General features: G+C 59.2%; 47 protein-coding genes (1 of these 47 running past the window's edge). 27 read left to right on the top strand and 20 right to left on the bottom strand.

The window, feature by feature from the left end; translation table 11 throughout:
• Positions 1-665: the 3' portion of a glycine-betaine demethylase subunit GbcA gene (gene gbcA / locus CKW18_RS01510; protein ID WP_095187121.1), read on the top strand. The gene continues 631 nt to the left of window position 1, outside the view; the window shows 665 of its 1,296 coding nt (coding positions 632-1,296); the start codon falls outside the window, past its left edge; it ends in the stop codon at positions 663-665.
• Between the two features lie 98 nt (positions 666-763).
• On the opposite strand, the gene CKW18_RS01505 is transcribed toward gbcA, so the two are convergent.
• The 9 genes from CKW18_RS01505 to CKW18_RS01465 form a co-directional block, all read right to left on the bottom strand.
• On the bottom strand, positions 764-2,008 hold the full coding sequence (locus CKW18_RS01505) for a metallophosphoesterase (protein ID WP_095187120.1): 1,245 nt from the start codon (positions 2,006-2,008) through the stop codon (positions 764-766).
• A 25-nt stretch (positions 2,009-2,033) separates the two neighbouring features.
• Positions 2,034-3,902: a hypothetical protein gene (locus CKW18_RS01500; RefSeq protein WP_095187119.1), complete on the bottom strand. Its 1,869-nt coding sequence runs from the start codon at positions 3,900-3,902 to the stop codon at positions 2,034-2,036.
• 164 nt (positions 3,903-4,066) lie between these two features.
• Positions 4,067-7,519 (bottom strand): alpha/beta fold hydrolase, encoded by a 3,453-nt coding sequence (locus CKW18_RS01495; RefSeq protein WP_095187118.1) that lies wholly within the window; start codon positions 7,517-7,519, stop codon positions 4,067-4,069.
• Positions 7,520-8,587: 1,068 nt separating this feature from the next.
• Positions 8,588-9,358 (bottom strand): electron transfer flavoprotein subunit beta, encoded by a 771-nt coding sequence (locus tag CKW18_RS01490; RefSeq protein WP_095187117.1) that lies wholly within the window; start codon positions 9,356-9,358, stop codon positions 8,588-8,590.
• Between the two features lie 9 nt (positions 9,359-9,367).
• Entirely contained in the window at positions 9,368-10,588 is a 1,221-nt protein-coding gene (locus CKW18_RS01485) for an electron transfer flavoprotein subunit alpha/FixB family protein (RefSeq protein ID WP_095187116.1), read from the bottom strand.
• Entirely contained in the window at positions 10,588-12,537 is a 1,950-nt protein-coding gene (dgcB, locus tag CKW18_RS01480) for a dimethylglycine demethylation protein DgcB (RefSeq protein WP_095187115.1), read from the bottom strand. The genes CKW18_RS01485 and dgcB overlap by 1 nt, the downstream gene beginning before the upstream one ends.
• A 155-nt stretch (positions 12,538-12,692) precedes the next feature.
• Positions 12,693-14,753, bottom strand: coding sequence for a dimethylglycine demethylation protein DgcA (gene dgcA, locus CKW18_RS01475; RefSeq protein ID WP_095187114.1), 2,061 nt, complete (start codon positions 14,751-14,753; stop codon positions 12,693-12,695).
• 15 nt (positions 14,754-14,768) lie between these two features.
• Positions 14,769-15,299, bottom strand: a complete 531-nt coding sequence (locus CKW18_RS01470; RefSeq protein WP_095187113.1) for a DUF5943 domain-containing protein — start codon at positions 15,297-15,299, stop codon at positions 14,769-14,771.
• Positions 15,300-15,377: 78 nt separating this feature from the next.
• Positions 15,378-16,355: a dipeptidase gene (locus tag CKW18_RS01465; RefSeq protein WP_008083166.1), complete on the bottom strand. Its 978-nt coding sequence runs from the start codon at positions 16,353-16,355 to the stop codon at positions 15,378-15,380.
• Positions 16,356-16,589: 234 nt separating this feature from the next.
• On the opposite strand from CKW18_RS01465, the gene CKW18_RS01455 reads away from it, so the two are divergent.
• The 3 genes from CKW18_RS01455 to CKW18_RS01445 all read left to right on the top strand — a co-directional run bounded on the left by CKW18_RS01455 (position 16,590) and on the right by CKW18_RS01445 (position 17,863).
• Complete coding sequence (locus CKW18_RS01455) at positions 16,590-16,991, top strand: lysozyme inhibitor LprI family protein (RefSeq protein ID WP_095187111.1); 402 nt, start codon at positions 16,590-16,592, stop codon at positions 16,989-16,991.
• A gap of 103 nt (positions 16,992-17,094) precedes the next feature.
• Positions 17,095-17,418: a helix-turn-helix domain-containing protein gene (locus CKW18_RS01450; RefSeq protein ID WP_095187110.1), complete on the top strand. Its 324-nt coding sequence runs from the start codon at positions 17,095-17,097 to the stop codon at positions 17,416-17,418.
• 28 nt (positions 17,419-17,446) lie between these two features.
• Positions 17,447-17,863, top strand: coding sequence for a DUF3010 family protein (locus CKW18_RS01445; RefSeq protein WP_095187109.1), 417 nt, complete (start codon positions 17,447-17,449; stop codon positions 17,861-17,863).
• A 138-nt stretch (positions 17,864-18,001) separates the two neighbouring features.
• Here the strand turns inward: CKW18_RS01445 and CKW18_RS01440 are convergent, their stop codons facing one another.
• The gene (locus CKW18_RS01440; protein WP_095121415.1) at positions 18,002-18,946 is read right to left on the bottom strand and encodes a GlxA family transcriptional regulator; all 945 of its coding nucleotides are present in this window, start codon (positions 18,944-18,946) and stop codon (positions 18,002-18,004) included.
• Between the two features lie 207 nt (positions 18,947-19,153).
• Here CKW18_RS01440 and CKW18_RS01435 point away from each other — a divergent pair, with 207 nt between their 5' ends.
• The 5 genes from CKW18_RS01435 (at position 19,154) to CKW18_RS01415 (ending at position 23,295) form a co-directional block, all read left to right on the top strand.
• Positions 19,154-20,098, top strand: coding sequence for a choline ABC transporter substrate-binding protein (locus CKW18_RS01435; RefSeq protein WP_095187108.1), 945 nt, complete (start codon positions 19,154-19,156; stop codon positions 20,096-20,098).
• A 75-nt stretch (positions 20,099-20,173) separates the two neighbouring features.
• Positions 20,174-21,061: a 3-keto-5-aminohexanoate cleavage protein gene (locus tag CKW18_RS01430; protein ID WP_095187107.1), complete on the top strand. Its 888-nt coding sequence runs from the start codon at positions 20,174-20,176 to the stop codon at positions 21,059-21,061.
• A gap of 143 nt (positions 21,062-21,204) precedes the next feature.
• The gene (locus CKW18_RS01425) at positions 21,205-22,170 is read left to right on the top strand and encodes an L-carnitine dehydrogenase (RefSeq protein ID WP_095187106.1); all 966 of its coding nucleotides are present in this window, start codon (positions 21,205-21,207) and stop codon (positions 22,168-22,170) included.
• Between the two features lie 128 nt (positions 22,171-22,298).
• Positions 22,299-22,775: a thioesterase family protein gene (locus CKW18_RS01420; RefSeq protein WP_095187105.1), complete on the top strand. Its 477-nt coding sequence runs from the start codon at positions 22,299-22,301 to the stop codon at positions 22,773-22,775.
• Between the two features lie 256 nt (positions 22,776-23,031).
• Positions 23,032-23,295 (top strand): hypothetical protein, encoded by a 264-nt coding sequence (locus tag CKW18_RS01415; RefSeq protein WP_095187104.1) that lies wholly within the window; start codon positions 23,032-23,034, stop codon positions 23,293-23,295.
• Between the two features lie 105 nt (positions 23,296-23,400).
• Here CKW18_RS01415 and CKW18_RS01410 read toward each other — a convergent pair whose 3' ends face one another.
• Entirely contained in the window at positions 23,401-24,504 is a 1,104-nt protein-coding gene (locus CKW18_RS01410) for a GlxA family transcriptional regulator (RefSeq protein WP_007949927.1), read from the bottom strand.
• Between the two features lie 549 nt (positions 24,505-25,053).
• Positions 25,054-26,430 (bottom strand): L-serine ammonia-lyase, encoded by a 1,377-nt coding sequence (locus tag CKW18_RS01405; RefSeq protein WP_095187103.1) that lies wholly within the window; start codon positions 26,428-26,430, stop codon positions 25,054-25,056.
• 436 nt (positions 26,431-26,866) lie between these two features.
• On the opposite strand from CKW18_RS01405, the gene CKW18_RS01400 reads away from it, so the two are divergent.
• The 3 genes from CKW18_RS01400 to choV all read left to right on the top strand — a co-directional run bounded on the left by CKW18_RS01400 (position 26,867) and on the right by choV (position 29,898).
• Entirely contained in the window at positions 26,867-27,811 is a 945-nt protein-coding gene (locus tag CKW18_RS01400; protein ID WP_095187102.1) for a choline ABC transporter substrate-binding protein, read from the top strand.
• 66 nt (positions 27,812-27,877) lie between these two features.
• The gene (gene choW, locus CKW18_RS01395; RefSeq protein WP_095187101.1) at positions 27,878-28,723 is read left to right on the top strand and encodes a choline ABC transporter permease subunit; all 846 of its coding nucleotides are present in this window, start codon (positions 27,878-27,880) and stop codon (positions 28,721-28,723) included.
• Positions 28,720-29,898: a choline ABC transporter ATP-binding protein gene (choV, locus tag CKW18_RS01390; protein ID WP_095187100.1), complete on the top strand. Its 1,179-nt coding sequence runs from the start codon at positions 28,720-28,722 to the stop codon at positions 29,896-29,898. The genes choW and choV overlap by 4 nt, the downstream gene beginning before the upstream one ends.
• Before the next feature lie 226 nt (positions 29,899-30,124).
• On the opposite strand, the gene CKW18_RS01385 is transcribed toward choV, so the two are convergent.
• The gene (locus CKW18_RS01385; RefSeq protein WP_256586881.1) at positions 30,125-32,065 is read right to left on the bottom strand and encodes a BCCT family transporter; all 1,941 of its coding nucleotides are present in this window, start codon (positions 32,063-32,065) and stop codon (positions 30,125-30,127) included.
• A 486-nt stretch (positions 32,066-32,551) separates the two neighbouring features.
• On the opposite strand from CKW18_RS01385, the gene betI reads away from it, so the two are divergent.
• The 9 genes from betI to yccS all read left to right on the top strand — a co-directional run bounded on the left by betI (position 32,552) and on the right by yccS (position 46,454).
• Positions 32,552-33,145, top strand: coding sequence for a transcriptional regulator BetI (gene betI / locus CKW18_RS01380; protein WP_095187098.1), 594 nt, complete (start codon positions 32,552-32,554; stop codon positions 33,143-33,145).
• Positions 33,146-33,234: 89 nt separating this feature from the next.
• Complete coding sequence (betB, locus tag CKW18_RS01375; protein ID WP_095187097.1) at positions 33,235-34,707, top strand: betaine-aldehyde dehydrogenase; 1,473 nt, start codon at positions 33,235-33,237, stop codon at positions 34,705-34,707.
• Between the two features lie 152 nt (positions 34,708-34,859).
• Positions 34,860-36,563: a choline dehydrogenase gene (gene betA, locus CKW18_RS01370; RefSeq protein ID WP_095187096.1), complete on the top strand. Its 1,704-nt coding sequence runs from the start codon at positions 34,860-34,862 to the stop codon at positions 36,561-36,563.
• A 280-nt stretch (positions 36,564-36,843) separates the two neighbouring features.
• Entirely contained in the window at positions 36,844-38,286 is a 1,443-nt protein-coding gene (locus tag CKW18_RS01365) for a TldD/PmbA family protein (RefSeq protein ID WP_095187095.1), read from the top strand.
• Entirely contained in the window at positions 38,286-39,623 is a 1,338-nt protein-coding gene (locus CKW18_RS01360; protein WP_095187094.1) for a TldD/PmbA family protein, read from the top strand. The genes CKW18_RS01365 and CKW18_RS01360 overlap by 1 nt, the downstream gene beginning before the upstream one ends.
• Positions 39,624-39,800: 177 nt before the next feature.
• Complete coding sequence (mdtD, locus tag CKW18_RS01355; RefSeq protein WP_095187093.1) at positions 39,801-41,228, top strand: multidrug transporter subunit MdtD; 1,428 nt, start codon at positions 39,801-39,803, stop codon at positions 41,226-41,228.
• Between the two features lie 128 nt (positions 41,229-41,356).
• On the top strand, positions 41,357-42,694 hold the full coding sequence (gene dbpA / locus CKW18_RS01350) for an ATP-dependent RNA helicase DbpA (RefSeq protein ID WP_238156321.1): 1,338 nt from the start codon (positions 41,357-41,359) through the stop codon (positions 42,692-42,694).
• Positions 42,695-42,853: 159 nt separating this feature from the next.
• The gene (locus tag CKW18_RS01340) at positions 42,854-44,032 is read left to right on the top strand and encodes an NAD(P)/FAD-dependent oxidoreductase (protein ID WP_095187091.1); all 1,179 of its coding nucleotides are present in this window, start codon (positions 42,854-42,856) and stop codon (positions 44,030-44,032) included.
• 229 nt (positions 44,033-44,261) lie between these two features.
• Complete coding sequence (gene yccS / locus CKW18_RS01335) at positions 44,262-46,454, top strand: YccS family putative transporter (protein WP_095187090.1); 2,193 nt, start codon at positions 44,262-44,264, stop codon at positions 46,452-46,454.
• 122 nt (positions 46,455-46,576) lie between these two features.
• Here the strand turns inward: yccS and CKW18_RS01330 are convergent, their stop codons facing one another.
• Complete coding sequence (locus tag CKW18_RS01330; protein ID WP_095187089.1) at positions 46,577-47,314, bottom strand: ABC transporter substrate-binding protein; 738 nt, start codon at positions 47,312-47,314, stop codon at positions 46,577-46,579.
• 255 nt (positions 47,315-47,569) lie between these two features.
• Here CKW18_RS01330 and CKW18_RS01325 point away from each other — a divergent pair, with 255 nt between their 5' ends.
• A complete protein-coding gene (locus tag CKW18_RS01325) occupies positions 47,570-48,022 on the top strand; it encodes a GNAT family N-acetyltransferase (protein ID WP_095187088.1) in 453 nt (150 codons plus the stop codon).
• Positions 48,023-48,118: 96 nt separating this feature from the next.
• On the opposite strand, the gene CKW18_RS01320 is transcribed toward CKW18_RS01325, so the two are convergent.
• From CKW18_RS01320 to CKW18_RS01310, 3 genes are all read right to left on the bottom strand, one after another.
• Positions 48,119-48,415 (bottom strand): helix-turn-helix domain-containing protein, encoded by a 297-nt coding sequence (locus CKW18_RS01320; RefSeq protein WP_003229005.1) that lies wholly within the window; start codon positions 48,413-48,415, stop codon positions 48,119-48,121.
• Positions 48,416-48,500: 85 nt separating this feature from the next.
• Positions 48,501-48,992, bottom strand: coding sequence for a M48 family metallopeptidase (locus CKW18_RS01315; RefSeq protein ID WP_095187087.1), 492 nt, complete (start codon positions 48,990-48,992; stop codon positions 48,501-48,503).
• Between the two features lie 43 nt (positions 48,993-49,035).
• Positions 49,036-51,159 carry a bifunctional diguanylate cyclase/phosphodiesterase gene (locus CKW18_RS01310; RefSeq protein ID WP_095187086.1) on the bottom strand — a complete coding sequence of 708 codons (2,124 nt, stop codon included), beginning with the start codon at positions 51,157-51,159 and terminating at the stop codon, positions 49,036-49,038.
• A 321-nt stretch (positions 51,160-51,480) separates the two neighbouring features.
• Between CKW18_RS01310 and CKW18_RS01305 the strand changes: the two genes are divergently transcribed.
• Positions 51,481-52,149 (top strand): polysaccharide lyase family 7 protein, encoded by a 669-nt coding sequence (locus tag CKW18_RS01305; protein WP_095187085.1) that lies wholly within the window; start codon positions 51,481-51,483, stop codon positions 52,147-52,149.
• 368 nt (positions 52,150-52,517) lie between these two features.
• Positions 52,518-52,883 carry a DUF6124 family protein gene (locus tag CKW18_RS01300; protein WP_095187084.1) on the top strand — a complete coding sequence of 122 codons (366 nt, stop codon included), beginning with the start codon at positions 52,518-52,520 and terminating at the stop codon, positions 52,881-52,883.
• 508 nt (positions 52,884-53,391) lie between these two features.
• Here the strand turns inward: CKW18_RS01300 and CKW18_RS01295 are convergent.
• Positions 53,392-53,850, bottom strand: a complete 459-nt coding sequence (locus CKW18_RS01295; RefSeq protein ID WP_095187083.1) for a hypothetical protein — start codon at positions 53,848-53,850, stop codon at positions 53,392-53,394.
• A gap of 397 nt (positions 53,851-54,247) precedes the next feature.
• On the opposite strand from CKW18_RS01295, the gene CKW18_RS01290 reads away from it, so the two are divergent.
• Together CKW18_RS01290 and CKW18_RS01285 are read left to right on the top strand one after the other, a co-directional pair.
• Positions 54,248-54,520, top strand: a complete 273-nt coding sequence (locus CKW18_RS01290; RefSeq protein WP_095187082.1) for a hypothetical protein — start codon at positions 54,248-54,250, stop codon at positions 54,518-54,520.
• Positions 54,521-54,984: 464 nt separating this feature from the next.
• Positions 54,985-55,689: a transposase gene (locus tag CKW18_RS01285; protein ID WP_095187081.1), complete on the top strand. Its 705-nt coding sequence runs from the start codon at positions 54,985-54,987 to the stop codon at positions 55,687-55,689.
• 52 nt (positions 55,690-55,741) lie between these two features.
• Here the strand turns inward: CKW18_RS01285 and CKW18_RS29610 are convergent, their stop codons facing one another.
• Entirely contained in the window at positions 55,742-56,188 is a 447-nt protein-coding gene (locus CKW18_RS29610) for a hypothetical protein (RefSeq protein WP_141233056.1), read from the bottom strand.
• A gap of 437 nt (positions 56,189-56,625) precedes the next feature.
• Here CKW18_RS29610 and CKW18_RS29605 point away from each other — a divergent pair, with 437 nt between their 5' ends.
• Positions 56,626-57,174 carry a hypothetical protein gene (locus CKW18_RS29605; protein ID WP_141233055.1) on the top strand — a complete coding sequence of 183 codons (549 nt, stop codon included), beginning with the start codon at positions 56,626-56,628 and terminating at the stop codon, positions 57,172-57,174.
• Between the two features lie 233 nt (positions 57,175-57,407).
• Here the strand turns inward: CKW18_RS29605 and CKW18_RS01275 are convergent.
• Positions 57,408-57,671 (bottom strand): class II fructose-bisphosphate aldolase (locus tag CKW18_RS01275; RefSeq protein ID WP_256586878.1); only part of this gene is annotated, 264 nt, incomplete at its 5' end.

Below are 57,671 nucleotides of genomic sequence, written 5' to 3'. Positions count from 1 at the left end.
ACAACCGCGAGTGCTACCACTGCAACGCGTCGCACCCGGAACTGCTGAAAACCTTGCTGGAATGGGACGACGTCACCGACCCGCGCGCCGATCAGGCGTTCAAGGATCACGTCGCCGCCTCCGCCGCTGCCTGGGAAGCCGAGAAGATCCCTTACGCCCACGCCAGTTTCGGCCTGCGTAACCGCATCGTGCGTATGCCGCTGCTCAAGGGCACCGTGTCGATGACCCTCGACGGCAAACAGGGCTGCGCCAAACTGATGGGCCGGATCAAGAACCCGGACCTCGGTTCGATGCGCATCCTGCACCTGCCGCACTCGTGGAACCACTGCATGGGCGACCACATCATCGTCTTCACCGTGTGGCCGATCAGCGCCCAGGAAACCATGGTCACCACCAAGTGGCTGGTGCACAAGGATGCGGTGGAAGGTGTGGATTACGACGTCGACCGCATGCGCCAGGTGTGGGACGCGACCAACGATCAGGATCGTCGTCTGGCCGAAGAGAACCAGCGCGGGATCAACTCCACGGCGTACCAGCCTGGGCCGTACTCGAAGACTTATGAGTTTGGTGTGGTCAACTTTGTGGACTGGTACAGCGAGCGCATGCTGAACAACCTCGGCGCAGAGCCTGCGCCTTACCTCAAAGGCGTGCCGGTTCAGGGCTAACAGCAACAGCTTCGCGAGCAAGCCCGCTCCCACATTTTGGAATGCGTTCCAACTGTGGGAGCGGGCTTGCTCGCGAAGGGGCCGTCACCGTCACCCCATCACTTCGATGACCACCTCACCGACCCATCCTCACCAATAAACTCCTCAAAAATCTCCTCCCCCACCAACCTGATTTTCGCGTACCCGTTCAACACCCGATCCGGATACGCCGGGTCCTTCGCACTCTGCGTCTCCGACCAGAGCACCCGCGAATGCCCGTCGAGTTCACTGGCGTTGCCGTAGGGGATGGCCCCATGCCCGGCACAGCGCGCCTGCAATCCGCCCTGCTGCGCGTAGACGATGCCGTTATGCAGATGCCCCCAGTACCAATAATCCGGCTCACGCCCCAAGGCATCGCACACCGGTTGATACAGCGCAGTCTTGTTATGCCCGGAAATATCGAAGCCCTGGTGATGACTGAGCACCATGATTTTTTTGCGTTTGGGCAGTGCCTTCATCCATTCGATCTGCGGCTCGTTCAAGGTGCCGTCCATGTACAAGTTCAGCGCATCCGACGCATAAGCCGAATCCAGCCCGACCACCAGCCAGTCATCGTTGATCAACGCGAAATAACTGGTGCCCTGCTGCCCCGGAAAACGCTTGGCCAGTTCCTTGAAGTAGCCGTGGGCGCCGCTGTACATCTCGTGGTTGGAGTTGAGCGTGAATGAGCCGTGCGTGCCCATCGGCCAACCGGCCATGTCGACGTCTTCCTGCGAGTGGCTGCCGGCGTAATACACATCGCCCAAGTGAATGGTGAAATCGGCCTGGGCCAGTTGCATCTGGTTGGCCACCGATACCGCCGGCGCATGGCTGTCGAACGGCCCGGTGCCCCAATCGCCGGCAATCGCCAGGGTCACGTCGCTTCCCATCTGCACCACGGCGGGATCGGTGCCGAAGGTCGCGTGATGACGCAGGTTTTCGATCCACTTGAGCAGCGCCTCGCTCCACAACAGATCCAGCAGTTCCCACTTGCGACACCCAAGCAAACTGCCGTCCTTGAGGACCCGGGTTTGCAGTTGATCGCTCGACTGCGGCAATGGCGTGGCATTGCCGATGCGCAGGATCGACAAGCCGTGGGACAACTCCCACGGCACGCTCGGTTCGTCGCTCGGCAACTCGCCGTTCTTCAACACGTAATGCGCCTGATCGTGCCCGCGCTGCAGCAACTTGATAATCGCCTGAAACTCCTGCGGCTCCAGCTCGCTGATGAGTTTCATCCAGGCCATTTCCATACGCGTGATCAAACCGTGAATGCGCACTTTGACCTTGTCGTACTCGTGTTCCCAATGACTGACCAGTGACATGGTGTATTCCTCTATCCGTAAGGGCTCACAGGGTTTTCATGAATTCGATCAGCGCACGCTTGTCGTCGTCCGACAGCGTCGTGCCATACAGGTGACCGCTGTTGTGGTTGCCCTCCAGCCGTGTGTCGTACTTGAAGTCGGCCGAGGCTTTGGCTTGCGCGCCGCGGGTGACAAACCCGACATTGACCGGGTCGTAGACGTCGGAGCCGGTGACGAACACCTGCGGACGTTTTTCCGGCGGTTGCAGCAAGTCCCACAAAGTCGGTACCGAACCGTTGTGCAGGTACGGTGCGCGCAGCCAGATGCCGTCGGTTGGCGTGTTGCTGTAGCTCTGGGTCTTGCGGTAGGCGCCGAAGTCGAAGGGCGGCTTCTTGAAGGTGTGGAACGCAGTCACCAGACCGGTGGTGAACGAATCCAGCCGATGTGGATCGGTGCCGAGCTGGTCAATGTTGGTGGTGACTTGCCCGGTGTCGGCACGACCGAAGTCATGACAACCGGCGCAGTTGTTATCCCAGATCGGTTTGCCCTGCGCGACCTTGGCCTGATCCAGCGTCCACGGCCAGGCCGGTGGCTTGTGCCCGAGCAGCCAGTTGGTCACCCGGTTGAAGCTTGGCGGCAGCACCGATTCGGGCGTCGCACCGACAGCCATCGCGGCGGCGTAGTTGCGCTCGTGAATCTTGTTGTTATTGCCGTCCCAGTGCAGGTACATCGATTCGCGCGGTTTCTGGTTCCAGACTTGCGGCAGATCGACGGTGCCGATGGTCGAGTCATCCGGGAAGCCGAACACCACCATTTTCGTCGGGTTGAAGGTGTCCGTGCGCCCTGGCCCCTGTTGCGGTCGCAGCTTTTGCCAGGCGTAGGCCTGTTTCTGTTTGAGCAATGCGCTCTTGGCCATCGGGATGATCAGGTAGCGGTTGTAGAGCTTCTCGAAAAAGCCCAGCTGGAACTTGCCGTTGATCGCTGCCATTACCGCGTCGGTGGTGAATTTCGGGTCGCTGGCGCAATCGTAGGCGAACCACTGGAAAGCTTGCAGTTGCAGGGTGTTGGCCGGCGCACTCGGCACGTTGACCGCGACGTCGCTGGCGTTGGCCCGGTAGGAGCCGGTGTGGCACAGCGCGCAGTTCGGCTCCACCGTCGGGTAGCCGATCTGCCGCTTGGCCATGCCGATCGGCAGGTCCTTGCCGTTCTCGAAGAGGAAACCGAAGACTTCCCAGCCGCCGGGTTTGGGCAGTTTTTCCGGGCACATCTGCGGCAGCACGGCGAACAGGTAATAGGGGATTCGCGCTTCGATCCCGAGGCCGATGGCAGCGTATTTGTAGTGGTCTTCGTCGGAAGCGTATTGCTGTTCAGGCACGACGCGCAGCATCTGATACCAGGTTTGGTAACCGATAAAACCGAGCACCGCGACCACGATCAAGGTGCCGACCTTGAAGGCGTGACTCTGCCATTGCCGCGCCCACGCGGCGCGCCACTCGCGCCAACCATCACAGAGCAAGGCCCATGGCCGGTTCTGCGGCGTGGTACCGAGGTACAGCAGAATGCCGAGAATCAGGAAAAAGCTCAGATCGCCCAGCAACATCGGGACGAACACCGAACCTTGAGTGCTGGTGTTGATCAGGTAGATCCAGAACACCACGGCGATCAACCGCGTCAGTACGCACAGCCAGGAATGCACCACGTAGCGCGGCGCGTTGAAGCCTGACGGCATGTAGAACACGCTGATGCCGACCAGCAGCATCCCGGCGTTTTCCAGCCATGGATCGGAGAGTTGCGGCGGCAAGCCGACCACCGATGTCAGCAAACCCGGCGTAAACAGCGCGGGGATCGCGAACACCATGTTCATTGCAATGCCTAGCCAGATGAAGCGTTGAAACCAGCGGATGTAGGTGTCCATGTCATCCATTTCCTTGTGCAGACCCAAGAGATGTAGCGCCAGATGCACCGCTTTCGCGAGCAGGCTCGCTCCCACATTGGATTGGGAATGCCCACTGGTTTTGTGACTGGCACAAAACCCTGTGGGAGCGGGCTTGCTCGCGAACGGGGCGACTCGGTGTCAAGTCAACCGAGGGCTGTTTTCTCCAGGTGTTCAAGGATGATCGGATAGACATCGACCACCGCGTTCTTGCCGAACATGCAGTCGATGTGGCCGTAACCCGGCACCACCTGCCGGCTGTAACGCTGTGGCCCGTGCATATCGCACAAACGCTGGTAGGTCTTGAGGGTGCTTTCCGGCAGATAACACTGGTTGTCGGCGCCGCTGATAAAGCAGATCGGCATGGTCAGCCGGTCAAAGTGCGGCATGTACACATCGTTGCCTTTGAAATCCACCAGGTGCCCTTTGCGTACGATCAGCGCCAGATGCTCGAAGGTCTCGATGTTCGACTCGCCGAACAACTCGTGCAGGTTGTCGTGCAGGGTTTCATTGAGGGTGTCGTGGCGATACAGCGAGGCGTACATGAAGGTGATGCGGTGGCACACCGGGTTGGTGCAATAGCCCTGGGCTTCGATCCGCGCGTAGCCGTTGAGGGCTTTGTCGTAGAGTTTGTTGAACCAGTTTTCCTTGCTGTCGGCGTAGGCCGTCATCGACTTGATGCCGATGGCGTCGAGCATGCCCGGCAGGTGCAGCCCGGCCTTCAACCCCGTTGCGGTAGCGACCACCGTATCGGCGGCAATCTGCGAGCAGACCACCGAGCGCACCCCCTGCAACCCGGCCAGCAGCGACATGAAGAAGGTGGTCGCGCCGTAGCAATGCACGACGCACTGCACGTCTTTGGCGCCGGTTTGCTGCTGAATCTGCGCGATGGCTGCCTTGAAGTCGTACTGGGCGATCTGGTCGCCGTTCCACTCCTTCTTGCTCGCCGGCAGCAGAATGCTCACCCGGAAGTCCAGCAGCCAGACGTCGTAGTCGTGCTTGCACAGGTATTCGAGCAGGTTGGTCTGGATGGTGTCAGTGGAGAAAATGTTCGAGCCCACGCCCAAACCATGCACCAGCATCACCGGGCCTTTGGTCCCCGCCTGATAACGCGTCAGGCGCAGTTCGACGCCATCCTCGGTGGGGAAGAAATGCACCGCCGGGGTTGGCGCGTCCAGTGGCCGTTTCAACCGTGGCGGCGCGTCGGGATTGAAGTAGATATCCCCGGCAAACACCCCGCCATAACTCTCCCAGAGAATCCCGGCGAAGAACTTGCCAAAGCGTGCCAGCCCTTCAATGCGCTCACGCTCGTTACGCGCGTTGAGCACTTTCATGGTGGTCATCTGCTTGGCGAAATCGGTCGGATGGATGTGCATCACCCCGGAGCCGATCACCTCGCCAGACTTGTCCGGCCCGCGATACAGCGTCACGTACAAAGTGCTGGTGTCGTGCCAGATGTTCAGCACGCCGTTGTCTTCCGGCACGGTTTTGAAGGCGCTGAAGAAATAGTCGTTGCCATCCTCGGCGGTCAGCTTCATGTCGTATTTCATGTGGCGCGTATCGACCTGTTGCTCGTATTGCTCGAACAGGTTGAACACGCCGTTACTGGCGGTCAGCGGCTGCGGCGACAGCGCCGGGGCGATCACCGTACCGACGATGGTTGCGGCGTGTTCCGGCTCCTTGATCATCCGGTTCATGTCGGCGGCGGTGATGGTCAGGGTGAAGTCGATGGGTGAGTTGTCGGTCTCGCCGCGTTTGGCCGCTGCTTCGTAAACCTTCAGATCGGTGCTTTGTGCGGCGGTGAAGGCCCGGGAGAAATAGCCTTTCATGGTTTCGGTGAACTGCACGCCGAGGGTCGGCGGCGCGACGGGTTTGCGCGGTGCCGAGGGCAGCGTGTAGTCGATCTGCCAGCCCCGGTCGGCGGCGAGCAGGCCCATGTTGCGCTCGCTCACGGCGGAAATGGTCAGCAGCGGATTGACCGCCAGTGAAGTCGGAATCACCGCGCCGTCTGTCACGTACAGATTGGCGTAGACATCGGTGCCGGCAGCGCCGCTGAACACCTGGCCCTTGTGATTGACCACGCCTTGTCCGGCGTCCTCGCCCATCACGCAACCGCCCAATGGATGCACCGAGACGATGCTGTGCTTGAGCAGTTTGGTCCAGATCGGATTTTCCACCCAGACGCCACCGAGCGCCTTGGTGCTCTGGTGCAGGCGGTCATTGCCGAGCTTGAAGTTCTCTTGCTCGCCGACGCCCGGCCAGTCGATGCGCAACTGATCCTTGTTATCCAGGACCATCCGCCCCTGGCCGCTGTCGTGACTCATGATCAGGTAGGTCTGCATGTTGTGCAGCGCGCCGTAATACGGGCCGCGCAGAAAACTTTCCGCCTCGCGTTCCTTGTATTTCACCTTGCCGCTGAAGCTGTCGTCGGTGGCCACACCGAGCATCTCGGCGAAGCCGGCCATGCTTGGCACCATCGGCCGGCCAAGGGCGCCGGGGATCGAGCCTTCTTCGATGACCATGCGACTGCGCCAATCGCCTTCGGTGCGCATGTCGATGACCGAGGTGATGCAGGGGCCGACCGGGTGCAGTTCCTTGGCCGGGTGCGCGCCGAAACCGATGCCGTTGATGGTCTGCTCGCAGTTGTGACCGAAACCGAGGATGTCACCGTTGCCGCTCATGTTTTCACCGAGCTGGCCGGACATCACCAGCCCTTTATCGCGCGAGCGCAGCAGAATTTCCGTGGAGCCCAGCGTGCCGGCGGACACCACGACGATGTCGGCCTTCACAAACAGCGTCGGCGCGGAAAACCTCTCGCGACCGCTGTCCAGATACTGGAAGTGCACGATCCAGCCGTCACCGTCACGCTCCAGATGCCGCACTTGGGCCTGACAGAAAATCTCCGCGCCGTGATTCCAGGCGTCCGGCAGATAGTTCATCAGCGTGGTGTTCTTGGCCTTGTTGTTACAGCCCGACACGCAGTCGCCACAGTGGTTGCATGGCAGTTGTTCGACGCCGACGTGGTTGAGGTTGTTGGGCAGTTTGTCGAAGGTGACGTTGATCGGCGGCTTGTAGAAGTGCGCGCCTTGCTTGAGGTACTCCGCGGACTTTTTGTTGGCGTCGAGCTTGGGCAGATTGGGTGAAGTGTCCGGATAAGGATTGGGCTTGAGCATTTCCCGGGCACGGGCATAACCATCCTTGAGCAAGGTGTCGCGGTGTTCACGCACTGCCTGCGGCCAGCGCGGATCATCGAACACGCCGGGCTCCGGCTCCAGGGCCACGTTGGCGTTGATCAGCGAAGTACCGCCGAGGCCGCAACCGACCACGACGTTTTGCTGAGCGTTGACATGCAGGTCGAACAACCCGGTGCGCGAGCCGATATGACCGTCGGGGTCATGCACCTGCAATTCTTCGGTGGCGGCAATCATGGTGTTGGGGTATTCGCCGGGCTGGATTTCCCGACCGCGTTCGAGCAGGCACACACGTTTGCCGGCACGGGACAGGCGCGAGGCAGCAATACCGCCGCCGTAGCCTGAACCAATGACGATGACGTCGTAGTGTTCCTTGATCTCGCTGATGGGCGTTGCGATCCGTGTCATGAGGTGGTTCCTCTAATCAGGCAGATGGGGGCAACTCTGCGGTTGCCTGCAATCGGTGGGCGAACGGGCACCTGGTCACCGGAGCGAGTCCGGCGACAGCACAGCAATCGAGGCAGGATTGACACGCTACAGACGAGCATGCTGATTAGCGGCGCGACGTAGCGTGCGCTTGCGTGGTTGGGGTGGGGGGCGGTGTGTACGGCTATCCATCATGCGTTCTCCCAGAACCTGATGTGGATAAGTGACGGCTGTCCTTGTGCCATTGCAGTGAAGACAGCGCCGGAATCGAAGTCAAGGCAGCCGCTTAGAACTGTATGAAATGTGATCAATTGCCATTTGGACTATGGCCGGCGGGGCTTGCAGGGTTCGACGAACAAGTTATCCACATAGCCACCCACAGCAAATGGGGGTAACTGTGGATGAGCGAGAAAGCAACTCGCTGATTTGTGAAGAAAAAGCGTGACTTATCCAGAATCAGGGTTTGCACGTACGATCGATCACTATTTGATCAACAGCCTGTATCGCCCGTTCTGCGTGGCCTGCAGAGGATGGCGAACACCTTATCCACAGAAGCGCCAACAGAGAACGGGGGTAAGTTCTGCGGGTCTGTGGAAAAGCGCTGCAGGATGTGAAAAAACGTGGGTTGGAGAGAGGTTCGCAGGTCTGCAAAGGGTATTTGATCGTTTTTTGATCAAATCCATACACGCCATGTTTTATAAGGCTCGCAGCGTATAGCGAACATCTTATCCACAGAAGCGCCAACAGAGATTGGGGGCAAGTTGTGTAGTTATCCAAGAAGAAAAGCCAGGAAAAACCGCGACTTAGGCTGGTTGTTTTTTGATCTGAGGCCTGCAAGCCACGGTTGACGTGACTTGCAGTGAAGCGCGAACACGTTATCCACAGACTGACCAACAGGGATTGTGCGTAAATTGACTGTGAATGAATTCCAATGTGGGAGCGAGCCTGCTCGCGAAGGCGATAGATCAATCGACACATGCATCAATTGACAGTCCGCCTTCGCGAGCAGGCTCGCTCCCACTGGGATTGCTCAGGCCTGGAAGATGGTGGCTAACGGACGACGCCTTCTTCGATCAGCAGTTTGAGAATCGCTTCAGCGCCGGCCTGTGCGGAAACGCCTTTGAGCACTTGCCCGCCACCGCCACTGGCCTTGGCCGTAGCCGCTTTCATCCGGTCTGCACCGCTCTTGGCCTTGATCACTTTCAAGCGTTTCGGCCGAGGCTTGGCCGGTTGCAATATCGCTACTGCGAGCAATTCATCGTCCAGCACTTCCACATCTTCGGCATTCAGCACGCCGCGACGCGCCGGGCCATAAGCACTCTGCCGAGGCTTGGGAGCTGCGTTATCCACAGTCGCCAGAAACGGCAACTTCACCCTCAACCGCCGCCGCTGCCCGCGCGGCAACGCTTGCAGCACCAGCGCCGAGCCGTCATTGATCGACTCGACCTGCGCCAACCCTACCACCAGCGGCCAGCCCAGACCTTCGGCCAGCAGAAACGGCAACATCCCCGAGCCTTCACCGGTTTCCGCCTGGCTACCGGTCAGCACCACCTGCGCACCGGCATCACGTAGATACGCGGTCAGCGCCGGCAATGCATCTGCGCCCGCCGGTTGCTCCAGCACATGCATCTGCTCCAGCCCCATGCCCAGATAGGCGCGCAATGCGGGTTCCGCGACATCCCCGGCGTGCAGCACTTGCAGGTTATCCCCAGCCAGTTGCAGGCCCAGCTCCACGGCGCGTGCGTCCTGTTCGGCGCGACGTGGCCGGCCGGAGGTCGGGTGGGCGCCGATTGAAACCAAACTGATGATTTTCGTGTTCATAGCCGTTCCTTAAGCCGCATCGCGCTTGGCGTCGTTGCGGTAAGCCTCAACCGCCGCGATCAAGGCCTGAAGAATCTCCGCGCTCTCGCCGATTACCGACAGGTCGGCGCGTTTGATCATGTCGCAACCCGGATCGAGGTTGATCGCCACCACCTTGTCGCAGGCACCGATGCCTTGCAGATGCTGGATCGCCCCGGAAATACCCACCGCGACATACACCCGCGCGGTGACCCAGGTACCGGACGCGCCGACCTGCCGATCACGCGCCATGAAGCCATCGTCCACCGCCACCCGCGAGGCGCCTTCGGTGGCGCCCAATGCGGCGGCAGTCTGGTGGAACAGCGCCCAGTCCTTGACCCCGTTACCACCGGAGAAAATGAACTCGGCTTCGGCCATTGGAATCGCCGCCGGATCGACAGCCACAGCGCCGAGATCTTCGATCCGCGACAAGCTGCGCGCGACGCTTGTGGATAACTCCACAGGCAATGCTTCGTGACGGGTTTCGCTGACAGGTTCCGCACATTCGGCCGAGGCCAGAATCAACCGCGCAACCGGACGGGCCAAATCCTGCAGGCCCGCGCCAGCGCGGCCGATGCACTGCTGATCCTTGACCTGCCACACGCGTGTCGCCGGGCGTTCGCCCAACGCCGCAGCAAAGCGCCGACCCAGTTCACCGCCACCGCTGCGGTTGTCCGGCAGCAGCCAGTGACGCGGGTTGAACTGGTTATCCACAGCGCGCAAACCCTGCACGCGTTGCTCCGGTGCATAACCGCTGAATGCTTCGCCCTCCAGCACCAGCAAGCGATCAACGCCTGCGGTGGCGAAGGCGTTTTCCTTGTGTTCGCCGAAGACCACGGCCAACACCGCGCCGTCCTTGCCGGCCAGTTGGTGGGCGAGGCCGAGCAAATCGCGGTCGTGGCTGCTCAAGCGGCCGCCGACCATGTCCGGCACCACGCTGATGTAGAACGCCGGGGCCGGCACTTGATGCAGCGGCAATTGCACTTCAACCGCGGCCGAGCGTTTGACCGCCCCGCCCTGCTGCGCACCACTGCGGTCAATACGTTTGATGCCGTTGGGGCCAATGAAACCGATGCCGTGCAGGTTCTTGCGGATGACGCCGTTGGGCCCCATCCAGCTGTGTTGCGCCGGTTGCATGGCCGCGTGCAGCGGATGCAGACGGTTACGCGCAATCCATTCGGCGCGCGGGTCGCGGCGGATAATGTCGCTCATCAGTGGGCCTCCGCAGGTTCACGTTTGGCCGGCATAGTCGGCTTGCCTGGTGCGGCGTCTTCGAGCAGCGCGTCGGCCACCAGTTCGGCGATGTCCTTGATCAGCGGACGTGGTTCAACCACGCCTTCGAGCATCGCCGTGCACTGTGGACAACCCACGGCCACAAGCTCGGCGCCGGTCTCGCGGATGTCGTCCATACGCATGTCGGGGATCCGCTGCTTGCCCGGAATGTCGGTGATCGGTGCGCCGCCACCGCCGCCGCAGCAGCGCGAACGAAAGCCCGAACGTTGCATCTCTTTGACTTCGATACCCAGCGCACGCAGCACTTCACGCGGCGCCTCGTACTCACCGTTGTAGCGGCCGAGGTAGCACGGATCGTGATAGGTCACGCTGTTGCCTTTGTGCTGACCGAGGTTGAGCGCGCCAGCCTGAATGATTTCCGCCATGTAAGTGCTGTGATGCTGCACCAGGTAGTTGCCATCGAAGGCGCCGTATTCGTTTTTCAGTACATGGAAACTGTGCGGATCGCAGGTGACGATGCGGTTGAAGCTGTATTTGGCCAGGGTCTGGATGTTGCGTTTGGCGAGCAACTGGAAGGTGGCTTCATCACCCAGACGACGAGCAACGTCTCCGCTGTCGCGCTCTTCCAGGCCCAACACAGCGAAGTCGATTTTCGCTGCTTTCAGCACTTTGACGAACGCACGCAGGGTGCGTTGGTTGCGCATGTCGAAAGCGCCGTCGCCGACCCAGAACAGCACGTCGGTGGATTTCTTCTCGCTGAGCAGATTGAGGTTCAAATCCGCCGCCCAGTTCATCCGCCCGCCCGGGGCGAAACCGCCGGGGTTGTCGGTGGCGATAAGATTTTCCAGGACTTCGGCGCCCTTGTTCGGCGTCGCGCCTTTTTCCAGCGTGAGGTGACGGCGCATGTCGACGATGGCGTCGACGTGCTCGATCATCATCGGGCACTCCTCGACGCAGGCGCGGCACGTGGTGCACGACCACAGGGTTTCGGCATCGACCAGACCGTTGACAATTGGTTGATGCGGATTGCCGCTGTGTTCGCCCACAGGCTTGCCCGGATAGGGACTACCGGCGAAGTTGGCATCGGTGCCGCCAGCGAGGCCGACGACCATGTCCTGAATCAGTTTCTTCGGGTTCAGCGGCTGGCCGGCAGCGAAGGCCGGGCACGCCGCTTCGCACTTGCCGCACTGCACGCAAGCGTCGAAACCGAGCAACTGGTTCCAGGTGAAATCCTTGGGTTTTTCCACGCCTAGCGGCGCGGAGGGATCGTTGAGATCCAGCGGTCTCAAACCGGTGGAACGACCGCCACCAAAACGTTCGGCGCGACGGTGCCAGGCCAGGTGCAGCGCACCGGCAAAGGCGTGCTTCATCGGCCCGCCCCAAGTCATGCCGAAGAACAACTCCGACACACCCCACAGCACACCGACGCCGAGAATCACCGCCAATATCCAGCCGCCGAAGTTTTCCGGAAGGATTCCGGCCACCGGCAAGGTCACTAGAAAGAACGACGCCGAGAACGCCAGCAGGCTTTTCGGCAAGCGCATCCACGGGCCTTTCGACAACCGTGCCGGCGGGTTGCGCCGACGCAGGTAAACGAAGATCGCACCGACGAACATCACGGTTGTCATCAGCAGCAAGGCGTAACCGAGGATGCGGTTATGCAGGCCGAAACCATGCACCAGAATCGCCAGCACAATCGACGCCACCGCACCACCGGCCGTGGCCACGTGGGTGTTGGCGATGTATTTGTCCCGCGCCACCACATGGTGCAAGTCGACCATGTAGCGCTTGGGCATGGCGAACAGGCCACCGATCAGGTCGACCTTCGAGGCCCGGCCCCGACGCCACATCGCTACCCGCCGCAACGCGCCGAGGACACCAAGGCCCAGGGCGGCGAACAACAGGATTGGAAGAAGGGTGTTCAACATAGGTGAAGCTCCCACCAGTACAGCCTGGAGAAACACGGTCTGCATTACTGTGGGAGCGGGCTTGCTCGCGAAAGCGGTGGATCAGTCAGCTCATTTAGAACTGACAGAATGCATTCGCGAGCAAGCCCGCTCCCACAGGGGTCATGTGCAAGTCCTCAGAAGTCTTTGCACAACCGCAGGGCGTCGTAGATCGCAGCGTGGGTATTTCGCTGCGCCACGCAATCGCCGATGCGGAACAGCAAGTAGCCGTCTCCGGCGGTGCTCAGCGAAGGCTGCGGCTTGATCGCGAACAGTGCGTCGATGTCGATCTGACCCTTGTTGCGCGAACCGTCCTTAAGCCCGTAATACAGCTCTTCGTCCGGGCGCACGCCGTTTTCCACCACCACTTGATCGACCACTCGCTCCTCTTTGGCGCCGGTGTATTCGTTCTCCAGCACGGCGATGAGTTTGTCGCCTTCGCGGTAGACCTTCTCCAGCATCATGTCGCCAGTCATGATCACTTCTTTCGGGTACATGCTGCGGTAGTAGGTCGGGAACGACGTACCGCCGATGGCCACGCCCGGTTTGATGTCGTCGGTGACGATCTCGACCTGGCTGCCCTTGTCGGCGAGGAAGTCGGCAACCGACATCCCGGTGAACTCGCAAATGGTGTCGTAGACCAACACGTTCTTGCCCGGCGCGACTTTGCCGTCGAGCACGTCCCAGCTGCTGACCACCAGCCCTTCGGCGGCGCCCCAGTGTTCGTTCTGCTCAAGGAACGGATGCCCACCCACCGCCAGCACCACCACATCCGGACGCAGATCGAGGATGGTCGCCGCGTCGGCAGCAGTGCCCAGGCGCAGGTCGACTTTCAGCCGCGCCAGTTCCAGCTGGAACCAGCGGGTGATACCCGCAATCTGGTCACGCTGTGGTGCTTTCGACGCCGTGGTGATCTGCCCGCCGATGAATTCTTTTTTCTCGAACAGGGTCACGTCGTGGCCTCGTTCGGCCGCAACACGCGCGGCCTCCATCCCGGCCGGACCGGCGCCGACCACCACCACTTTGCGTTTGACGCCCGTGGACTTCTCGATGATGTGCGGCACGCCCATGTATTCACGGGACGTCGCGGCGTTCTGGATGCACAGCACATCCAGCCCTTGATACTGGCGGTCGATGCAGTAGTTGGCGCCGACGCACTGTTTGATCTGGTCGATCTGGCCCATCTTGATCTTGGCGATCAGGTGCGGGTCAGCGATGTGCGCGCGGGTCATGCCGACCATGTCGACGTAACCGCCTTCGAGAATGCGCGTGGCCTGGTTTGGGTCCTTGATGTTCTGCGCGTGCAGCACCGGGGCCTTGACCACTTCCTTGATACCGGCAGCCAGGTGCAGGAACGGCTCCGGTGGATAACTCATGTTGGGGATTACGTTGGCCAGGGTGTTGTGGGTGTCGCAACCCGAACCGACCACGCCGATGAAGTCGATCATCCCGGTGTCGTCGTAATACTTGGCGATCTGCTTCATGTCTTCGTGGGACAAGCCGTCCGGGTGGAACTCGTCCCCGCACAGACGAATGCCGACGCAGAAATCGTCGCCGACTTCCTTGCGCACAGCCTTGAGCACTTCAAGGCCGAAACGCATGCGGTTCTCGAAGCTGCCACCCCATTCATCGGTACGCTTGTTGACGCGCGGGCTCCAGAACTGGTCGATCATGTGCTGGTGCACGGCGGACAGTTCAACGCCGTCCAGACCACCGGCCTTGGCGCGCGCGGCAGCGGTGGCGTAGTTGCCGATCACCCGCCAGATTTCTTCCGGCTCGATGGTTTTGCAGGTCGCGCGGTGTACTGGCTCACGGATGCCCGACGGCGACAGCAGGGTCGGCCAATGCTCGCCGTCCCAGCGCGAGCGGCGGCCCATGTGGGTAATCTGGATCATGATCTTGGCGCCATGCTTGTGCATGGCGTCGGCCAGATTCTGGAAGTGCGGGATGATCCGGTCGTCCGCCAGGTTGACCGACTTCCACCAGCCTTGCGGGCTGTCGATGGCCACACTGGAGGAGCCGCCGCAAATCGCCAGGCCGATGCCGCCCTTGGCTTTCTCTTCGTAGTATTTGACGTAGCGATCGGTGGTCATGCCGCCGTCGGTCGCGTAGACCTCGGCGTGCGCGGTACTGAGCACGCGGTTGCGGATGGTCAGTTTGCCGATCTGGATCGGCTGGAACATTGCTTCGAAAGCCATGGCGGGTTCCTCGACTTACAACGGCTTGACGGTGAACAGGCCGTCGTCGTGGCCTTCTTCGGAGCCACCGTAGACTTGCTCGGCAACCGTGCGAATCTTGCTGCCGCGCGCCTCAAGAATCTGATCCATGGCCCCGGCAAACCAACCGGTGAACATGTAGTCGACCTTGCGCCCGACCTTGCCGTAGACGTAGACGAACGCCGAGTGTTCGAGCTTGACGCCGGCGGTGCCTTTGTCGAGGTCGATGTCCTGGATCTTGAACAGGCCCCAGCCGCGTTGCGACAGACGCTTCATGTAATGCTCGAACACCGCAACGCCTTCCAGGCCGTGGCATTCGGCTTCTTTTTCACACCAGTACCAGGCGGACTTGTAGCCGGCCTTGTAGAGGATTTCGGCGTAGGCGTCGGCGCCCAGCACTTCCTCGATACCCATGTGGTTGTTGACGAAAAAGTGGCGCGGCACGTACAGCATTGGCAGGGCGTCGGAGGTCCAGACACCGGTTTCGCTGTCGACTTCGATTGGCAATTGCGGGGCGATCTTGGCCATGGAAACTTAACTCCAGAAAATTCGGTTTGTTGCCCCCGGCGCGGACGGCCGGGGGAAAGGATTCAGCAGTGCGGTGGCTTATTCGCCCCAGACGTCTTTCAGGACGTTGACCCAGTTTTCGCCCATGATCTTGCGCACCACACGCTCGGGGTGGCCGCGCTTGAGCAGGGTTTCGGTCAGGTTCGGGAACTCGCCGACGGTGCGGATGCCCAGCGGGTTGATGATCTTGCCGAAGCTGGTCAGACGGCGGGCATAGCCCTTGTCGTGGGTCAGGTATTCGAAGAAGTCCTGGCCATGGCCCTGGGTGAAATCGGTGCCGATGCCGATGGCGTCTTCGCCGACGATGTTCATCACGTATTCGATGGCTTCTGCGTAATCGTCGATGGTCGAGTCGATGCCCTTGGCGAGGAACGGCGCGAACATGGTCACGCCGACAAAACCGCCGTGGTCGGCAATGAACTTCAGCTCTTCATCGGACTTGTTGCGCGGGTGCTCTTTAAGACCCGACGGCAGGCAGTGGGAATAGCAGACCGGTTTTTTCGATTCGAGGATGACTTCCTCGGACGTCTTGGAACCGACGTGGGACAGGTCGCACATCACGCCAACACGGTTCATCTCGGCAACGATCTCGCGACCAAAGCCCGACAGGCCGCCGTCACGCTCGTAGCAACCGGTGCCAACCAGGTTCTGGGTGTTGTAGCACATCTGCACGATGCCGACGCCGAGCTGCTTGAACACCTCGACATAGCCGATCTGGTCTTCAAACGCGTGGGCATTCTGGAAACCGAAGAGGATGCCGGTCTTGCCCTGTTCCTTGGCTTTGCGGATGTCGGCGGTGGTGCGCACGGGCATTACCAGGTCGCTGTTGTCGCGGATCAGCTTCTGGCTGGCAGCGATGTTGTTCACGGTCGCCTGAAAGCCTTCCCACACCGACACCGTGCAGTTGGCCGCCGTCAGACCGCCCTTGCGCATGTCTTCGAACAGCTCGCGGTTCCATTTGGCAATGATCAGACCGTCGATAACGATGCTGTCGGCGTGTAATTCGGCTGGGCTCATCAGGCGTCCCCTTATTGGCGATTCATGCGCCGAATCGTCTGCCGGCGCTTTGGGGCCAGCATATGCCTCGGTGCCGGGGCGACCGGGTGCAAAAACGACAGGGGAATTGCCGAAAGCGTCAATCCGCGACAAAGGGTCATCAAGCGGCCCGACCGGCCACCTGTTCAAGCCCGCCAGCTTGAGCCAGAATCTCCGGCATCGTGAAAACACCACTGGATTAGAGCGGCGACATCAATGAAATCGATCTTCCTGGCTTTGGCACTGATTGCGACCGGCGTACACGCCGCCGAAGAGTCCGACAACAACCCGTGCGACGCGGTGGAAAACGACGTCCAGACCCTGGAATGCTCGACCTACAGCCGCACCGCCGCCGAAGACCTGCTCAAGGACAACTACGCCAGCCTCAACGAACGCATGCAGACCGCGTACGGCAAGAACCCGACGCAATTGGCTGACATCAGCGCCAAACTCAAGACCGCCCAGCAGCAATGGTTGAAGACGCGGGATGCCGATTGCGCGGTGGAAGCATTCCCGGCCACCGAAGGCAGCAAGGCGTTCAAGATTGCGCAGAATGACTGCGTGGCGCGGATGAGTGATGAACGGTCGGAGTTTTTGGAGTCGATTGGGCAGGAGTGATTCGGGAAGTTCGGCAACATGCCGACAAACGTTGTTGATTGGCCGACTGGATAATATAAGTAAAGATTCGAAGATCTTATAAAAGACTTATATTTCCAGCGCCATGAATCAATCTGCCGACATCCAAATCATCAACGATGCCGAGGGCAACCCCGCCTTCGTAGTCATTCCCTACGCTCAATACGTCGCACAGAAAATGCAGCCCGATCTGATCCCGCATGAGGTGGTCAGTCGCATGGTCGACGGGGCGACACCGATCCGTGCCTGGCGCGAGCACCTGAACCTGACTCAGAAAGAAGTGGCGAAACGTCTGGGAATTTCCCAGCCGGCGTTCGCTCAACAAGAAACAGTAGCGAAGCCACGCAAGGCAACCCGCGAGAAAATTGCAGCAGCATTCGGCATCACGGCCAATCAACTTGAGTTGTAGCCTGCCCTCTTCATTCAAAGGAATTCCCATGAACATCTGCGGCATCGAAATCAAAGGCAGCGAAGCGATCATCGCCGTGGCCGCTCTCGACGGTTCGACCCTGAGTCACGTCGCCCTCAGCACCAAGAAAATCGCCCTGGACGATGACGACGAGGCGGCCAACGTCAAACGCTTCGCCGCGCAGGTGGCGTCGTTTGTGCGGGAGAACTCGATTGACCGGATTGCGATCAAGAAGCGCAGCAAGAAGGGCGAGTTTGCCGGTGGGCCGACGACCTTCAAGATTGAAGGCGTATTTCAGCTGCTCGATGGTTGCGAGGTGACGTTGTTGTCGCCGCAGACGATCAATGCGCAGGCCAAGAAGCACAACTTCGAGCTGCCGGCGACGCTGAACAAGTATCAGCATGAGGCTTACAAAGCGGCGTGTTCGGCGTTGGTGAAGAAGTAATCCGATTTTCCAGACGACACAAACCAACTGTGGGAGCGAGCCTGCTCGCGAATGCAATCTGTCAGTCGACATTGGTGTTGAATGAAACACCGCATTCGCGAGCAAGCCCGCTCCCACATTTGGATTTGTGTGATCCATTCAGGCCTGGGCGGTACGGCGGTCTTCTCTCGGACAACGGGCGAACCGTGCGCGATAGCTGCGGGTGAAGTAGGACGGTGATTCAAAACCACAGGCAATGCTGACCTCGAGCACGCTCATGTCGGTCTGGCGCAGTAGCTGCCGGGCCTTTTCCAGCCTTAAGCGCAGATAGAAATTGCTCGGCGTATCGTTCAGATGCAGCCGGAACAAGCGCTCCAGTTGCCGCCGCGTCACCTTGATCGATTCCGCCAGTTGCAGCGTGGTCAGCGGCGGTTCGCTGTGCTGCTCCATCTCGCCAATCACCTGAACCAGCTTCTTGTTGCTGATGCCGTAGCGCGTGGCAACTTCCATACGCTGGTGGTCTTTGCGTGGACGGATGCGCCCCAACACGAACTGCTCGCTGACCTGGATCGCCAGTTGCGGGCCGTGGGCCTGGGCGATCAGGTCGAGCATCAAATCGATGGACGCCGTGCCACCGGCCGAGGTGATGCGTCGACGGTCGATCTCGAACAGCTCCTGGGTCACGCTGAGCTGTGGATAAGATTCCTTGAAGGCGTCGATGGCTTCCCAATGCAGGGTCAGGCGATGGCCGTCGAGCAGGCCAGCCTCGGCGAGGACGAAGCTGCCGGTGTCGATGGCGCCGAGGGTGACGCCTTCGTTATCGAGACGGCGCAGCCAGTGCTCCAGCGTCGGGGTGGCGAACTTCAGCGGTTCGAAGCCGGCCACCACCAACAGCGTCGCGCCTTTCTTCAGCGGTTCCAGCGCTGCGTCGGCGTTGACCGACATGCCGTTACTCGCCAGCACCGCCCCGCCGTCAGCGCTCAGCACATGCCAGCGGTACAACTCGCCACGAAAGCGGTTGGCCACGCGCAGCGGTTCGATCGCAGAGATGAAGCCGATGGCGGAGAAGCCCGGCATCAGCAAGAAGTAGAAATCCTGGGACATGTGCGCACTCGATTCGCGGGTAACGAAAGGGAGGGTAGCGTGGATCGTTGATACGCCGATTGTCGTCAGCGTTCAAGCGCACAGGTCGCTACAGTGCAAATGCCAGTCGCCGCAGTGCGCTTTCACGGGGGCATTGCTGCGTAACTTGGCATCATCGGCGCATCAGACGCCGGAACTCACAATAAACGACCTGCCGAGGAACCCGACATGAAACGACTGATCAGCAGCTGTGTTCTTGCACTCAGCGGTACCGCTTTCTTGAGCGCCAGCGTCATGGCGGCCGAACCCGCCTCGTGCCAGAACGTACGCATGGGCGTGGTCAACTGGACCGACGTGATCGCCACCAGTGCCATGACCCAGGTGCTGCTCGACGGCCTCGGCTACAGCACCAAACAAACCAGCGCGTCCCAGCAAATCATCTTCGCCGGGATTCGCGACCAGCGTCTGGACCTGTTCCTCGGCTACTGGAACCCGCTGATGACCCAGACCATCACCCCGTTCGTCGACGCCAATCAGGTCAAAGTCCTCGACGCACCGAGCCTGAAGGACGCCCGCGCCACCCTCGCCGTGCCGACCTATCTGGCCGACAAAGGCCTGAAAACCTTCGCCGACATTGCCAAATTCGAAAAAGAACTGGGCGGCAAGATCTACGGCATAGAGCCGGGTTCGGGCGCCAACACCCAGATCAAGGCGATGATCAGCAAGAACCAGTTTGGCCTCGGCAAGTTCCAGCTGGTCGAGTCCAGCGAGGCCGGGATGCTCGCCGCCGTCGATCGCGCCGTACGCCGCAAAGAGGCCGTGGTGTTCTTCGGCTGGGCGCCGCACCCGATGAACGTCAACGTCAAGATGACCTACCTCACCGGTAGCGACGACGCCCTCGGCCCGAATGAAGGCATGGCCACCGTGTGGACCGTGACCGCGCCGAAATACGCCGAGCAATGCCCGAACATCGGTCGCCTGCTGACCAACCTGACGTTCACCGCCGAAGACGAGAGCCGGATGATGCAGCCACTGCTCGATCACAAGGACGCCTTCGAATCAGCGAAGCAGTGGCTCAAGGATCACCCCGAAGACAAGCAACGCTGGCTCGAAGGTGTGACCACGTTTGACGGCAAACCGGCCGCAGAGAACCTGCAACTGACCAGCCAGTAAATCCCCCCTGAATCCCCGCTTCGCAGCCCGCCAAGGGCTGCGGACAGACCCATCACGCCTGAAGGAAACCGCACCATGAATCACGACGTCATCATCACCTGCGCACTCACCGGTGCTGGCGACACGACCGCCAGGAGCCCCCACGTGCCGGTCACCCCGAAACAGATCGCCGCCGCCGCCGTGGAAGCGGCCAAGGCTGGCGCCACCGTCGTGCACTGCCATGTGCGCGATCCGCAGACCGGCAAGTTCAGCCGTGACGTGGCGCTGTACCGCGAAGTGATGGAGCGCATCCGCGAGGCGGACGTCGACATCATCGTCAACCTCACCGCCGGCATGGGCGGCGACCTGGAGATCGGTGCTGGCGAGAACCCGATGGAGTTCGGCCCGAATACTGATCTGGTCGGCCCACTGACACGTTTGGCTCACGTTGAAGAGCTGCTGCCGGAAATCTGCACGCTCGATTGCGGCACCCTCAACTTTGGCGATGGCGACACCATTTACGTCTCGACCCCGGCGCAGCTGCGGGCGGGCGCCAAGCGCATTACCGAGCTGGGCGTTAAAGCCGAACTGGAAATTTTCGACACCGGTCACCTGTGGTTTGCCAAGCAGATGATCAAGGAAGGCTTGCTCGATAACCCGCTATTCCAGCTGTGTCTGGGCATCCCGTGGGGCGCGCCGGCCGACACCACCACCATGAAAGCCATGGTCGACAACCTGCCGGCTGACGCGGTGTGGGCGGGGTTCGGCATCGGTCGGATGCAGATGCCGATGGCCGCGCAAGCGGTGTTGCTCGGCGGCAACGTGCGGGTCGGCCTGGAAGACAACCTGTGGCTGGACAAGGGTGTGCTGGCGACCAACGGCCAACTCGTTGAGCGCGCCACCGAGATCCTCAGCCGCCTCGGCGCGCGCGTACTCACGCCTGCCGAAGGCCGCAAGAAAATGGGCCTGACCCAGCGCGGCTGAACGAACTCACCTCAAAAGCCTGTGGGAGCGAGCCTGCTCGCGAAGAGGCCCGTACATCCGAAGCATCTTCATCAGCAGAGCCACCGCTTTCGCGAGCAGGCTCGCTCCCACAGTTGATCGCCGAACTATTCAGGAATGTCGCCATGAGCTTTATCACCGAAATCAAAACCTTCGCCGCGCTGGGCAGCGGTGTCATCGGCAGCGGCTGGGTGGCTCGCGCCCTCGCCCACGGCCTCGATGTCGTGGCCTGGGATCCGGCGCCCGGCGCTGAAGCGGCCCTGCGCAAACGCGTGGCCAATGCCTGGGGTGCGCTGGAGAAAAACGGTCTGGCGCCGGGGGCGTCACAAGATCGCCTGCGCTTTGTCGCGACCATCGAAGAATGCGTACGTGATGCCGATTTCATTCAGGAAAGCGCCCCGGAACGGCTGGAACTGAAGCTTGAGCTGCACAGCAAAATCAGTGCAGCGGCAAAACCCAACGCACTGATCGGCTCCAGCACGTCGGGCCTGCTGCCGAGCGAGTTCTACGAGAGCTCGACCCACCCCGAGCGCTGCGTGGTCGGGCATCCGTTCAACCCGGTGTACCTGCTGCCTCTAGTCGAAGTAGTCGGCGGCAAAAACACCGCGCCCGAGGCCGTGCAAGCGGCGATGAACGTCTACGAATCCCTCGGCATGCGCCCGCTGCATGTACGCAAGGAAGTGCCGGGGTTTATTGCCGACCGTCTGCTCGAAGCGCTGTGGCGCGAGGCGCTGCACCTGGTCAACGACGGTGTGGCGACTACCGGCGAGATCGATGATGCGATCCGCTTTGGCGCCGGTTTGCGCTGGTCATTCATGGGTACGTTTTTGACTTACACGCTGGCCGGTGGTGATGCCGGGATGCGCCATTTCATGTCGCAATTCGGCCCGGCGTTGCAATTGCCGTGGACCTATCTGCCGGCGCCGGAGCTGACTGACAAGTTGATTGATGACGTGGTGGCTGGCACCAGCGAGCAGTTGGGCGAACGTAGTATTTCAGCATTGGAGCGCTATCGTGATGATTGCCTGCTGGCGGTACTGGAAGCGGTGAAGGCGACCAAGGAAAAGCATGGGATGCGTTTTAACGAGTAGGCCTTGCTCAGCCGTTCCGGCCCCTTCGCGAGCAGGCTCGCTCCCACATTTGGAATGCAATCCCCTGTGGGAGCGAGCCTGCTCGCGAAGACGGCGGCCCAGACACCACTTATGTTGGACCAGATACCATGCCCAGCCTCACCACCTACCAAACCACCATCATCCCCGACTGGGTCGACTACAACGGCCACTTGCGCGACGCCTTCTACCTGCTGATCTTCAGCTACGCCACCGACGCCCTGATGGACCGTCTCGGCATGGACAGCAACAACCGCGAAGCCAGCGGCCACTCGCTGTTCACCCTGGAACTGCACCTCAATTACCTGCACGAGGTAAAGCTCGACACCGCCGTCGAAGTGCGCACGCAAATCATCGGCCACGACAGCAAACGCCTGCACCTCTATCACAGCCTGCACAAGGTCGCAGATCAGCAGGAACTGGCCGGCAACGAGCAAATGTTGCTCCACGTCGACCTCGCAGGCCCGCGTTCGGCGCCTTTCAGTACCGACACCCTCAGCCGCCTGCAAGCCATCGTCGCCGAGCAGGCCGACCTGCCCGCCCCGGCTTACATCGGCCGCGTGATCGCGCTGCCGGCACCGCGATAAACGCAGGCAAAAAAACCCCGATACCAGCCGTGACTGGATCGGGGCGAACATACCTTTGAGGAGCTTGCGCGGCGAGGGTGACCAAACCTTCGTAAAGCGAGCTGAGTCCAGTGTGCCGACTCCCCTCCCTGACGAGTTAGCCGAAAACGACCTGTTCATAGTCGTCTCAGCCACTGCGACAAATCGCCCTTGCCGTCACCGCACGCGACTACCAGAATCGAGCAACGACCTCCGATGCCGAAGAAGGATTTGCGTGATGATGTACGCCGATTTGATTGACCAGGAAGATCTGTTGGGCCAGCTCAAGTCACTGGGTTTTCAAGTGCCGAGCGGCTCCACGGCCGAGCAGGCCTGTGAGTGTGCGGTGCGTGGGCTGGATAACGTTCGCGCGTCTGAGCTGCGCAAGATGGTCAAGGACATGTACACCAGTGGCGCGAGCATTCAGCCGGCGGTGCGTCAGGCGATCGACAAACAGTTGTTGCCAGCGTTAGCGGAGTACCAGCAAAGCCATAGCGCCTGATAAATCCATTCGCGAGCAGGCTCGCTCCCACATTTGACAGAATTCTCATGGAAGAACTCGGTTAAAGGTGGGAGCGAGCCTGCTCGCGAAGAACGATGACTCGCTCTACAGCCTTACACTGGCAAACGTCGACTCGTTCCGCGCCTGGCTCAACGCCGACATCGGCCCCGACAGCGGCGACATCACGATTGCCTGAGGCAACGGCAGCATCGCCACCTGTTGAGTCGTGTTGGAACCGACACGCTCGTCACGCGGCGGAATGCCGAAGTATTCGCGGTAGCACTTGGAAAAGTGCGGCGTCGACACGAAGCCACACACCGAAGCCACTTCGATGATCGACATCGGCGTCTGCTTGAGCAGTTGCCGGGCGCGGATCAGACGCAGTTTCAGGTAGTAGCGGGACGGCGAGCAGTGCAGGTATTTCTGGAACAGGCGCTCGAGCTGGCGACGCGACACGGCGACGTACACTGCCAGCTCGTCCAGATCGATCGGCTCTTCCAGATTGGCTTCCATCAGCGCGACGATTTCCTGCAGCTTCGGCTGGTTGGTGCCGAGCATGTGCTTGAGCGGCACGCGCTGGTGATCCTGTTCATTGCGGATGCGCTCGTAGACGAACATCTCGGAGATCGCGGCGGACAGTTCACGGCCGTGATCGCGGCTGATCAGGTGCAGCATCATGTCCAGCGGCGCGGTGCCGCCGGAGCTGGTGAAACGGTTACGGTCGAGGGTGAACAAGCGAGTGCTCATCGCAACGCGCGGGAAAGCTTCCTGCATCGCCGCAAGACATTCCCAGTGCACGCTGCAATCGAACCCGTCGAGCAGGCCGGCGCAGGCCAGCGCCCAACTGCCGGTACACACGGCGCCGAGACGCTTCGACTGGCGCGCCTGGCTTTGCAGCCACGAGACGTGCTCACGGGTAACGGTGCGCTGGATGCCGATGCCACCACAGACGATCACGGTGTCCAGCGGCGGCGCTTTGTGCATGGAGGCGTCGGGGGTGATTTGCAGACCGTCACTGGCCCACACCTGACCGCCATCGACGGTAAGGGTGCTCCAGCGATACAGCTCGCGACCGGACAATTGGTTGGCCATGCGTAGCGGTTCAACCGCAGAGGCCAGAGAAATAAGCGTGAAATTGTCCAGCAGCAGAAAGCCGATGGATTGAGGCGCACGGTTCTGGGGTTGGGCCCCGGAGTTGAACGACGTCATCGCGGTATCTCCTCACACAAAGCGGGTGATGGCCTCAGGCGGAGGCTCTTGTTATTGCCGCGTGCTCATGCGGGAGACGGGCTTTGTTATGACAGAGCAATTGCCATGCCTAAAATTGAATGGCCGTTCAATAACTCCTGAAAACGACGTCGCGACGTGTCTATTCGAGACGTCCGACGAAAAGCATTTCGAAGTGCCATCAGCGATGGCGAATGCCCTGCTCCGTTGCCTGTGAGCAAATCGGTAGCACTTGTGGGAACGGGCCTGCGCGCAGTTTGCGGGGGAGTGTCACCCAAGGCACGGGTGACGGACGGTAGGGTGTGCTGATTGCCTGTTACAGGTGGGAAAAACTCTTATCTGATTGCGACGCGCTAAAAGGTGGCGTGTTTGATTACCGTGTTCACTTGGTGAGCAGTTTTGACTGGTCTGGCCCCTTCGCGAGCAGGCTCGCTCCCACATTGGACCCTGGCGTTCACACATTTTGTGTTCACTGGAGATCTACTGTGGGAGCGGGCTTGCTCGCGAAGAATTCAACTCGGTGCTGCTGACTCAGCACTCAACCGCGCTGACCGCCAACCCACCGCGCGACGTCTCTTTATATTTGTCATGCATGTCGGCCCCGGTATCACGCATGGTGCGGATCACCCGATCCAGCGAAATAAAATGCTGACCATCGCCACGCAACGCCATTTGCGCCGCGTTAATCGCTTTCACCGCCGCAATCGCATTGCGCTCGATGCACGGCACTTGCACCAGCCCGCCCACCGGATCGCAGGTCAGCCCGAGGTTATGTTCCAGGCCAATCTCCGCCGCGTTGCACAACTGCTCCGGCGTGGCGCCAAGAATCTCCGCCAGGCCCGCCGCCGCCATCGCGCAGGCCGAGCCGACCTCGCCCTGACAGCCAACTTCGGCGCCCGAGATCGACGCATTCTTCTTGCACAGAATCCCCACCGCCGCCGCGCCCAATAAGTAGTCGACTACGTTGGCGTCGGTGACCGCTTCACTGAACTTCATAAAGTAGTGCAACACCGCCGGAATGATCCCCGCCGCGCCGTTGGTCGGTGCCGTGACCATGCGCCCGCCGGCAGCATTTTCTTCATTCACGGCGAGGGCAAACAGGTTGACCCACTCCATCGCACTCAGCGTCGAGCCGATCACATTGGGCTTACCCAATTCCTGAAGACTGCGATGCAACTTCGCCGCACGCCGCCGCACATTCAAACCGCCAGGCAGGATGCCTTCGTGTTTGAGGCCCTGCTCAACGCAATCCTGCATAGCCCGCCACAGTTTCATCAATCCGGCGCGAATCTCTTCTTCACTGCGCCAGACCTTCTCGTTGGCCATCATCAATTCGGCAACGCGCAGGTTGTTGTTTTTGCACAGCTCCAGCAGCTCGACGGCGCTGGAAAAGTCATAAGGCAACTCGGTGCGATCCAGATCGACCACACCGCTGGACGCCTGCGCCTCATCTACGACAAAACCGCCGCCGACTGAATAGTAGGTGTCGCGATGCAACTCACCGTGATCGCCTTCGGCAACCAAGGTCATGGCGTTGGGGTGAAACGGCAGGTTTTCGTCAATCAGACGCATGTCGCGGGCCCAGACAAACGGCACCGACAGGCGACCATCCAGAAGAAGGGTGTGGGTTTCACGCAAAGCCTGGATGCGCGGGCCGATCTGCGAAGGGTCGATGGCGTCCGGCCATTCGCCCATCAGGCCCATGATCACCGCGTTGTCGCTGCCGTGCCCGATGCCGGTGGCCGACAGCGAACCGAACAGTTGCACTTCGATACGGCGCACGTGCTCCAACTGATGCTTGCTGCGAAGCGACTCGACAAACAATGCCGCGGCGCGCATTGGCCCGACGGTGTGGGAACTGGAAGGGCCGATGCCGATTTTGAACAGGTCGAAAACGCTGATAGCCATTGCTGCAGAGCTCCTGAGAATGCCGATCCGGGGCGTGAAGCGCCCCTTGGCGGAGCTGCTACGCTCAAGCTGCGATCCGCCGGAATGCCGGCATCATCAGGCTTTTGTCGGGCCGTACGGCGTCTGACACCGACGCACTCATGCCCACTAACGCCGTAGCGCTTTCGCCCTTGGTTTTCGCCGTTTTTATGCGGTTCAGATGGCCAGACGGGGCCAAAAAAAGCTGTAAACGACGTCACTGACACTGGATGCGACCATCCCTGTACTGGATACGACGCCCCCTGTAGGCGTCAGATTTTCACTGGTACATGATCGTTATGACTCGATTGCAAGGCGCCGTGGTAGAGCTGTCTCCAGAACGCCATCCAACCGCAACCTATAAGTGCGGTGGTCCACAGTCGGAACACTGCCAAAAAAAACACCAAGGAGTCCATCCATGAAAGGTTCCCCGTCGTTGTTGTTGGCCGCCATGCTGAGTCTGCCGTTACTGGCTCAAGCCGCAGAACCGGCGCAGTGCAGTACCGTTAACTTCTCCGATGTCGGCTGGACCGACATCACCGCGACCACCGCAACCACCTCCGTCGTGCTCAACGCCCTCGGCTACAAGACCAAGACCACCATGATCTCCGTGCCCGTGACCTACAAGTCGCTGGCCGACGGCAAGAACATGGACGTGTTCCTCGGCAACTGGATGCCGACCATGGAAAACGACATCAAGGCCTACCGCGACGCCGGCACCGTGGAAACCGTGCGCACCAACCTCACGGGCGCCAAGTACACCCTCGCCGTACCCCAAGCCCTGTACGACAAAGGTCTGCATGACTTCGCCGACATCGCCAAATTCAAGAAAGAACTCGACGGCAAGATCTACGGCATCGAGCCTGGCAACGACGGCAACCGTCTGATCCAGAGCATGATCGACAAGGACGCCTTCGGCCTGAAAACCGCCGGCTTCAAAGTCGTCGAATCCTCCGAAGCGGGCATGCTCTCGCAGGTTGACCGTGCTTCTCGCCGTGGCACCGAAGTGGTGTTCCTCGGCTGGGCGCCGCACCCGATGAACAAGCGCTTCAAGATCCAGTACCTGACCGGTGGTGACGAATTCTTCGGCCCTGATTTCGGTGCCGCGACCGTGGCGACCAACACCCGCAAGGGTTACACCACCGAATGCAGCAACGTCGGCCAGTTGCTGAAGAACCTGGAGTTCACCGTCGACATGGAAAGTGAACTGATGGGCAACATCCTCGACGACAAGATGAAGCCTGACGCGGCCGCCAAGGCTTGGCTGAAAAAGAATCCACAGGTGCTAGATACCTGGCTCGCTGGCGTGACCACCATTGACGGTAAGCCTGGTCTTGCGGCCGTGAAAGCCAAACTGCAGTAATCGTTTATGCCGGGGGAGCCAGCTCCCCCGGGCTGTTTATTTCCTTGCATGCGGACGTTCACTACCATGCTGATTGATCAGAAAATACCTCTAGGCCAGTACATCGCGGGCTTCGTTGAATGGTTGACGCAACACGGCGCCAACACCTTCGACGCAATCGCCGTGACACTGGAAACGATGATCCACGGCGTGACGTTTGCGCTCACCTGGTTCAACCCTTTTGTCTTGATCGGCCTCATTGCCCTGCTCGCGCATTTCATCCAGCGCAAATGGGGGCTGACTGTTTTTGTGATTGTGTCCTTTCTGCTGATCCTCAATCTGGGGTACTGGCAGGAAACCATGGAAACCCTCGCCCAGGTCATGTTCGCGACCCTGGTCTGCGTGGTCATCGGCGTGCCGTTGGGCATCGTCGCCGCGCACAAACCGATGTTCTACACGGTGATGCGTCCGGTACTCGATCTGATGCAGACCGTACCGACCTTCGTTTACCTCATTCCTACCCTGACCCTTTTCGGGCTGGGTGTGGTGCCGGGCCTGATCTCCACGGTGGTGTTCGCCATCGCTGCGCCGATCCGCCTGACCTACCTGGGCATCCGCGATGTCCCGCAAGAACTGATGGACGCCGGCAAGGCCTTCGGCTGCTCGCGTCGCCAATTGCTCTCACGGATCGAACTGCCTCACGCCATGCCGAGCATCGCTGCCGGCATCACCCAGTGCATCATGCTGTCGTTGTCGATGGTGGTGATCGCGGCACTGGTGGGCGCCGACGGACTCGGCAAACCGGTGGTCAACGCACTGAACACTGCTGATATCGCCCTGGGCTTCGAAGCGGGCCTGGCGATCGTACTGCTGGCGATCATGCTCGACCGTATCTGCAAACAACCCGACGCTAAAGTAGGGGGTGACGCATGAGCATAATTCGCTTCGAAGACGTCGACGTAATCTTCTCCAAGGATCCACGCGAGGCGCTCAAGCTGCTGGATCAGGGCATGACCCGTAACGAGATCCTGAAAAAGACCGGTCAGATTGTCGGTGTGGAAAAGGCCAGTCTGGACATCAACAAAGGCGAAATCTGCGTGCTGATGGGCCTGTCCGGCTCCGGCAAGTCGAGCCTGCTGCGCTGCATCAACGGCCTCAACACTGTCAGTCGCGGCAAGCTGTTTGTCGAGCATGAAAACCGCCAGATCGACATCGCTTCCTGTACGCCTGCCGAGCTGAAAATGATGCGCACCAAACGCATCGCCATGGTGTTCCAGAAGTTCGCCCTGATGCCTTGGCTGACGGTGCGCGAGAACATCAGCTTCGGTCTGGAGATGCAGGGCCGCCCGGAGAAGGAACGGCGCAAGCTGGTCGACGAGAAACTCGAACTGGTGGGCCTTACCCAGTGGCGCAACAAGAAACCCGACGAACTCTCTGGCGGTATGCAGCAACGCGTGGGGCTGGCCCGGGCGCTGGCGATGGACGCCGACATTCTGCTGATGGACGAGCCGTTCTCGGCACTCGACCCGCTGATCCGCCAAGGCCTGCAGGATGAACTGCTGGAACTGCAACGCAAGCTAAGCAAAACCATTGTCTTCGTGAGTCACGACCTCGATGAGGCACTGAAACTCGGCAGCCGCATCGCGATCATGAAAGACGGGCGGATCATCCAGTACAGCGTGCCGGAAGAGATCGTGCTGAACCCGGCGGACGACTATGTGCGCACCTTCGTCGCCCACACCAATCCACTCAACGTACTGTGCGGGCGCAGCCTGATGCGCACGCTGGACAACTGCAAACGCATCAACGGTTCGGTGTGCCTGGATCCGGGCGGCGATTCATGGCTGGACCTGGCCGAGGGCAACACCATCAAGGGCGCGCGGCAGAACGGTTCAGTGCTGAACCTGCAAAACTGGGCGCCGGGGCAAGCGGTAGAAGGGCTGGAGCGCAAGCCGACGCTGGTGGATTCGAATATCGGCATGCGTGATGCGTTGCAGATTCGTTATCAGACCGGCAACAAACTGGTGCTGCACGATAACAATCATGTGGTGGGGATCCTGGGCGACAGCGAGCTGTATCACGCGTTGCTGGGCAAGAACCTGGGGTAAGTACCGCAGACACAAAAACGCCGCGAGAGGATCGCGGCGTGATCGTTCCCACGCTCTGCGTGGGAACGATCATGCAACACCGTTGCGGCCGAAGGCCCCTTCGCGAGCAGGCTCGCTCCCACATTTGATCGCATTCCCCAGCAGCAATTCGGTCACCTGTGGGAGCGAGCCTGCTCGCGAAGAATGCGGCGCGATGCTTCAGACAGAAACACCGCGCTCTTGCTGTTTAGCTATACACCCGGCCAAGGAGCTGCCGATGGCTTTCAAACTGATCGAGCACATCGCGTGTGATCTGATCTTGCGTGAAGCCCATCAGGTCGTAATCCTGGCTGCCGTTGTGCAGATACACCTCGGCGCGATAGAAACGCTGACGCGTCTCTTCAGACTCGACCGATTCGCTCGGCGTCGCCAGATAGCCTTCCAGGCTCACTTCGTAAACGAAAGGGTTGCCCTCTTCCATCTCGATGCGTACGCCCATGCAGCGCTTGGATTTACCCAGCAGCGTTTGCACTTCCAGGCCCTGAGCGCGCATTTGCGCAGCCGCGTCTTCCAGCGCCGGGCTGACCTGCTTGTCCATGAAGCGTTGCACCACCGATTGGCTCGGCTGCAGATCCAGCTGAGTCAGACGCTCGCTGAAACCACGACGACCGCGCTCCGCCAGTTGCGCTTGCTCCTGTTCGATCTGCACGTCCTGGCGCATGGCCTTGTGCAGGCAAAACATGAAGAACACCAACACCACCGAGAACGGCAGACCGGCCAGCACGACCATGGTTTGCATGGCTTCGAAGTTACCGGCGAACAGCAGACCGATGGTCACCAGGGTAATCACCGCCGACCAGAAAATTCGCAGCCAGTGCGGCGCATCTTCGTCGACGTTGCCACCCTTGCAGGACAGGTTCGCCATCATCACCGCGCCAGAGTCGGCCGGGGTCAGGAACAGCACGAAACCGACAAAGATCGACACACCGATGACGACTTTCGACGCCGGGTAGTGCTCAAGCAATTGATAGATCGCCATCGACGGCTGTTCCAGTGCCGTCTTGCCAAGTTCCACCGCGCCATGGTTCATCACCAGGTCCAGCGCCGAGTTACCGAAGATCGACAGCCAGGCCAAGGTAAAGCCCAGCGGAATCAGCAGTACGCCAGCCACCAGTTCACGCACGGTGCGACCACGGGAAATACGCGCGATAAACATGCCGACGAATGGCGCCCAGGAAATCCACCAGGCCCAGTAGAACAGAGTCCACAGGCCCATCCAGCGCTCGGATTTCTCGCCACTGCCTTCGTACACATAAAGGTCGAACGTTTTCAGGACGATGCCGTTGAGGTAATCGCCGATGTTCTGCACGAAGCCGTTGAGCAGGTGCAAGGTCGGGCCGAACAACAGCACGAAAATCAGCAGACCGCTGAACAGCACGATGTTCAGGTTGGACAGACGACGAATGCCGTTTTCCACGCCGGACACGGCAGCGATGGTCGCCACGGTGCTCATCACAATGATCACGATCAGCAGATTGGTGTTGCTGTGCTCCATGCCGAACAGGTTTTCCAGGCCAGAGGACACTTGCAGCGAGCCGATCCCCAGGTTGGTCACCAGACCCAGCAGGGTCACGAACATGCCGAAGCCGTCCACTGCGTGACCGGCCGCGCCTTTGACCCAACGCTCACCGACCAGCGGATACAGCGCCGAACGCAGGGCCAGCGGCTGGTTGTGACGGTAGGCAAAGTAAGCCACCGCCAGACCGACCAGTGCGTAGATCGCCCAGCCGTGCAGGCCCCAGTGCAGGAACGTCAGCTGCACCGCCTGACGCGCGGCCATGTTGGTGGCCGCTGCGCCTTCCGGCGGATTGAAGTAGTGATCCAGCGGCTCGGACGCGCCGAAGTACAGCAGCGAAATGCCGATACCCGACGAGAACAGCATCCCCGCCCAGGCGCCGTAACTGAAATCCGGGGTGTCGTCCTTGCTGCCCAGTTTGAGTTTGCCGTAGGAGGAAAACGCCAGGCCCACCACAAACACCAGGTAAGCGGCGATCACCACCATGTAGTACCAGCCGAAGCTGCGCGACAACCAGGCCTGAGCCACACTCAACATCCTGCCGGCCTCTTGCGGGGCGATAATCAGAATGGCGGTCAACAACAGAATCAGCGCGGTAGAGGTGTAAAACACCCAACCGTTGACCGTCACCTTCTCGGGCGGGGTCTTTATTAGCGAGGCAGAACTCATGGCACAAATGCTCCAGGCAGTGCGAGAGAAGAACACAAGGCAACACGGAACCCGACCAATCGGTTAGTTGGCAGCCGACCGGCGGGTGATATAAAGACACCCCGAAAAAAGCCCGAACCTGCCGAAATGGCGCTGCGAATCGCTTTCGTGGCCAAAGTCATGCGGACGTTCATCCGAAACCTGGCCCCGAGCGTCTTGCCCATTCAACACGTCCATCGAATCGCGAACCGCGCCATGCCCCACGCAGGTTTCAAGCATTTTCGGATGTCGGCTTTATCGCCACTTACGTGTAGGAAATATCTGTAGGCAGCGACGATTTGTCGCAGATCTTATTCTTTGTTGATTGAACGTTCAATCAAAACAAAATAGAATGGCCCTCAATCCGATAAGCGTTATTCGCCCGTCGGAAGGCCTAAGGAGATGTGCAAGATGCCCAAGGTCGGTATGCAACCCATCCGCCGCCAACAACTGATCGAAGCCACTTTGCAGGCGGTTGATCAGGTCGGAATGGGGGACGCCAGCATTGCGCTGATCGCCCGTTTGGCCGGTGTCTCGAATGGCATCATCAGTCATTACTTTCAGGACAAGAACGGCCTGATTGCCGCCACGATGCGGTATCTGATGAACGTCCTCAGCGAGAACGTCACCGCGCGCCGTCAGGCGCTGGCAGATGACAGCCCACGGGCGCATTTGCAGGTGATCATCGAAGGCAACTTCGACGCCAGCCAGGTCAATGGCCCGGCAATGAAAACCTGGCTGGCCTTCTGGGCCACCAGCATGCACCAGCCGTCTTTGCACAGGTTGCAGCGGATCAACGATCACCGTCTGTATTCCAACCTGTGCTGCGAATTCCGCCGTGTGTTGCCGCTCGAAGATGCGCGCAGCGCAGCGCGTGGCCTGGCAGCGTTGATCGACGGTTTGTGGTTGCGCGGCGCACTGTCGGGAGACGCTTTCGACACGGCGCAGGCGCAACAGATCGCTTACGAATACATGGATTTCCAATTGGCCAAGCAGGTGAGCTAGAGCACACAGAAAACGCTCGGCCCCTGAACCGCCACCGCAGCCTCATCGCGGTGGTCAACGCCAACAACCAATGCACTTGCGAGGACACTATGGCCCGTTTCGAACTGCAAAAACTCTACATCGATGGCGCGTACTCCGACGCTGGCAGCGATGCCACCTTCGAAGCCATCAACCCGGCGAACGGTGAAGTCCTCGCCCAAGTGCAACGTGCGACCAAAGAAGACGTCGAGCGCGCTGTGGTCAGCGCCGAAAAGGGCCAGAAAATCTGGGCCGCGATGACCGCCATGGAGCGTTCGCGCATCCTGCGCCGCGCCGTCGACATCCTGCGCGAGCGCAACGATGAACTGGCTGCTCTGGAAACCCTGGACACCGGTAAAGCCTTCTCCGAAACCAAGTACGTCGACATCGTCACCGGCGCTGACGTGCTGGAATACTACGCAGGCCTGGTGCCGGCCATCGAAGGCGAGCAGATTCCACTGCGCGACACTTCGTTCGTCTACACCCGTCGCGAGCCGCTGGGCGTCGTGGCCGGTATCGGCGCGTGGAACTACCCGATCCAGATCGCGCTGTGGAAATCCGCTCCAGCCCTGGCCGCCGGTAACGCGATGATCTTCAAGCCAAGCGAAGTCACCTCGCTGACCACCCTGAAACTGGCTGAGATCTACACCGAAGCCGGCGTACCGAATGGTGTGTTCAACGTTCTGACCGGCAGCGGCCGCGAAGTCGGCACCTGGCTGACCGAGCACCCGCGCATCGAGAAGATCTCGTTCACTGGCGGCACCGACACCGGCAAAAAAGTAATGGCCAGCGCTTCGGCTTCGTCGCTCAAAGACGTGACCATGGAACTGGGCGGCAAATCCCCGCTGATCATCTGCGACGACGCCGACCTCGATCGCGCTGCCGACACCGCAATGATGGCCAACTTCTACAGCTCCGGTCAGGTCTGCACCAACGGCACTCGAGTGTTCGTACCGAGCCACCTGAAAGCCGCTTTCGAAGCCAAGATCGTTGAGCGCGTTGCGCGCATCCGCATCGGCAACCCGGAAGACGAAAACACCAACTTCGGCCCGCTGGTCAGCTTCCCGCACATGGAAAGCGTGCTGGGCTACATCGCCAAGGGTAAAGAAGAAGGTGCCCGCGTCCTGTGCGGCGGCGAGCGTCTGACCGACGGCGAATTCGCCAAAGGCGCATTCGTTGCGCCAACCGTGTTCACCGATTGCACCGACGACATGACCATCGTTCGTGAAGAAATCTTTGGCCCGGTCATGGCGATCCTCTCCTACGAGACCGAAGAAGAAGTGATCCGCCGCGCCAACGACACCGACTTCGGCCTGGCCGCCGGTATCGTCACCAAAGACCTGAACCGCGCTCACCGCGTGATTCATCAACTGGAAGCCGGTATCTGCTGGATCAACGCCTGGGGCGAGTCCGACGCAAAAATGCCGGTGGGCGGTTACAAGCAGTCGGGCGTTGGCCGTGAGAACGGCATCAGCTCGCTGAACAACTTCACTCGCATCAAATCGGTACAGGTCGAGCTGGGCGATTACGTCTCGGTGTTCTAAGACCGAGTCTTGTATTGCTCGCGAGGCCGCCTTCGCGAGCAGGCTCGCTCCCACATTGGAACAGTGTCTCCTGTGGGAGCGAGCCCGCTCGCGATTCGAGTGCAAAGCACTCGTCAGGCCCGACCTGACCAACTTCAAAGAGGGTGCATTCAATGTCCCAAGAATTCGATTACATCATCATCGGTGCCGGCTCGGCCGGTAACACCCTGGCGACCCGTCTGACTGAAGACGCTGGCGTCACCGTTCTGCTGCTCGAAGCAGGCGGCCCGGATTATCGTCTGGACTTCCGTACGCAAATGCCCGCCGCACTGGCGTTCCCGCTGCAAGGCCGTCGCTACAACTGGGCCTACGAAACCGATCCAGAGCCACACATGGACGGTCGCCGGATGGAATGCGGTCGCGGCAAAGGCCTCGGCGGCTCTTCGCTGATCAACGGCATGTGCTACATCCGCGGCAACGCGATGGACTACGACAACTGGGCCAAGCTGCCGGGCCTTGAAGATTGGGACTACCTGAACTGCCTGCCGTATTTCCGCAAAGCGGAAACCCGCGACATCGGCCCGAACGACTACCACGGTGGTGAAGGCCCGGTCAGCGTGACCACGCCTAAGGCGGGCAACAACCCGTTGTTCCACGCCATGGTTGAAGCGGGCGTACAGGCCGGTTACCCGCGCACCGAAGACTTGAACGGCTACCAGCAGGAAGGTTTCGGCCCGATGGACCGCACCGTGACGCCAAATGGCCGTCGTGCGTCCACCGCCCGGGGCTACCTTGACGTTGCCAAAAAGCGTTCGACCCTGACCATCGTCACCCACGCCCTGACCGACAAGATCCTGTTCGAAGGCAAGCGTGCCGTTGGCGTGCGCTACCTGGTCGGCGACGCTGAAGAGCGTGTTGAAGTCAAAGCGCGCAAAGAAGTCCTGCTGTGCTCCGGCGCCATTGCTTCGCCGCAGATTCTGCAACGTTCCGGTGTAGGCCCGGCAAAACTGCTGGAAAGCCTCGACATCCCGGTTGTTCACGATCTGCCGGGCGTGGGTGAAAACCTGCAGGATCACCTTGAGCTGTACCTGCAATACGCTTGCACCCAACCGGTTTCGCTGTACCCGTCGCTGCTCTGGTACAACCAGCCAGCCATCGGTGCCGAGTGGCTGTTCAACGGCACCGGTATCGGCGCCAGCAACCAGTTCGAAGCCGGCGGTTTCATCCGCTCGCGTCCGGAATTCGAATGGCCGAACATCCAGTACCACTTCCTGCCGGTCGCGATTAACTACAACGGCAGCAACGGTGTGAAAGAGCACGGTTTCCAGGCGCACATGGGTTCCATGCGTTCGCCAAGCCGTGGTCGCATCCAGGTCAAATCCAAGGATCCGCGTCAGCACCCGAGCATCCTGTTCAACTACATGGCCACCGAGCAGGACTGGCAGGAATTTCGCGATGGCATCCGCCTGACCCGTGAAATCATGCAACAGCCGGCACTGGACGCCTTCCGTGGCCGCGAAATCAGCCCGGGCATCGAAGTGCAAACCGATGAGCAACTGGACAAGTTCATCCGTGAGCACGCCGAAACCGCGTTCCACCCGTCCTGCTCGTGCAAGATGGGCACTGACGAGATGGCTGTGGTCGATGGCGAAGGTCGCGTGCACGGCATGCAGAGCCTGCGTGTGGTCGATGCCTCGATCATGCCGATCATCACCACCGGCAACCTGAACGCGCCGACGATCATGATCGCCGAGAAAATCGCCGACAAGATCCGTGGCCGCAAGCCATTGCCGCGTAGCACCGCTGCTTACTACGTTGCGGGCGATGCACCGGTGAAAGGCAAGCCGATGCGTGATATCACGCCGGTTGCTCAGTAAGACTTGATACCGAGGCGCGGCCTTCGTCGGAACGCCGCCCGGAGACAAGCCCGCTCCCACATTTGATTTGTGAACGACGCAGATCCAGTGTGGGAGCGAGCCTGCTCGCGAAGGGGCCCTTACATTCAGCACAAATTCCCTCGCTGGACAGTAAATCCTCCTACACCCCCTCGTCACTTGATCCTACCCCCACGCAGGCCTACTCTAGACCTCGCGCAACCGTTTCACCTCTCCCGCCGAATCGCTATGCCCCGCCACTCCATAACAAGGAGGTTTCCGAATGTTCGATTTCCACCCCCAGCTCAAGCAGCGCTTCGCTGCCTTGCGCACGGGCGCTGAGTTTTTTTCCCTGCGGTATGTGCGCGAGTCCGGCCAGTACCTGTCGGTGCGCAAGAACGTTGCCGAGCCGCCGAGCCTGGGCCGCGACGAAGGTGCGATGCTCACCGTGCGTGTCAACGGCGTCGAAGCCTACGCCGCGACCAACGACCTCTCGCAACGAGGCCTGCAAGCCGCCCTTGAGCGTGCCGAACTGCAGGCCCGGGCGATCAAACCCCATGCCTTGCTCGACCTGCGCGATCAGCCGGTGTCGAGCGACCGCGCTGATTACTTTTCACCCAATCTCGAGCAACCCTTCCCGTCCCTGAGCGAATGCTTCGAGTTGCTCGGCGCGGAATCCGCCTCGGTGCCAAAGGATGAGCGCCTGGTGAATTGGGAAGTGAGCATTGGCATCACCCACGTCGAGCAAATCTACCTGAGCAGTGCCGGCGCCGAACTGCGCCAGGCCCAGCGCTTCGTCTACCCGGGCCTCGACGTCACCGCCTACGACGGCAACGATAGCCAGACCCGTAGCCTCGGCCGCGAGAACTTCGGCCAACAGGGCGGCGCTGACGTGATCAGCCGCTGCGGCCTGGTCGGCGCCGGTCCGCAGGTTGCCGATCAGGCCCTGCAACTGCTGCTCGCGCCAAACACCCCGCAAGGCCCGCGCGACCTGCTGCTGATGCCCGATCAAATGATGCTGCAGATCCACGAATCCATCGGTCACCCGCTGGAGCTCGACCGCATTCTCGGTGACGAGCGCAATTACGCCGGCACCAGTTTCGTCAAAGCCAGCGACTTCGGCAGCCTGCAATATGGCTCGAAACTGCTCAATGTGACCTTCGATCCGGGCATCCCCGAAGAGCTCGCCAGCTACGGCCATGACGACGACGGCAGTAAGGCCAGCAAACAATTCCTGATTCGCGAAGGCCTCTTGCTGCGCCCGTTGGGCGGTGCGCTGTCGCAGTTCCGCGCAGGGCTGGACGGTGTTGCCAACAGCCGCGCCTGCGGCTGGAACCGGCCGCCGATCGACCGCATGGCCAACCTCAACATCGAGCCGGGCGACCAGCCACTTGAACAGATGATCAAGGGCATCGAGCACGGCATTCTGATGAGCACCAACCGTTCGTGGTCGATTGACGATGCGCGTAACAAATTCCAGTTCGGCTGCGAATGGGGTCAGTTGATCGAGAACGGCGAACTCAAAGGCGTGGTAAAAAACCCCAACTACCGGGCGATTTCCGCGCACTTCTGGAAGAGCCTGCGCGCCGTCGGCGACGCCAGTACCGTCAAGGTGCTGGGCACGCCGAACTGCGGCAAGGGCGAACCGAACCAGGTGATCCGCGTCGGCCATGCTTCGCCGGCCTGCGTATTCAGCAACGTTGATGTATTTGGGGGGGACGCCTGATGGCTAACGTAAAGAGTCAGGCTGAGGCCTTCAAGGTTCTGGTCAACTGGCTGCGCGATACGGTGCGCGAGCCCGAGCAGTTCACCCTCAGCTACGCCGCCGAATCGTCGGCGTTCGTGCGTTTCAACCACGCCAAAGTGCGGCAGGCCGGGCAAGTGCAGCAGGCCGACGTCGGCCTGAAACTGGTCAACGATGGTCGCCATGCCGACTTGTACATCACCCTGTCGGGCGATCTGGAAGCCGATCTGCAACGCCTCGCCGAAGGCCTGCAACAACTGCGCGAAACCCTGCCGTTGCTGCCACAGGATCCGTACCTGCTGCTCAACCACAACGGCTGGCAGAGCCAGAACGTGCAGGAGCATCCACTGCCGGACACCGAACAGGTGGTTGATGAAATCTGCGCCGCCGCTGAAGGTCTGGACCTGGTCGGTTTCTACGCCGCTGGCCCGATCAGCCGCGGTTTCGCCAGCTCTTCAGGTGCCTTCGGCTGGCATCAGGCGAATAGCTTCAACTTCGACTTCAGCCTGTTCCACGAGAACGGCGAGGCCGTAAAGGCCAGCTACGCCGGGCACGACTGGAGCAGCGAAGGTTTTGCCAAACGCTTCCAGCAGGCGCGCGAGCAACTGGCGTTTCTGGGTCGACCATTGCGCACGCTGGCGCCGGGACAATATCGCGCTTATCTGGCACCGGCAGCGCTGGAAGAGATCATGGGCATGCTCAGCTGGGGTGGTTTCTCGGCGCAGTCGATTGCCAGCAAAAGCAGCCCGTTGCAGAAGCTGTACGTGGGCGATCAGACGTTCAGCCCATTAGTGTCACTCGATGAAAAAGTCAGTGAATCGTTGAGCCCGGCGTTTTCCGGCGAAGGTTATCCGCGCAGTGATCTGCGCTTGATCATCGAGGGCAAGGCCGGTGAGCAACTCGTCGGATCGCGCAGCGCGGCTGAATACGGTCTGACGGCCAACGGCGCCAGCGGCGGTGAATCGCCAAGTGCGTTGAACATGGCCGCCGGTGATCTGTCGCAAGCGGAGATCCTCAAGCAATTGGGCACCGGGCTGTACATCAGCAATCTGTGGTACCTGAACTTCTCGGATCAACCGGCGGCGCGCTTGACCGGCATGACCCGGTTTGCGACGTTCTGGGTCGAGAACGGCGAAATCCAGGCGCCGGTCAGCACCATGCGTTTTGACGACAGCGCCTACAACCTGCTCGGTTCGCAGCTGGAAGCGCTGACCGCCGAGCGCGAGTTGTTGCTGTCGGCGAGCACGTATAGCCAGCGCAATACTTCGTCGGCATTGTTGCCGGGGGCATTGGTGAGTCGACTGACCCTGACCCTCTAAGACAAAGATCTCCAGAACACTGGAGATCTAATGTGGGAGCGGGCTTGCTCGCGAAAGCGATTTGTCAGTCGCTATTGAAGGTGACCGATACACCGCATTCGCGAGCAAGCCCGCTCCCACCCAAAACCAAACCGCGCTCGACCATGGATATGCATTAACCCAACCACCAGAGGTTCCATGCCCAACCGCCCGCCTCTCGACGCCATCACCGCCCGCTGGTTGCCGTGGGTCGTCGCCATCGCGTTCTTCATGCAGTCCCTCGACGGGACAATCCTCAACACCGCCCTGCCGGCCATGGCCCGGGATCTGGCGGAAGACCCGTTACGCATGCAAGGCGTGGTCATCGCTTACATGCTTACCGTGGCCCTGCTGATCCCCGCTTCCGGCTGGATCGCCGACCGCTTCGGCACCAAGAAAATCTTCTTCGGCGCGATCCTGCTGTTCAGCCTCGGCTCGCTCCTCTGCGCGTTGTCGAGCAGCCTGAGCATGCTGATCGGCGCCCGGGTCATTCAGGGTCTGGGCGGTGCGCTGATGCTGCCGGTCGGACGGCTGGTGGTTTTGCGCGCCTATCCGCGATCGGAACTGGTGCGGATCATGGGCTTCATCACCATTCCCGGCCTGCTCGGCCCGTTGATCGGCCCGACGATGGGCGGCTGGATGGTCGAATACCTGACGTGGCACTGGATCTTTCTGATCAACCTGCCGGTCGGCGTCATCGGTTGTTACGCGGTATGGAAATTCATTCCCGACCTGCGCGGCACTGAGCGCACGCGCTTCGATAGCCTCGGCTTCCTGCTGTTTGGCGCGGCGATGATCCTCATCACCATCGCCATGGAAGGCCTCGGCGAACTGCACCTGCCGCACTTGCGGGTGATGTTACTGTTGTTCGGTGGCATGGCGTGTCTGGCGGCGTACTGGCTGCGCGCCGGGCACATCGAAAACCCATTGTTCGCGCCGTCGCTGTTCAAGACCCGTACCTTTGCCGTTGGCATTCTCGGCAACCTGTTCGCCCGCCTAGGCAGCGGCGCCTTGCCGTTTCTGGTGCCATTGCTGCTGCAAGTGGCGCTGGGCTATTCGCCGTCGCAAGCCGGGATGAGCATGCTGCCACTGGCCGCTGCGGCGATGATCGCCAAGTGGGTGGCGCGGCCGCTGATCGAACGCCTCGGCTATCGCATTGTGCTGACCGCTAACACGCTGGCGCTGGGCCTCATGCTGGCGAGCATGGGCCTGGTCAGCGAGCAGACGCCGTATTGGTTGCTGCTGTGCCTGCTGGCGGTGCTCGGCGCGATCAACTCGCTGCAATTCACCGCGATGAACACCGTGACCCTGATCGATCTGGATGACGCCAGCGCCAGCAGCGGCAACAGCTTGCTCTCGGTGGTGGCGCAGTTGTCATTGAGTCTCGGTGTGGCGTGCGCCGGTGCATTGCTCGGTGGTTTTACGGCGGAGATCGGCAACGATGGCGTGGAAACCGTGCTGGGTGCGTTCCAGTTAACCTTTGTCACCGTCGGCATCATGACGATGCTCGCCGCGACGATCTTCTCGCAACTCTCGAAAGAAGACGGCCGGCGCGCCAAACGGCCGGAAGAACACATCGAACATTAATCGCTGTTCGTCCAGAACTTTCGAGGAAAGTGGCCCGGGGCTGCTACACTGCGCGACATTTTGTTTTGCAGGCCAGTCCCGTGACCACCATCGCCACCGCTTTTAATACTCTGCCGCTGTCCGCCGCCATGCTGGCTAACCTCGAATCCCTCGGTTATGCCCAGATGACGCCGATCCAGGCGCAGAGCTTGCCGGTGATCCTCAAAGGGATGGACCTGATCGCCCAGGCCAAGACCGGCAGCGGCAAAACCGCTGCATTCGGCATCGGCCTGCTCAACCCGATCAACCCGCGCTATTTCGGTTGCCAGGCACTGGTGATCTGCCCGACGCGTGAGCTGGCCGACCAGGTCGCCAAGGAAGTTCGTCGTCTGGCCCGTGCCGAAGACAACATCAAGGTCCTGACCCTGTGCGGCGGCGTGTCGTTTGGCCCGCAGATCGCTTCGCTGGAACACGGCGCACACATCATCGTTGGTACTCCTGGCCGCATCCAGCAGCACCTGCGCAAGGGTTCGCTGGTGCTTGATGGCCTGAACACGCTGATCCTCGACGAAGCTGACCGCATGCTCGACATGGGTTTCTACGACGCCATCGAAGACATCATCGTCAAGACCCCGGAGCGTCGTCAGACCCTGCTGTTTTCCGCCACTTACCCGGTGGGCATCAAGCAACTGGCCTCGAAATTCATGCGTGATCCGCAAACGGTCAAGGCCGAAGCGTTCCACGATGACACGCAGATCGAGCAGCGTTTCTACGAGATTTCCCCGGAAGACCGCATGAGCGCAGTGACCAAAGTCCTGCACCACTTCCGCCCGGCGTCCTGCGTGGCGTTCTGCTTCACCAAGCAGCAAGTGCAGGAAACCGTCGATCACCTGACCGCCAAAGGCATCTCCGCCGTCGGCCTGCACGGCGATCTGGAACAGCGTGACCGCGATCAGGTGCTGGCGATGTTCGCCAACCGCAGTACTTCGGTACTGGTCGCCACCGACGTCGCCGCCCGTGGTCTGGACATCGATGCGCTGGACATGGTGATCAACGTCGAACTGGCCCGCGATTCGGAAATCCACATTCACCGCGTCGGTCGTACCGGTCGTGCCGGCGAGAAAGGCATTGCCATCAGCCTCGTTGCACCGGGCGAAGCACACCGCGCGCAGGCCATCGAACAACTGCAGAAATCGCCGCTGAACTGGGATCAGGTCGACAACCTCAAGTCCCAGGGGCTCGCCCCGCTGCAGCCGCCGATGACCACCCTGTGCATTGGCGCTGGCCGTAAAGACAAAGTACGTCCGGGCGACATTCTCGGCGCACTGACCGGCGACGCCGGGATTCCGGGCGCCCAGGTCGGCAAGATCGCGATCTTCGATTTCCAGGCGTATGTGGCGGTTGAACGCACCGTGGCCATGCAGGCCCTGCAGCGCCTGAACGACGGCAAGATCAAGGGCCGTTCGTTGCGCGTGCGTATCTTGTAAACGATCTGCTGCCCGACAGAGATCAAATGTGGGAGCGGGCTTGCTCGCGAAGAGGGAGTGTCAGACAACATCAATGTTGACTGATATACCGCTTTCGCGAGCAAGCCCGCTCCCACATTGGCCTTCGGTGAATATTGAATTCTTTGTGAGGACACCGTTTTGCGCTCTACCGAAGTCGTGATCATTGGCGCTGGCGCCGCAGGGTTGATGTGTGCACTGACCGCCGCCGGGCGTGGGCGTCAGGTGTTGCTGCTCGACCATGCGAACAAGGCTGGCAAGAAAATCCTGATGTCGGGCGGTGGCCGCTGCAATTTCACCAACATGTACACCGAACCGGGCAATTTCCTCTCGCAGAACCCGCACTTCTGCAAATCCGCACTGGCGCGTTACACCCAGTGGGATTTCATCGGCATGGTCGGCAAACACGCCGTGCCGTACCACGAGAAGAAACTCGGTCAGTTGTTCTGCGATAACAAATCCAGCGATATCCTCGAAATGCTCCTCACCGAGTGCGATCAAGTTGGCGTCGAACTGCACCTCGACACCTCGATCCAGACGATCGAGAAAGTCGAGAGCGGTTACCTGCTCGACACCGCCCTCGGCCAGATCCAGTGCCAGTCGCTGGTGATCGCAACTGGCGGTCTATCGATCCCGACGCTGGGCGCCACCGGTTTCGGTTATCAGGTGGCCAGACAGTTCGGCCACGAGTTGCTGCCGACTCGCGCCGGTCTGGTGCCGTTCACCATCACCGATCAGCTCAAGGAATTGTGCACCGAGTTGTCCGGGACTTCGGTGGATTGTCTGGTCAGCTGCAACGACCAGAGCTTTCGCGAGAACATCCTGTTCACCCATCGCGGGCTCAGTGGGCCGGCGATCTTGCAGATTTCCTCGTTCTGGGAATCCGGCGACACCGTCGAGATCAACCTGCTACCCGATCACGACGCCGCCGCGTGGCTGCAACAGCAAGTGGCCGAACGCCCGAACAGCGAGCTGAAAACCCTGCTCGGCGAGATCTTCACCAAGAAGATGGCCAATTTGCTGGCGGACAACTGGTTCGTGTCCAAACCGATGAAGCAGTACACCCATGCGGAACTGGCGGAGATCGCTGACAAGCTGGGCAGCTGGAAAGTCGTGCCGGCCGGCACTGAAGGCTATCGCACCGCTGAAGTGACCCTCGGTGGCGTCGATACCCGCGAAGTGTCGTCCAAGACCATGGAATCGCTGAAAAGCCCGGGCCTGTACTTCATCGGCGAAGTGCTCGACGTGACCGGCCACCTGGGCGGCTTCAACTTCCAGTGGGCCTGGGCGTCCGGCTACGCTGCCGCGCAGTACGCTTAACTGAAGGCCAAATACAAAACACTGTGGGAGCGAGCCTGCTCGCGAATGCGGTGTACCAGTCGACATCAATGTTGAATGACACACCGCTTTCGGGAGCAAGCCCCCTCCCACATTGTTATGTGTGATGCAGTAAGGAACACTTTTTGCTGTCAGATGTGATCGGCGCCATTGCGTCGGCGTCATTACTGGCTCAATTTAGCGGCATCGCCTCGGAAGGCCTTCGCACTTCATGTCCTCGACCTCGTTTCGTCAGTCTTTGCGGCGCCTGTGGGCGCTGGATAAATTCAGCTACAGCGTGCGGGTGTTCATCGCCCTGACCGGCAGCATGGCGCTGTGTTGGTATCAGGATGAAATGGGCCTGCTGATCCCGTTGTTCCTGGGGATCATCGCCAGCGCCCTGGCCGAGACCGATGACAGTTGGCAGGGCCGCCTCAACGCACTCGCCGTGACGCTGGTGTGTTTCAGCATCGCTGCGCTGTCGGTGGAATTGCTGTTCCCCTATCCCATCGTCTTTGCCATCGCTTTGGCCCTGGCCAGTTTCGGCCTGACCATGCTCGGTGCGCTCGGCGAGCGCTATGGCGCGATTGCCTCAGCGACGTTGATTCTGTCGGTGTACACGATGATCGGCGTTGATCAGCGCGGTGGCGCGGTCACCGATTTCTGGCACGAACCGATGCTGCTGGTGGCCGGTGCGGCGTGGTACGGCCTGCTCTCGGTGTTGTGGCAGGCAATGTTCTCCAACCAACCGGTGCAGCAAAGTCTGGCGCGATTGTTCCGCGAACTGGGTTTTTACCTGAAGCTGAAATCGTCTCTGTTCGAGCCGATCCGGCAGATGGACGTCGAAGCCCGGCGTCTGGAACTGGCCCAGCAAAACGGCCGCGTGGTGGCGGCGCTGAACAGTGCCAAGGAAATCATCCTGCACCGGGTTGGCAACGGTCGCCCCGGCTCGAAAGTCAGCCGCTACCTGAAGCTGTACTTCCTCGCCCAGGACATCCACGAACGCGCCAGCTCTTCGCACTACCCGTACAACGCGCTGGCCGATGCGTTCTTCCACAGCGACGTGCTGTTCCGCTGCCAGCGCCTGCTGCGCCAGCAAGGCAAGGCCTGCCGGGCGCTGGCCGAATCGATCCAGATGCGCCAGCCATTCGTCTACGACGCCAGTTTCGCCCAAGCCCTGAGCGACCTCGACGCCTCTCTCGAACACCTGCGTATCCAGAGCAATCCGGCCTGGCGCGGCCTGCTGCGCTCGCTGCGCGCACTGGCCGCCAACCTCGGCACGCTCGACCGTTTGCTCAGCGACGCGAGCAACCCCGACGCCTTGGCCGATGCGACCGACAGCAGCCTGCTCGACCGCTCGCCGCGCAATCTGAAAGACGTGTGGGTTCGCCTGCGCACGCAACTGACACCGACTTCATTGCTGTTCCGCCATGCCCTTCGTTTGCCGCTGGCGTTGAGCATCGGCTACGGCATGGTGCATTTGATTCACCCTTCGCAAGGCTACTGGATCATCCTCACCACGCTGTTCGTCTGCCAGCCGAACTACGGCGCGACGCGACGCAAACTCGGTCAGCGGATTCTCGGCACCGCCATCGGCCTGACCATCGCCTGGGCGTTGTTCGATCTGTTCCCGAGCCCGCTCGTGCAGTCGTGCTTCGCCATCGCCGCCGGGGTGGTGTTCTTTACCAACCGCACCACCCGTTACACCCTGGCGACCGCCGCGATCACCATCATGGTGTTGTTCTGCTTCAATCAGGTCGGTGACGGTTACGGGCTGTTCCTGCCGCGACTGTTCGATACCTTGCTCGGCAGCCTGATCGCCGGCCTGACGGTGTTCCTGTTCCTGCCCGACTGGCAGGGTCGGCGCCTGAACAAAGTGCTGGCCAACACCCTGACCTGCAACAGCATCTACCTGCGCCAGATCATGCAGCAATACGCCGCCGGCAAGAGCGATGACCTCGCTTATCGCCTGGCCCGACGCAATGCGCACAATGCCGATGCAGCGCTGTCGACGACGCTGGCAAACATGCTGATGGAGCCGGGGCATTTCCGCAAGGAAGCGGACGTCGGCTTCCGCTTTCTGGTGCTGTCGCATACTTTGCTCAGTTATCTGTCAGGGCTGGGCGCGCATCGTGAGACGCAGCTGCCGGCAGAGGTGCGCGAGCATCTGATTGACGGTGCGGGTGTGAGCCTCGCGGCGAGCATTGATGAAATCGCTCAAGGGCTGGCGAGCAAGCAGCCGATTGCGATTCAGAGTGATGAGGAAGAAGCGCTGGCCAATGAGCTGGAACAGATGCCAGATGAGATTGATGAGGGGCAACGGCTGGTGCAGACGCAACTGGCGTTGATCTGCCGGCAGTTGGGGCCGTTGCGAACGTTGGCGGCGCACCTGATCAAGGATACCAGTGAGGTCAGCGCTGGCTGAAAGGACGCCTTCGCGAGCAAGCCCGCTCCCACACTGGATTTGTGCACGACACAGAACTCCTGTGGGAGCGAGCCTGCTCGCGAAGAGGCCATCAGACACATAGTAAATTCAGGATCAGCACCTCACATCCCATGCTGCCTCAGCAGCCGGTCATAACTGCCATCCGCCTTCATCGCCGCAATAGCCCGATCAAACCCCGCGACAATCTGCTCATGCTGCGGATTCTTCAGGCTCACCAGTATATGCAGGCTGTTCTCGCTCAACGGCTTGGGCAAAAACTCCACGGCATTGCGCACCTTGGCTGATTCGCGCGCCAGGTAATACCGCGCCACATGCTCGTCCTCCAGCGTCAGCTTGACCCGATCCGCCGCCAACATGCGCACGCCCATGGCGAAGTTATGCACAGGGACTTTCTGCAACGCCGTATCGGCCTCGAATGGCGGCGAGTAGGCGTAACCGCGCACCACGGCAATCGGATAGGTGTGCAGTTGTTGCAGGTTGTTGTATTCGAGGGGGGTGTCTTTGCGTTTAAGAAAACGGATGCGGTTGACCAGATACTCAGCGGAAAACTGCCCGAGCTTCGTCCGCTCGTCGTTGTACCAGGCGTTGACCAGCACGTCGTAACGGCCCTCGCCGACGCCCAGCAGTGCCCGCGCCCACGGCACCTGCTCGTAACCGCTGGCATAGCCCGCCCGCGCCAGCGCGGTGCTGACGATGTCGGTGGCCAGACCGCCGTTGACCAGCGTGTCGTCGGTAAAGGGTGGCCAGATATCAAACACCAGCCGCAGCTTTTCGGCGGCAGCGGTTTGGGCCAGCAAGAGCAATCCGATCAAAGCAAAGGCTCGATGCAGTCGTGGCATGCTTGAAAATCCTTAGCGGGCGGCACGCCCGGCGTGTTTTCAGTCAAAACCCCAAGGCCCCTTACCGGCAAAACCCAGGCCCTAACATTAGCTCATTGCAGCCAGTGCACAGCGCTCTCCAGCAGATTACACAAAGAAGACACGGGTGCGAGAAAGGAATGATGGCAATTTGACCTTTGTCACAGACTCTTACGCCATACAGACATCTACGGGCGCTGCGCTTAGTATCGGGCGACACGTTCAAGGAATCGAAAAATGACAATCGAATGGGTTTGCAAACATCACAGCGATTTGGGCAAAGAGCAGTTGTATGCCCTTTTGAAGTTGCGCTCGGAAGTGTTCGTGGTCGAACAGAAATGCGCGTATCCAGACCTCGACGGCCAGGATCTGGAGGGCGACACCTACCACCTGATGGGTTGGGAAGATGACCAGCTGATGGCTTACCTGCGCCTGCTGGATCCGGAATCCCAGGGCGGCGACGTGGTGATCGGCCGCGTGATCACCGCGCCGCAGGGCAGAGGCAAAGGGCTGGGTCACGAGATGATGGAACAGGCGCTGAAACAGGCCGAGAAGCATTGGCCGCAGGTGCCGATCTATCTCTCGGCGCAGGCGCATTTGCAGGGGTATTACGGTAAGTACGGGTTTGTCGTGGCGGGTGAGGAATATCTGGAGGATGACATTCCGCATATCGGGATGCGTCGTTCTTAAGGACCCTTTCGCGAGCAAGCCCGCTCCCCCATCTGGAATGCACTCCCCTGTGGGAGCGTGCTTGCTCGCGAAGGCGTCAGCTCAGGCCAACACCTTTCACGGATATTCCAGCACCGCTTTTATCTGCCGCAAATTGCGCTCAATCCACCCCCGGTCAATCGCCCCCCACTCACGAATCCGATAACGCCCGGCATGATTGCGTGCGCCCTCTTCCTGCTCGAACTCGCAAACGATATCCAGATCCGCCAGCGCGGCAATCGTGTCCTGCGCCGTGCGCCGGGGCATGCCGGTGACTTCGGTCAATGCCGGTACGCTGGGCGCCAGGCCGCTGTCGATCAGGTAAGCCACATAGAGGCGCCGGTAGAAACTGCTTTTGGTCTTGCTTACGTCCATGCATGCACTCCGAATCGATTAAAGATCAAAAGATCGCAGCCTTCGGCAGCTCCTACAGGTGCGTGCAATCTTTTGATCTGGAACTTCATTGCAAATCCCGCCAGGTCAGGTACACCCGCAGATCAAACTCGATCTGGTGATACCCCGGCAGCATGTGCTCGCACAATTTATAAAACGCCTTGTTGTGATCCGACTCTTTGAAGTGCGCCAGTTCATGCACCACGATCATCTTCAGAAAATCCGGCGCGGCGTCCTTGAACAACGAGGCGATACGAATCTCTTTCTTGGCCTTGAGCTTGCCGCCCTGCACGCGCGAAACCGTGGTGTGCAGACCGAGGGCGCGATGGGTCAGGTCGAGGCGATTGTCGAACAGCACTTTGTCGATGGCCGGCGCATTACGCAGGTATTCCTGCTTCAGATCCAGCGCGTAGCTGTACAGCGCCTTGTCGCTCTGCACGTCATGCCGGCCCGAATACCGCTGATCCAGGTATTCACCCAGACGCCCGTCGGCGATCAGTTGGCGCACCTGATCCTGCAATTGCGCGGGATAGGCCTGGAGGTACTTCAACACAGTCATGGACGGGCAGCACGGTTCAAAAAGGTGCGCCAGTGTAGCGAATTCAACCGGGCAGCGCGCTCCAGTCGAACGGTTCGGCGAAGGTGGCGGCGTCCTCGGCGATCAATGGCCGCGCCACCAGGAAGCCCTGCACGTACTCACAGCCGTGGGCTTGCAGCCATTGGTATTGCTCGATGGTTTCGACGCCTTCGGCAATTACCAACAACCCGTATTGCTTGCACAGACTGATCACTGTGCTCACCAGCGAAGCGTCCCGCGCCGAGTCCGGCAATCGCGCAATCAGATGGCGGTCAAGCTTGAGTGTATCCAGTTCCAGGTCACGCAAGTGCGCCAGCGAACACGGCCCGGAACCGAAGTCATCCAGCGCCACGCGCACCCCGAGATTGCGCAACAGACGCAACTGCTTGCGGGTTTCGTCGGGGTTTTGCATCAACGCCTCTTCGGTGACCTCGACCTCCAGTTGCCGTGGCTGCAAAGCATGCCGCTCCATGACCTGACGCAGCTCGGTGACCAGATTCGGCAGGCTGAACTGGGTGTTGCTCAAGCTCACGCCAAGCACCAGGTCTTCGGCAAACAGGGTTTCCCAGGCTTTGCGCTGCCCCGCGCCACGATGATAAATCCAGCTGCCGAGGCGACTGATCAACCGCGCTTCTTCCAGCAACGGCAGGAACAGCCCCGGTGGAACATCGCCGACGCTCGGATGCTGCCAGCGCAACAGCGCCTCAAAGCCACGAATCTGGCCGCTGTCGATGGCCACCTGCGGTTGATAGACCAGGTTGAAATCACGGTTTTCGATGGCGCTGCGCACGCTTTCTTCCAGCATCAAACGCGAACGCGCCCGCCCGTTCATTTCGTGGTCGTAGAAGCGATATTGCTGGCGACCGGCACGCTTGGCTTCGTACATGGCGATGTCCGAGGCACGCAGCAGCCCATCAAGGTTCGATCCGCAATCCGGGTAAGTCGCGATGCCGATACTGGCACCCAGCGCGATGTCCAGCCCTTCGATTTGCTGACAGATCGACACCCGCTCGATGAGCTTCTCGGCAATCTTCGCCGCTTGCTCGGGAAACTCCAGATCCAGCAGCGCGGTGAACTCATCGCCGCCCATGCGCGCGAGAATGTCGAACGGCCGCAGACACGCCTTCAACTGCTCGGACACCCAGCGCAATACACGGTCGCCGGCATCGTGACCGAGGGAATCGTTGACCCGTTTGAACCCGTCGAGATCCAGATACAGCAGCACCCAACTGCTGTCGTTGCGCTCACCGCGCAGCAGCAGGTTTTCCACGGTCTGGTAGAAACCGCGACGATTGAGCAAACCGGTCAGCGGGTCGGTAACGGCCTGAAACTCCAGCTGCTGATGCAGATGGCGCACCACCGACATGTCCAGCACCGTCACCACCATCGCCTGTTGCTCAGAAGGCAACGGTGCGCAGGACAACGCCACCGGCACCTGCTGGCCGGGGGCGGTGCGCAACAGGGCATCGTGCAGACGCAGGGTTTCGCCACGCAGATAGCTGCTTTTGAATTCGGAATCGGCCCACAGCGGGATGTGCGGTTTCTGCAGGTAATCGAGAAACTCCTGACCCTCCAACTCCTTCACCGGCGCATTGAGCAGCCGTGAAATGGCCGGATTGGCAAAGCGGATCAAGCCGTCCTCGCCCAACACCAGAATGCCCTCGGCGGCGTTATCCAGCACCGAGGCATTAAATGCCCGCGCCACCTCCAGATCGCGAGTCAGTTGCTGCAAGGCCCGGCGGTTGCGCTGATGCTCCAGCAACGCCTGCACTTTGGGTTTGAGGATCTGCGGATCGAATGGTTTGAACAGGTAATCCACCGCGCCGCTGGCGTAGCCCTTGATCACCGCGTCCTGGGATTGCTCGTTGGCGGTGAGGAAGATGATCGGCGTGAGCCGTGTGCGCTGACTGCCACGCATCAGGCGCGCGACCTCGAAACCGTCCATGCCCGGCATCTGCACATCCAGCAACACCAGATCGACGTCGTGTTCCAGCAACATGTTGAGCGCCTCGAATCCGGAGGCGGCGGTCAGCACGTGCCAATCCTGACGCTGCAACAACGCGCGCATGCTGATCAGGTTTTCAGGGTAATCATCAACGATCAAAAGGACAGAGTTGCCTTCACCTGGCTGGGGTTGCGCGCATTCCATGCTGCTTCTCTTGTCGGGACTACAGGCGGTTTTCCGGCTAAAACCGTACACATACTGAGCCATCACTCTAGTCGCGGATCGACGAAAGCAGTAGCTATCATCAGGCCATCATTTAAACAAAGCCGCGACTTGCCGACTAACGGTCACCGCTGTAGCCCGCTGAAACCGGTACAGATGGCATTTCGACAGGATGTTGACGTCAATCATCTGCCAAACGGGCGTTAACAAAATCCCCCTCTACGCTTATAAAGGCCGCCCCAAAACGTGCGGGCTAGAGCTTCTGGCACGTGCGTGCAGTGAAACTTGAGTGGAAGAACCGACATGATCGATCTCGCAACCTGGAACCTCAGCGTTCCCGTTGGCAGCCCGCCCTACACCGTCGAAACCTCCAAACTGGTGAACGGCTTCAAGGATCAGTACTTCCATTCCGACACCGGCACCTTGTTCTTCTGGTCACCGGTGACCGGGTCGAAAACCGAAAACGCCATCTACCCGCGCACCGAACTGCGCGAGACCTTCAGCAACGGCACCCTGCGCAACTGGTACTACCCCGATGCCGACAATTCACTGCGCGCCACCGTGACGGTGAACAAAGTACCCAGCTCCGGCAAAATCGTCATCGGCCAGATCCACGCTTACGAAAGCCAGAAGCCGATGGTCAAACTCGAATACCAATACAAGACCAAAACCGAAACCGGCAACCTGGTGATAAAGGTGCGCATGCACCCGGATGACGACGAAAGCCGCGTCATTACCCTGGCCACCGGAATCAAGCTGGATCGCGAATTCAACTACCTCATCCACCTAAGCCCCGGCGGCGCGCTCGGCATCAGCGCGGCGGGTTATCAGTGGGACAGCCAGATCAGTGCGACCTGGCGCAATAAACCGCTGTATTTCAAGGCCGGGGTGTATGTGCAGGACAACACCGGCTACACCAGCGAAGGTGGCCAGGTGACTTTCAGCAAACTCGACATCGATCACGACAAATAACCCAATCCCACCCTGCATTTAAACGGGGTTGTTTAGACTGGTCGGCGGTTACTTCCGGATGCCTACAACAGCTTGCGTCGTTGCCTACCACTGCGCCAGAATCCGCCGGCTTGTGCGCCTGTCGGGCCATCGGTAACTTGATTCGCATCACTGATTTCCAGTGATCGGGTTTAGTAGCCCGTGGTGTTTTTCAGTTATGTGCAAAGCGCATCCGTCGGTTATTGCTGTCCGATTTGATGGTGGCTGTGTGCAGGGCGCTTCGGCGCGCCGGTAAATGCTGAATACTCCCCGGTCTACTAACCTGCGCACAGCTGCCACCCTTCTTTTAGTAGAGAAGACGAAGCGGCTCTATCAGGAGTTTTCAGCTAATGATCAAGTCAACGCCACACCCGCCGGTCACCGACCCGGCCTCCCCCTACGAATCCCTCAATTCCAAAAAACTCCACGACGCCGCCGAGCGCGCCCTGGACCACTACCTCACCCCCGCCGCCCAGATCATGGCCAGCACCAACAACCCCGAACCCATGTACCTCGCCAACCCGAAGTACAACACCGAGTCGCTACTGGCCAACGCCTGCGAAACCCTGGGCTCAGCCAGCGAAATGCTCAACAACTTCGCCGCGATGCTCGACACCTCACACCGCAAGACAGCGCTGGGCATTGCGCAAGTGGTAATGCTGGGTGAACTGGCAGTGAATCAGGCGCTGGATCATGTGGAGTTAAAGGAGAAGTGATCGCACGGTTAAACAACGCGGGCGAACGGGTCCCACGAAAATCCGCCTTCGTACAGTCTGACTCAGCGGGGTTCGACATCACCGCCTGATCGCTAAACATTAATAATCTGCTGCAAAAAGAACCCGCATTTCTGCGGGTTCTTCAGCGGCGCGCTTACTTCTCCTTCTTCGGTAGAAGGATAAGTGTGTGCCGCTTTACTTTTGCGCCTTCTGTTTTCGAATCATCTGAAGGACTATCCGGCTTCGAATTTTCGGGTTTTTCGTTATTACTCATCGCTATGCACTCCGTTACGAGGTGAAGCTTGATCTTTCAAGAATTACTGGACTCCGTCTACTGTCAAACCTGACAGTCCTTGAGAGCTATTTAGAATAAACATAAAACGGCTTATCGCCCAATTCGAGCTCAAATTGTACGGCCAAAATCGCTCCGTAGCTTTACGGGGACAAATTTCCACTCAAGGAGGATTTTTATTAAACATACAGCATTATCAGAAATACATCAGCTTATTCACCGCGCAAAAAAGACAGTCTTCACTTTAGTAGCAGCAACGTTCTGCCCATTGCCATTGAAATAGGACAATCTCGCCTGATAGGTTCCATAATAAATAACGTTTGCCGCGTAAAGATCAACATATATAAATGCAGGCGTCGTAAACGCAACCGGACTCGCTGAAGATGATTTAATGATAGTTAACGAAACGCTCCCATAGACTTTCCATGGATGGCTCGATCCCGAGAGAGGCTTACCTTGAGCGTCAAGAATCGGGCGCATCATAAGCTCACATTTAAAAGGGTCCTGGAGAAATAAAGGGGGATCCTCAACGGGATGCGCTTCAATCTCTAGTTCAGAGGAAGGACCGCAGCTCGGGTGAAAAACCGTAATCGAACCAGCAGGCGCACCGTTTGGAGCGGGGTCCACTATTGGCCCCATACTAAAGTATTTGTCGTCCAGCAATATAAAAGCCATATTTTTCTCCTGTCTATCAAGATAATCTGCTGCCCACCTATAGAACCTAAACAACAAACCAAAAGAACTGCTGGCAGGCCGCTCTTTTCAACACACCCAAGTGATAGCTCAACCTCAACTGCCTCACAACTGTCATAGTTGACAGTTGACAAAAACCCAAAAACGACCGACAGCCACGACAATTTCGCAATCCGCACTCTATATTATTGATAATTAACAAAAACCACGACCCGCACGTCCCTGTTAATTTTTTCATTAGCAGGAGCTTTGAAAATGCCCCCCCAAAAAACTGGACGAGCAGGAAAAGAAGATTTTGAAAACTGTAATTTCTAACAGTTGACAAGCGCAGAAAAATTGATAACTTTTGAGTTTCATTTCATTACGCAGGATACGCATCATGGAAGCGAAATCCACAACACCACCAACAGAGTCCAACTCTGAAGGTCAAAAAGTGAGCGTTGTTATTGAAAACCTGAGCGTGGAAAATCCAACGCCGGGACACAAATATAAAGATGTGATCGAGGGAAGCATACACCACTCTCGAACCAAGATTAGTGAGTACCAAAACCGATATGAATTTATAATCGTAACCTATGAAGAAGTTCTCCCTCCAACAAACAAGAACGGCACATACCTGATCGAATTAAGAAAAATCGAAAGCACTGAATGAACCCAACTAATTAAAACGAAAATGATAATTTAATTATTGGGCCCACACATTGCATGCAACCTAGTCCCCCAAAATGAAAAACCCGCCTTGTCTCGGCGGGTTTACATGCGACCTGAATGCTGAAGCTTAGTTAACCTTGGACCTTTAACGGGACAGATTTATTTATCCCATCTGGCGAACGGTTTTGGATTTTATCATCACAAAACTCAAGTAAAAACATCGATTCCACTGCCATTACGGCATACGGAGAGAGGCCGTAATGGCAACCTTTCAGGCCGGATCAGCCGAAACCTGAAAAATCCGAATGACCCCACACACCACCATCGAACAAAAAAACATCACACAACTGTCAACTTTGACAGGTGACGAGCCACGCCAAGCGTTTTACCCTCACGCAAGAAACAAAAAACAGGTCGGGTCGTTCAAAATCCGTCCCCTTTCCCTACACGGACGTAGGAGGCTATATGCCGAGAACCGCGCGAGTCGTATTACCTCACTATCCCCATCACGTCGTACAACGCGGTCACAACAAGCAGGCCGTGTTCAAAGAACCGGCCGATTTCGAGCGATATCTCAGCGACCTGTGTGAACTGAAAACCCTACTGGATGTGAAGGTCTACGCCTTCTGCCTGATGACCAACCATGTCCATCTGTTGCTTGCACCTGGCGAGTCAGCAGCCAGCCTCGGACAATTGATGAAAAGCCTGGCAGCTCGCATGACCCGCTATCGCAACAAGCTTGAGGGACGCTCGGGCACACTGTGGGAAAGCCGCTACAAATCCAGCGTCGTTCAAACCGATACCTATTTGTTGGCGTGCTGCCGACATATAGAGCTGAATCCAGTGCGTGCTCAAATGGTCGAGCATGCGCAAGACTATAAATGGTCGAGCCTGCAAGTGAGACTGAACGCAACAGACGGGGCTAAGTGGCTGGATGACTATCCCGGTTTCACAGATCTAGGGCCGACTGCGGCCATCCGCAATGATCGCTACATCGAGTTCATGAAGCAGCCTCCCCCACCACAGGAGCTGGAATTGATAAGAAGCGCGCTACAGCGTGGTCAATTGACGGGCAATTCGCAGTTCACTGCTGAGATTGAAGCTATTACCGGGTTGCACATATCAAATCGGCCTAGGGGTAGACCAGCGAAGTGCATAGTAGAAACATAAGAAATTCATAAAAAGGGGGTGGAATTACGGTAAATAAATCCGCCCCTTACACCTAAGATTCGCAGTCAACACTCTTGCCTCTGGCTAATACCTCCCCGTGCAGAGTGCGTAGAACCTTCACCTCCAAGTCATCAGCATGGCCACCATAGCCAAGCTGGGTGCGCTTGCGCGCAACGCGCCATGCCTGGCGCACAAAAAAGAAACCCGCAATTGGGCGGGTTTCATTGTCGAATATTTGACAAGTAAAAAAGAGGCTATGAAACTTTTTACGTTTTTTTACCATGGCATGTTCGGAAGTGCTCCAACCACCTTTTTCGCACCCACACGTACAACATTTTCCTGGCTGATGATTCCACATACCCGTATCTTCGCTATATGTCGGGGGGATGTGTCGCGTCATTAGTGGTGTATCGGGCGTAGAAGGCAAAGCCCCCCCTGCATTTCCGCTTAAACCAATTACAACACAATCATACTTATGATCAAAATCTTCAGCTGCCATTTCTTATCCCTCACCTCATTGAGTTTACAAAGGGGAAAGTTTTATTATCCCCCATTCTTCTGCGGCTCATATGCAAGGCTAGATTGAACAACACGTGCAGTCACCTGTCATAGTTGACAGGGCTTAATATTATTTAGCTATATTAAAAATGTGAAAAGCTAATATAAGATGAGTAACGAGAAGGATTTATTTAATCCGAATCAGCGGTTCAACACTCAAGATAAATAAGTCTGTCCCCTTACCCGTCCTTAGCCCATAGGTTATTTGGTTTGCTTTCAAGTCACTCGATATCGCAAAAAAATATCAGACACTGTCAACTATGACAGGTGACGACCAATAAACCTCAACCTAACCTTACATACGAAACAACAAAACAGTGGAATGGACAAATAAATCCGTCCCATTTAAACGCTCGAAAAAACACGGAGCAGAATACCATGTCAACCAATACCGAATTAAACTCAAGCCCAGAATATTACTTGATCGAAAAAAGCTCAAACACTGCTACAAAAATCATCCCTATTCTATCTGCCTCTTCAGGGAACACTATCACTGGAACCCTCACCGGCAGTAATAAAGAGGAAACATTCTCCAGCCATGAATATGAACTCTATGCAACATCTACAGACGCTATCAAAGAGGGGCAAAACATCAACTTCATATCCAAAACAAAACTACACAGCGCAATCCTATTGGAACTAGAAGGAAAAACCAATACCTTGTACTTCAAACCACATGATAGCGAAGAACTTAAATCAGTTAACATAAAAGAAGCAATATTTGTAGAAAGCCCCTACTTAAAAAAGCTTACACCGAGAACTGCTACTAATATATCCTCCCCTGGATCCCGCTGGGGAGTGGCGCCTGGCGTGGACCCGGGCGGGGTCGCAAAAGTACCGCCCACGGAGATGATCGGTGGTAGGTACCACCACAGCAATTGCAATTGCGTTCCCTTCTGTGGGGGGATGAAGATGGAACGCCCATAATATTTAACTTTCTGAATAAGGGAGTAAGGAGACATATCTATTTTTGAAAAAATAGAAACCCCTCATTTAACTAGCTCACTGTCGCCCCTATTGCAATACCGAATCTTTAGGAGTTTGGTGACTTATTCAAGTGATCCTTAACACTTGCTCAACTTCGTAACGCAAGAAAACACACCCACAAAAAAACCCGTCTTACGACGGGTTTCTTGATTCAGCGATTCAACACTCAGGTTTTAGTTAACCTTGGCGTTCAACTCACCCTTCAGATAACGCTGGTACATCGCTTCCAGTGAGATCGGTTTGATCTTCGAAGCATTGCCGGCGGTACCGAACGCCTCATAACGCGCGATACACACATCACGCATCGCGGTCACGGTGGCGCCGAAGAATTTACGTGGGTCGAATTCGCTCGGGTTGGTGGCCATCAGGCGACGCATGGCGCCGGTGGAGGCCAGGCGCAGGTCGGTGTCGATGTTGACCTTGCGCACGCCGTACTT

The sequence above is a fragment of the Pseudomonas sp. Irchel 3E19 genome (assembly GCF_900187585.1).
Classification (GTDB): domain Bacteria; phylum Pseudomonadota; class Gammaproteobacteria; order Pseudomonadales; family Pseudomonadaceae; genus Aquipseudomonas; species Aquipseudomonas baetica.
The sequence above is the reverse complement of the archived record's forward strand: the minus strand, read 5'-3'. Positions and strand labels throughout refer to the sequence as shown.

Bases quoted from the DNA above. Each gene is read 5' to 3' on its own strand.
- betI (WP_095187098.1), top strand. From the start codon at position 32,552: ATGCCCAAGGTCGGTATGCAACCCATCCGCCGCCAACAACTGATCGAA.
- CKW18_RS29610 (WP_141233056.1), bottom strand. From the start codon at position 56,188: ATGGCAGCTGAAGATTTTGATCATAAGTATGATTGTGTTGTAATTGGT.
- choV (WP_095187100.1), top strand. From the start codon at position 28,720: ATGAGCATAATTCGCTTCGAAGACGTCGACGTAATCTTCTCCAAGGAT.
- choW (WP_095187101.1), top strand. From the start codon at position 27,878: ATGCTGATTGATCAGAAAATACCTCTAGGCCAGTACATCGCGGGCTTC.
- CKW18_RS01330 (WP_095187089.1), bottom strand. From the start codon at position 47,314: ATGCCACGACTGCATCGAGCCTTTGCTTTGATCGGATTGCTCTTGCTG.
- CKW18_RS01470 (WP_095187113.1), bottom strand. From the start codon at position 15,299: ATGGCCAAGATCGCCCCGCAATTGCCAATCGAAGTCGACAGCGAAACC.
- CKW18_RS01290 (WP_095187082.1), top strand. From the start codon at position 54,248: ATGGAAGCGAAATCCACAACACCACCAACAGAGTCCAACTCTGAAGGT.
- dbpA (WP_238156321.1), top strand. From the start codon at position 41,357: ATGCTGGCTAACCTCGAATCCCTCGGTTATGCCCAGATGACGCCGATC.
- CKW18_RS01310 (WP_095187086.1), bottom strand. From the start codon at position 51,159: ATGGAATGCGCGCAACCCCAGCCAGGTGAAGGCAACTCTGTCCTTTTG.
- CKW18_RS01440 (WP_095121415.1), bottom strand. From the start codon at position 18,946: ATGTCCCAGGATTTCTACTTCTTGCTGATGCCGGGCTTCTCCGCCATC.
- CKW18_RS01305 (WP_095187085.1), top strand. From the start codon at position 51,481: ATGATCGATCTCGCAACCTGGAACCTCAGCGTTCCCGTTGGCAGCCCG.
- CKW18_RS01400 (WP_095187102.1), top strand. From the start codon at position 26,867: ATGAAAGGTTCCCCGTCGTTGTTGTTGGCCGCCATGCTGAGTCTGCCG.
- CKW18_RS01425 (WP_095187106.1), top strand. From the start codon at position 21,205: ATGAGCTTTATCACCGAAATCAAAACCTTCGCCGCGCTGGGCAGCGGT.
- CKW18_RS01315 (WP_095187087.1), bottom strand. From the start codon at position 48,992: ATGACTGTGTTGAAGTACCTCCAGGCCTATCCCGCGCAATTGCAGGAT.
- CKW18_RS01295 (WP_095187083.1), bottom strand. From the start codon at position 53,850: ATGGCTTTTATATTGCTGGACGACAAATACTTTAGTATGGGGCCAATA.
- CKW18_RS01365 (WP_095187095.1), top strand. From the start codon at position 36,844: ATGTTCGATTTCCACCCCCAGCTCAAGCAGCGCTTCGCTGCCTTGCGC.
- CKW18_RS01300 (WP_095187084.1), top strand. From the start codon at position 52,518: ATGATCAAGTCAACGCCACACCCGCCGGTCACCGACCCGGCCTCCCCC.
- CKW18_RS01410 (WP_007949927.1), bottom strand. From the start codon at position 24,504: ATGACGTCGTTCAACTCCGGGGCCCAACCCCAGAACCGTGCGCCTCAA.
- CKW18_RS01320 (WP_003229005.1), bottom strand. From the start codon at position 48,415: ATGGACGTAAGCAAGACCAAAAGCAGTTTCTACCGGCGCCTCTATGTG.
- yccS (WP_095187090.1), top strand. From the start codon at position 44,262: ATGTCCTCGACCTCGTTTCGTCAGTCTTTGCGGCGCCTGTGGGCGCTG.
- CKW18_RS01285 (WP_095187081.1), top strand. From the start codon at position 54,985: ATGCCGAGAACCGCGCGAGTCGTATTACCTCACTATCCCCATCACGTC.
- CKW18_RS01325 (WP_095187088.1), top strand. From the start codon at position 47,570: ATGACAATCGAATGGGTTTGCAAACATCACAGCGATTTGGGCAAAGAG.
- CKW18_RS01500 (WP_095187119.1), bottom strand. From the start codon at position 3,902: ATGGACACCTACATCCGCTGGTTTCAACGCTTCATCTGGCTAGGCATT.
- CKW18_RS01430 (WP_095187107.1), top strand. From the start codon at position 20,174: ATGAATCACGACGTCATCATCACCTGCGCACTCACCGGTGCTGGCGAC.
- CKW18_RS01485 (WP_095187116.1), bottom strand. From the start codon at position 10,588: ATGAGCGACATTATCCGCCGCGACCCGCGCGCCGAATGGATTGCGCGT.
- CKW18_RS01420 (WP_095187105.1), top strand. From the start codon at position 22,299: ATGCCCAGCCTCACCACCTACCAAACCACCATCATCCCCGACTGGGTC.
- CKW18_RS01450 (WP_095187110.1), top strand. From the start codon at position 17,095: ATGAATCAATCTGCCGACATCCAAATCATCAACGATGCCGAGGGCAAC.
- dgcA (WP_095187114.1), bottom strand. From the start codon at position 14,753: ATGGCTTTCGAAGCAATGTTCCAGCCGATCCAGATCGGCAAACTGACC.
- CKW18_RS01405 (WP_095187103.1), bottom strand. From the start codon at position 26,430: ATGGCTATCAGCGTTTTCGACCTGTTCAAAATCGGCATCGGCCCTTCC.
- CKW18_RS01490 (WP_095187117.1), bottom strand. From the start codon at position 9,358: ATGAACACGAAAATCATCAGTTTGGTTTCAATCGGCGCCCACCCGACC.
- CKW18_RS01495 (WP_095187118.1), bottom strand. From the start codon at position 7,519: ATGACACGGATCGCAACGCCCATCAGCGAGATCAAGGAACACTACGAC.
- dgcB (WP_095187115.1), bottom strand. From the start codon at position 12,537: ATGTTGAACACCCTTCTTCCAATCCTGTTGTTCGCCGCCCTGGGCCTT.
- CKW18_RS01360 (WP_095187094.1), top strand. From the start codon at position 38,286: ATGGCTAACGTAAAGAGTCAGGCTGAGGCCTTCAAGGTTCTGGTCAAC.
- betB (WP_095187097.1), top strand. From the start codon at position 33,235: ATGGCCCGTTTCGAACTGCAAAAACTCTACATCGATGGCGCGTACTCC.
- CKW18_RS01445 (WP_095187109.1), top strand. From the start codon at position 17,447: ATGAACATCTGCGGCATCGAAATCAAAGGCAGCGAAGCGATCATCGCC.
- betA (WP_095187096.1), top strand. From the start codon at position 34,860: ATGTCCCAAGAATTCGATTACATCATCATCGGTGCCGGCTCGGCCGGT.
- CKW18_RS29605 (WP_141233055.1), top strand. From the start codon at position 56,626: ATGTCAACCAATACCGAATTAAACTCAAGCCCAGAATATTACTTGATC.
- CKW18_RS01465 (WP_008083166.1), bottom strand. From the start codon at position 16,355: ATGAGCCCAGCCGAATTACACGCCGACAGCATCGTTATCGACGGTCTG.
- CKW18_RS01415 (WP_095187104.1), top strand. From the start codon at position 23,032: ATGATGTACGCCGATTTGATTGACCAGGAAGATCTGTTGGGCCAGCTC.
- CKW18_RS01505 (WP_095187120.1), bottom strand. From the start codon at position 2,008: ATGTCACTGGTCAGTCATTGGGAACACGAGTACGACAAGGTCAAAGTG.
- mdtD (WP_095187093.1), top strand. From the start codon at position 39,801: ATGCCCAACCGCCCGCCTCTCGACGCCATCACCGCCCGCTGGTTGCCG.
- CKW18_RS01455 (WP_095187111.1), top strand. From the start codon at position 16,590: ATGAAATCGATCTTCCTGGCTTTGGCACTGATTGCGACCGGCGTACAC.
- CKW18_RS01435 (WP_095187108.1), top strand. From the start codon at position 19,154: ATGAAACGACTGATCAGCAGCTGTGTTCTTGCACTCAGCGGTACCGCT.